Raw genomic sequence first — 52,234 nt, 5'->3', positions numbered from 1 at the left:
AAGCAATATAGCTTTTAGTTTCGACCACAGCTCATCAGTGAGCATTAATCGGGGCATGACAATCTCGTTTAGTTTGGTTTTGGCGAAGTGAATTATACGAGATTGTCACTTACGCACAAAATTCAAACAAAGATCAACAGCCCCTAGATATTAGATATTAAAGCTGAATTAAAAAGACTTCTTACATACTTTTATCTAAAAAGTCTTTTTAAACTAAAAAATTAAAGTGTGATTAAATACTGCGACGTTTGTAGTTACGGTACTCAGGCAACCAGTAATTCTTTTCTATTGAAGCTTTAATCGCTTCATCTGAAATCTCTAATGCAACACCTTCTTCAATTGCTGTTTTTGCCACTTTAAATGCAATTTCTTTACTCAGAATTTCAATATCAGTTAATGCTGGTAACAGGCTTCCCTCTCCGGTGTTTGCAAGTGGTGAACTTGCAGCTAAAGTTTCACTTGTTACCATTAGCATAGACTCAGTAATACGAGATGCATTCGCTGAGATAACACCTAAACCAATACCAGGGAAAATATAACTATTATTACACTGTGGAATTTTATACTCCTTGCCTTCAAACTCAAATGGGGCAAATGGGCTACCTGTTGCCACAATCGCTTGGCCTTGTGTCCAAGTAATAACATCTTGTGGTGTTGCTTCAACTTGCTTTGATGGGTTACTTAAAGGAAAAATAATTGGTCTATCAGAACCTTGGTGCATACTTCTGATCACTTGCTCAGTAAATAAACCAGGTTGACCAGAAACGCCTATTAATATATCAGGTTTAGCACAATGCATTACATCTAATAATGATGCAAACTCACCGCTAAAACTCCAATTTTTAAGTGCTTCTTTATTTTGAATTAATGCAGCTTGAAAATCACGTAAACCAGTCATGCCTTCACTTAATAACCCAAAACGATCAACCATGAATATCTGACTACGTGCTTGTTCTTCAGTGATACCTTCACTCTTCATTTGGCTGATAATTTGTTCTGCAATACCACAACCAGCAGAGCCTGAACCAACAAATACAACTTTTTGATCTGATAGCTTTACATCTTTAACACGACATGCAGCCAAAAGAGAACCCACAGTCACTGAAGCTGTTCCTTGAATATCATCATTAAAACAACATATTTCATTTCTATAACGTTTTAATAGAGGCATTGCATTTGGTTGCGCAAAATCTTCAAACTGTAATAACACTTTAGGCCAGCGACGTTTTATTGCATTAATAAATAAATAAACAAACTCATCATATTCATCTTGATTGATACGTTTATGACGTGCGCCCATATACATAGGATCATTTAACAGTTTTTCATTATTAGTACCAACATCTAACATCACAGGTAACGTATATGCAGGACTGATTCCACCACATGCGGTATACAAAGATAACTTACCAATTGGTATCCCCATACCACCAATCCCTTGATCACCTAAACCTAAAATACGTTCTCCATCCGTAACAACAATGACCTTAACACTATTTTTTGTCGCATTTCGTAAAATATCATCAATTTGATGACGCTCTTCATATGAAATAAATAAACCACGTGAGCTACGGTATATATCTGAAAACTGCTCACACGCATCACCAACCGTTGGCGTATAAATAATAGGCATCATTTCTTCTAGGTGATCACGCACTAAACGGTAAAATAATGTTTCGTTATTATCATGAATAGCACGTAAATAAATGTGTTTATTTAAATCTTCATCAAATTTAGTATATTGCTGATAACATCGCTCTACTTGCTCTTCAATCGTTTCATAACGCGGAGGCAATAAACCGGTTAAATTAAAGCTTTCTCTTTCTCGCTCAGTGAATGCACTACCTTTATTTAATAACGGAGTTTCTAACAGAGTTGGACCTGCGTAAGGGATGTATAAGTAGTTTTTATTATTCATTGTTTCTCTGGCGTATTTGATGATTATTATTCAATAGTTAATTATTATGATTATATAAAAAATTGCAATCAATTATCTGCACAACAGACCAGTAAAGATAACATCTAAGCTTCTGTTAACTTTGAATAAACATTTTTGCTACAGAAGTACTTCTGTATAAAGCAAAATTTAAACATGCAGAACTGAGCCGACACACTCGTTTTATAGCTTTAATAGTTTAAAGTTAAAATACCTAAACTTTAACTTGGCTATTTTATATACAGATACTAATCTTTCTATATTACATGGATAAAGGACTTAGCAATATGGAACGCTTTAATATTCATATCGCCCTCGTCGACGACTCCCACGCAATTTTAATGATGCTTGCAGCTAACTTAAAAGAACTAGGTTATAACAATATTAGTGTATTTATCAGTGCTGCTGCTGTGATTGAATCAATGCAAATTAAAAAAACACATTACGATGTTATTTTTACCGATTTAAATATGCCCGATATTGATGGTATGGGACTTATACGCTGCCTTGGTCAACAAAATTATCAAGGGGGGATCATCATAGTTTCAGAGATGGACCCTCGTGTTATATCTTTAGCCTGTGAACTTGCAAAAGCACAAATGACACATCTTATAGGAAACTTAAGTAAACCTATTACTTTAGATGGTCTTTTATACGAACTAGATAAACTACATACTTTTTTACGAAAGGGAACACATTCAACACTAGCATTAACGGAAGATGAATTAATAGATGCCATCACCGAAAACCAGATCACACCTCATTACCAGCCTAAAATAGATAGTAAAACCAACAGGGTATCGAGTATTGAAGTGCTGGCGAGAATTGTCAGACCGCAAGATTCATTCCCTATTCCTCCAAGTGCATTTATTCCAACAGCAGAAAAGTATGATTTAATTAATTTACTTACCTTTCAGTTGTTTGAAAAATCATCGGCAGATCACCAACGCCTAGTAGAAACATTAGATCATGATTTTAAAACAGCAATTAACCTTTCATCAACTCAATTAACTGACTTAGATTGTCCTGATAAGCTAGAGACAATTCTTGATGTTTATAACATGAAACCAGATCAAGTTATATTAGAAATTACGGAAGAACATGCGCTCGCGAACGATAAGCAATTAGAAACACTTAACCGACTTAGACTAAGAGGTTTTGGTGTTTCTTTAGATGATTTTGGCACAGGTTTTACAAACTTGAATCAGTTAAGAACATTGCCCTTCACAGAAATTAAAATTGATCGGAGTTTGATTTGTGAGCTGCACAATGATCTTTTTTCACAAACAATCGTAAATGCCCTTGTTAGCTTAACAAATAAGCAAAATATTGATTTAGTCGCTGAAGGTATTGAAACATTTGAGGAGTTAGAGTTTTTACAAAGCTACAATAAAAATATATTGCTACAAGGTTATTTGATCAGCAAACCAAAACCTATTACCGAGTTACTACAATGGCATAGGCATTGGATTAAATCTGTTATTGAATAAATTAATTTAGCTCAGACATTGCAATACCTTCACGCCTAGGGTCTGCTGCGCCATATAATCTGCCATTCAGCAATTCAACAGCATGAATACCTGAATTTAAATTGACTATTTTCACCTCATGACCCAGTTTTTCAAACGCCAATTTTTTATGTTCTAATTGAGTCTCTTTTTCTAAACTAGTATAACGATTACGATTAGTGATCCTAGGCATATTAATCGCATCTTGTGCGCTTAGCCCCCAGTCTAAAACCCCAACAACAGCTTGTGCAACATAGTTAATAATTCGACTGCCACCAGGGGAGCCAATGACTAATCTTAAACTACCATCTTTATTAAATACCATAACCGGTGACATAGAACTTCTTGGACGTTTATTACCTTGTACACGATTGATCACAGGCAAGCCATTTCTTGTCGGAGATAAAGCAAAATCAGTTAATTGATTATTTAATAGATACCCGTTCACCATTAAGGTGGAGCCAAAGGCCATTTCGATTGATGTTGTCATAGAAACAGCATCGCCTTGACTATCTACAATGGATATATGGCTTGTAGAAGGCATTTCATATGCATCATCAATCGCATATGCTAAAGTTTTAACTGGCTGACCAGCAATAGCCAACCCCATATCTTTTTGGGTGATCAATGAAGCCCGTTCAGTAATATACTGCTGTGCTAATAAAGCTTTAACAGGCACATCTACAAAGTCAGGATCTGCCATATAAACATTTCTATCAGCAAAAGCTAAACGAGAAGCTTGGGTAAAATAATGTAATGCTTTTACATCATTAACACCATATTGAGACATATTTTTATCTTCAAGCAACCTTAATATTTGCAATAAAGCAACCCCACCTGAACTTGGAGGCCCCATAGAACACACTTTATATTCATGATACGGCGCACAAACAGCCTCTCTTTGCTTTGCTACGTAGTGATTAATATCTTTAACGGTTAATAACCCAGGTGCTATAACCGAGTTTTGAACTTTATTTGCTATTTTTTTTGCATTCTCACCAAAATAAAATGCTTTAATGCCCTCATTTGCAAGCTGTTTATAAAAGTGTGCTAAATCTGGGTTTTTCTTATTTGTTCCAGCTTTTATCACTTCACCATTAGGAAAAAAATACTCTTTTGTACCAGGCATTTGGTGAACACCCGGATTAAACTTTTTACTTAAAAGCATTTCAAGGCGCGGTGATACAATAAAACCATTTTGAGCCAATTCAATTGCGGGTAAAAATAATGTCTTCCAAGGTAATAGCCCTTGTGTTTTATGTGCTTTGGCAAGTGCACCTAATACACCAGGCACACCCACAGAACGGCCACCAACAACTGCTTTGATCCAAGGCGTTACTTTACCACTTTTGTCTAAAAACAACTCTGAAGAGGCTTTTTCGGGTGCGGTTTCACGTCCATCAAAGGTTGTTAAATTATTCGTCTGTTTATCAAAGTGCATTATAAATGCGCCACCGCCTATCCCTGAGGATTGTGGTTCAACTAAAGTAAGCACAGCTTGAACGGCAATTGCAGCATCAATCGCACTCCCACCTTGTGCCAAAATAGTCTGTCCAGCTTTTACTGCATAAGGGTTTGCAGCCGCGACCATAAATTTTTGACCTTGTGCTGCTTTTTTTAAATGAAATCCGGTTGCAGCCTCAGGCTCTCTATCTTCCCTTTTTGTTTTACCTGTTACATTGTGTGTAATAAGGAACAATGGAAGACTTAATGCTAATAAATACGAAGTTATTTTTTTCATCATTTCATTTTATTTTTAACTGATAATTGCATATTAATGTGAAAGAGGCAGAATAAGCAAAACTTTATAGTAATTTACGCTTTTTTTGGACCACAATGATAGATTTACCATTAAATAAAAAATATATTCTCCCTCCACTTACCCTTAGCGTATTAAGTTTTTTATTTGCATTATTTGCCTTAAATCCCGTATTAGAATTTGACCGTTCTTTAATAACGCAAGGACAGTTTTGGCGGTTATTAACAGGCCAACTTGTTCACTCTAATTGGTATCACTTACTTTTAAATTGTGGTGGTATTTTACTTATTTGGGCATTACATGCAGAGCATACAAGCCCTAGAAGATATTTATTTAATGTCATATTTCTCGGGTTATTTTGTGGTATAGGTTTATATCTTTTTTATCCAGAAACCCATATTTATACTGGTTTGAGTGGTTTATTACATGGGGTGATTATTTTTGGTGCATTAAAAGATATTCAAGTAGGAATGAAATCAGGCTATGTATTGTTTTTAGGTGTATGGCTTAAAGTTTTATGGGAGCAGTATAATGGTCCAAATGCAGATGTAGGTATATTAATCGATGCCAGAGTCGCCATAGAAGCACATTTATTAGGTGCAATTGGTGGCAGTGTATTTATCTTAGAAAACCTAAAGCATAAGTTAAAAAGTTAAACTAAATGTCGCCCCCCCCTCTTCATTGTCCCGCACAGAAATTTTACCTTCATGGGCTAACATAACTTGACGAGCTAATGCTAACCCAACACCTGAACCTTCTTTCTTAGTTGTAAAAAAGGGCACGAATATTTGCGAAGCGATATCATCTGGTATTCCTTCGCCATTATCGGCCACTTCAATCACAACATGCCCTCTAGAATTTAAAAATGCAATCATATCAATCTGCGCATCATAAACATGAGATACCGCCTGAACCGCATTTTGTAGTAGGTTAATTAATATTTGTTCTATCATGTCTACATCAACACACAAGTCCAACCCCGTTGGTTTTATATTCATATGGAAGGTGATATTGTTCTCTTGCCAGTTTTGTGTTGTTAATGATTTTACATGTTCAAACAAAGTGACAAGATTTGTTGGTTTTTTATTTGGTTTAGGTAACCTAGTTAAACGACGATAGCTGCTCACAAACTGCATTAATCCATCACTTCGTCTTGCAACTGTTTGCACAGCTCCCAAAACATCGTCTAATTCCTCTGTTATTTCAGGTGCGTTTTGTGTTTTCAACTTTACATCTTCAACTAAATCAACCGCTGTTTTTGCAAGTGATGCGACAGGTGTAATGCTATTCATTATTTCGTGTGTTAAAACACTCACTAAATCTTGCCATGCCTGCAACTGTGCCACCGCTAATTCATTTTGAATATCTTGCATACTCAGCAAGGTTTCCTGTCTTTTAGCAATAATGATTTCAGTTGCTGAAATAATTAAACGATGTTCCATATCATCAATATTAACATTAATTAAACGCCGCTCTCCTGCAACAATATTTTGAAGGCTTTTATAAAAGTCACCACCGAACTTCTTAAAATCATCAAGATTAACAATCTTATTCAAACCAAATAATCGCCTGGCACTATTATTCCAAAGCATTACCTTACCATCATGGTAAATGCTGATCAGCGGTACAGGCACATGTTCAACAATCGCTTTTATATGGCGTAACTTTTCTTCTTGTATTACCCGCGCAGAATTCATTTTAGACAAAATATCATTAAAAGCAGCACCTAATTCATCAAAGCCAGTGCCAACAGCTTTAAAATCAAAATTTTGTGAATAATCGCCATGACGAGCTGCATCAAAAAAGCGAATTAATTCCGCATTTGTTTTTGAAGTAAACTTAATAATTTCTATAAATTGAAACAACACTACACATAACAACACTATACTCGTTGCATGATAACCAGGCTGTGTAATCGTTAATGTGAGAGCAATCGTTGTCGCTATAGCAAAAACTGTACGAATAACTATCAGTAATGAAAATCGTTTAAAGCCCATGCTTTTCCATCCTTCTATATAAAGCTGCACGTGTTAACCCCAGCTCTTTTGCTGTATGGCTAATATTATAACGATGTTTTTTTAATGCCTGCGAGATAGCCTGTTTTTCAATTACCTCTAAATTAAGGTCTTGCGGTAATTCAGTCGGTTCATCTTTAATAACATTATGTTTTTCAATGTGATTTTTATTTACTGTTTCAATCTGAAAATCATGGCAGGTAAACTTATGAGTTTGACTTAGAATAACAGCGCGTTCGACTGCATGGCGCAATTCCCTGATATTGCCCGGCCAAGAATTAGATTTGATAGCGATGAGCGCATCATTATCTAATTCTTTTTCTGGTTTTTGATATTTTTTACTATAAAGGGAAATAAAATATTGAGCGATTGGTTCAATATCTTGTATTCGTTTTCTTAATGGTGGTAAATTAATTTCTACTGTATTCAATCGAAATAACAAATCTTGGCGAAAGCAAGCATCTGTTTTTAAATCATTTTTAGATATATTAGTCGCAGATACCACTCTGACATCAAATGGCACAGCTTCATTAGCGCCCAGTGGTGTCACTTTTCTTTGTTCAAGAATAGTTAAAAGTTTTGCTTGTAAATGCAATGGTAAGTTACCAATTTCATCAAGAAATAAAGTGCCCCCATCAGCTGCTTTTAACCTACCAATACGATCATGATGTGCCCCGGTAAAAGCACCTTTTTTATGACCAAATAATTCACTTTCAAATAAACTTTCAGAAATGGCGCCTAAGTCTACAGACATAAAAACTTTGTGTGCTCTCAAACTTTTTTGATGAAGATCTCTTGCAATAAGCTCCTTTCCGGTACCATTTTCTCCCAAAATTAGTATATTTGCATCTGTAGGGGCTGCATGTTGGAGCAATGTTTGGATTTTAAGCATCTCATCTGACTGGGCAATAATTTCTTGTTGATTCAATTGGTTATTGTCTTGTACTAAGACTTGATTTGCAGCCCGTAAACTTTGTGTTTCACAACGGCTTTGGCCTAATAAAACAGCCGTTGAAACTGTAGCGATGACTTTTTCATTTTGCCAAGGTTTTGAAATAAAATCTGTTGCCCCCAATTTCATTGCTTCAACCGCCACATCAACGCCACCATGGGCCGTGATCATAATGATCACACTCTGCGGGTTTATTTCTAATATTTTTTTTAACCAATGAAATCCTTGTTTGCCTGAGCTTTCTCCTGGACCAAAATTCATATCCAGTAAAATAGCATCAAAATGTTGGGTGCTTATAAAAGTAGGTATATGTTCAGGTAAATTACAGGTACTAACATGTGAGAACTGGCGTTTTAGTAATAGTTTTCCTGCCGTTAATATATCTTCATCATCATCAACAATGAGGATCCGCCCTTCTTTTTTCACTAAAAATACTCCTTTTTATACTTACTTTTTCTTTTGATAATGTTCATTAACGTACACCAACTGTTCATTATCGTACAGTTAAATAATTACTTTTCAAACCTTAAAATATAAAATCTAATTAAAACAAATAGATAAAATATGGAATGGAACTTGTACTAATAACGCTAAACCAATAAAGCAAAATAGGCTGTTGCTAATTATTATGTCAAAAAATTTATCGTCCATAAGCACAATTGAAACTAAACCCGCAAATGCAGTTTCTGGTGCAGGAATGGATAAAAAAATCATTAATAAAAAATATCGTTTCAATAAATGGGTTATTGCAATTCTCATTATCGTTAGTATTTTTTTTATAAAGTATTTTTTTTCTATGCAGTCAACTGGAAAATCACTCCTTGTTGATAATAGTCGAATAATAATATCTGATGTCACTTCAGGCATATTTGAAGACTTCATTCCAATTCGCGCTCAGGTTACACCAGCTAAGACTGTTTTTTTAGACGCAATAGAAGGCGGGCGTATTGAACGAATATTAGTCGAAGATGGTACAAGTTTAAAAACTGGTGATTTGATTGTTGAGTTATCAAATGCGTCACTACAATTAAATGTTCTGGGAAATGAAACCCGTGTTGCCGAACAACTAAACAACATGCGCTCTATTGAATTAAACCTTGAACAAAACCGATTACAACATAAACGTAATATCCTCGACATTCAATTTCAAATTCAGCTATTAACACGTCAAGCTTCAAGAGAAAAAGCTTTACTAAAAACGAATGCGCTTAATAAATCACAATATCAAGATACGTTAGATACCCTGAATTGGTATAAGAATAGCCTTGAACTTATAGTAGAAAGCCAAAGTTCAGATGCACGTATGCAAGGTGAACAGTTGAGTTTTCTAAAAAAAACCAGCAAGCGACTAGAAAGCAACTTAGCAATATCTAAACAAAATTTAGACAATATGAATGTAAAAGCGCCGGTCAAAGGCACATTATCAGGCTTTAATGTTGAGATAGGCCAAAGCATTGCCCGAGGTGAACGATTAGGTCAAATAGATACACCGAACGACTATAAGTTAACTGCTTTTATTGATGAGTTTTATTTAGGCAGAATAGATATTGGTCAAAGAGCGCATATGAAAAATCAGAGTAATGAATACACGTTAAAAATTTCAAAAATTTATCCTCAAGTGCAAAATGGTCAGTTTAAAGTTGACTTTAAATTTGAAAATCATCAACCACAAGGCATTCGTCGAGGTCAGACAATGCAAATAAAATTAACTTTAGGTGATGCTAGCAAAGCAATACTCATTCCTAATGGTGCATTTTATCAAGATACCGGTGGGAGTTGGATTTTTGTTGTGAGTCAAAACTCTCTTGAGGCCGTAAAACGCACCGTGCGTTTAGGGCGCCGTAATAGTCAATTTATTGAAGTCATTGAAGGCTTAGAAATAGGTGAGCAAGTTGTAACCAGCCCTTATAGCAGCTATCAAAATTTACAAAGACTTAAATTTAACTAATAAAATTTATAATGATAATAGGAAAATAACATGCTGAAATTACATAACTTATCACGTACCTACCAAACTGATGATGTTGAGACGATGGCACTTAATAATGTCAATATTGAAATTAAAAAAGGAGAATTCGTTGCTATCATGGGGCCTTCTGGCTGTGGTAAGTCGACTTTACTTAATACCATAGGCATGCTCGACTCCCCTTCAAGCGGCGATTATATTTTTGCCGGAGAAAATGTAGCTGGATATTCAGAGAGCCAGCTTTCATTGATCCGAAAGAAAAGTATTGGATTTATTTTTCAAAATTTCAATTTAATTGATGAATTAACCGTTGCAGAAAACATTGAACTTGCCTTAATTTATCACAAAATCCCGACTTTTGAACGTAAAAGCAGAGTAGAAAAAGTCATGGATAAAGTGGGTATAGCACATAGAGCCAAACATATGCCAAGTCAGCTCTCAGGTGGACAACAACAACGTGTCGCTGTTGCCAGAGCGGTTGTGGGAGATCAAGCAATGATTTTAGCAGATGAACCAACCGGAAACTTAGATAGCGCTCATGGTCAAGAAGTCATGGAAATGTTGCAAACACTCAACGAAGAAGGCACAACCATCATAATGGTGACCCATAGTGCTGTACACGCAAATTACGCAAGTCGAACCATAAATTTATTTGATGGCCATGTTGTTATTGAAAATGTACGAGCGGCATAGGGAGAAATAAACATGTTTCGCAATTATCTGATCACCGCCTGGCGCAATATTATAAAAAACGGAATATTTTCCGTGATCAATATTTTTGGTTTAGCCATAGGTTTAATGAGTTGTATTTTAATTATGTTATTTGTTGAACAAGAAACTGGATTTGATTCTTGGTTAACTGATAAAGATCGTTTGGTACGTATGCACACAGCGTATTCAATGCCAAATCAAGAACCATTTAATACTGTCAGATCTGCGGGCAGCATGATGGAAGCTATTCGAGATTTTGCTAAAAATGAAATTGAAGACGGCGTACGTTTTATTCAGTTTAATATGACAATTCAACAAGATGGCCATGCTTTTTCAGAACAAATCACTATGGTGGATGGCAGCTTTTTTAATATTTTTGATTTACCCTTTGCTTTTGGTGCCAAAGCATCTTCATTTAACAAACCTATGGATCTTGTGATCAGTGAAAAATTAGCTCATAAATATTTTGGCCGTACAAATGTGGTTGGAGAAACACTCACGGTGTGTTGCATTGCAGGTAAAACAGCTACCTTGCCTATCACTGGTGTTATTAAAACCTTACCTGATGCAACACATCTCAATACAAATATTCTTGTGTATTTACAACCCAGTCTTTTTGCTGAAAATGATGGAACGCTTAATACTTGGACTAGTCTGAATGTTTATACCTATTTTAAATTAAATCAAAATATAAAGTTAAAACAATTACAAGATAGAATTAACTATTGGATCAATAATGAAAGCCCTTTAGTCGAAATGCTACCACGTATTTTTGGCACACTATCAACAGATAAAAAAGTCACTGACTTTTTAAAACTAAAATTAATGCCGGTACCAAAGTTACATTTAGAAGCAAAACGTCACGCTGGAAACTTGGGTGATTTAACACCTATGGGTGATGGCAATATGATAAAAACATTTGTATTAGTTGCAGCTTTAGTACTCTTAATTGCATGCATAAACTTCATGAATCTGTCTACAGCAAAAGCAAGTAAACGTGCACGAGAAGTGGCAATGAGAAAAGTATTAGGGGCAAGTAGAACGCAAGTTGCTATTCAATTTTTAGGGGAAGCGATTGCGCTTGTATTACTTTCACTTTTATTTTCCCTTGTTGCTGTTGAACTTATTTTGCCATTTTATAATCAATTAATAGGAAAAGAATTAACATTAGATTTATTTAATGATCTCCCTTTATTGTTTACGTTATTACTGATTTCAATATGTGTCGGTATTGGCGCTGGATTATATCCAGCTCTATATTTATCACACTTTAAACCAGGGCATATTTTAAAATCGAGCAAAAACGTTGAATCAGCAAGTTCAGCTAAACTTCGCACCTTGTTAGTGATATTTCAATTTTCCATATCTATTATTTTAGTCATTTCAACCTTAGTGGTTTATAGCCAAACAATATTTTCAAATAACATAGATGTAGGATATCAACATGATAATAAACTGATACTAAATATCGCCAGAACTGGAGACAATTTGACAAGCTTAAAGCAAGAATTACTGAACCTTCCAGAAGTAACCAGTTTAGTATATTCATCAGAGTCTCCAACTCAGGATAATGAAAATAACAACAACTTTAAACTATTAGAAACACATTCAAATGGCGTAGCAAACCAAAATATAGTAATAAATTATCATAATATGGGTTATGGTTTTTTTGAAGCCTATAAAGTAAAACCTCTCGCAGGAAGGTTATTTAATAAAGAGTATGGTTCCGATAGCATCATTCCAATTCAAGAAAGTGAAAATAAAGTTGGCAAAGCAAGTGTTATTTTAAATGAATCAGCCCTTAAAAAGTTTGGTTTTACTCATGCACAAGATGCCATTGGTAAAACCCTTGAAACGGATGAAGGCGGAAAACAACATTTAACCATTATAGGTGTGATACCTGATATTTATTTTCGTTCTATAAAATTTGGTGTGCGAGCGAGTATTTATACTTTAAATCCATCCAGATTTAGAGTCGCAAATATATCCTTTAAAACAGACAATGTGCCTGCTTTAATGCTACAGATTGAAAATATTTGGAAAAGAAATATACCTATGCAGCCCATTTCCTTTGAATTTTTAAATGAAATGATGAAAGCGCAATATCATGATGAACTCACAACCGCCCAACTATTTTTGATATTTTCATTACTTGCAATTGTTGTTGCATGTCTAGGCTTATTTGGTTTATCTGCTTTTACAGTTGAGAGACGTACTAAAGAGATTGGTATTCGTAAGGTGATGGGAGCAAGCGTAAAAGATATTGTTAGCTTATTGTTATGGCAATTCTCTCAACCTGTCATGATTGCCAACATGATTGCCTGGCCGATCGCGACCTATATGATGTTAAGTTGGTTGGAAGCTTTTCCATATCGTATAGATACGCTTTGGTTAATACCTATGTGTTTATCAGTTGGCTTATTATCTCTGATGATTGCTTGGCTCACAGTAGGCTTAAATGCATCACGGGTTGCAAGAAAAAACCCTATTTATTCATTACGATATGAATAAGTTTCAAAATCTTTTTTAAAATAGACGATTGCCACATCCACGTGGTAATCGTCTTATTAAAAATACTAAAAATTAAACTATAATTTGTCTTTAAATAATTTATAAATTCTACGATATTCATCTAACCAACTAGATGGTTGACGAAATCCATGCGCTTCAACTGGATAAATTGCAGTTTCAAAATTTTCTTTTTCTAGTTCAATAAATCGTTGAACCAAACGTACGACATCTTGAAAAAATACATTATCATCAACCATAGGTGCATTGATCAACAAATTCTTTTGTAAACCTTCAGCAAAATATATAGGCGAACTACGTTCATATGCAATAGGGTCAACATCGGGACGATTAAGGATATTTGATGTATAGGGATCATTATAATGTGCCCAATCACTTACAGGTCTCAGCGCCGCACCAGCTTGGAAAAGCTCAGGACGGGTTAACAATGCCATGAATGTCATAAACCCACCATAAGAGCCACCATAAGTCCCGACTCTTTTATTATCAACATTCGCATTATTTTGCATCCACTTGATGCCATCGGCTAAATCTTCAATTTCAGGCGTCCCCATATTACGATAAATCGCAGTACGCCAATCTCGACCATAGCCTTTAGAAGCACGGTAATCCATATCCATTACAACATACCCTTCACTGGCAAGTAATGAATGGAACATGAATTCCCTAAAATATCCTGACCAGCCTAAATGAGAGTTTTGTAAATAACCTGCACCATGATTAAAAATAATGGCTTTTCTATTTTTACCCGACTCGCCTTCTTTATAATCGGCTGGATAATACACTTTTGCATAAATGGGTTGCTCTGTATGAGAAGATGCAACAGCCACCACTTTAGGTGCAATCAATTGTGTATTTTTAAATTGATCAGAAACCGTATTTGTTAAACGTACCACTTCAGAGCCAGGTGTCACATCTGTTACATAAAGCTCTGTTGGTAACATGATTTTTGAATGAGATAACAATAATTTTGACTCATCAGGGCTGAGTTTAAAGTCTGTCATACCATTTAAGTCTGTTATCGCTTCTCGTTTTTCGGTTTCAGTATTAATGCGATAAACTTCATAAATACCCGGATGTTTTTCATTCGCTTTATAATAAATATGCTTATCATCTTTTGATAAATCTAAATTTGAAATAACAAACTGACCTTGGGTTAAAGCTGATGCTTTGCCATTAAGTGGTTTTTTGTATAACTGGCTATAACCAGACTCTTCAGATAAAAAATACAAAGTGTCTGAATGATTAAACCAACCAAAATCATTAAATGCATAATTAATCCATGCATCATCATGTAACCTATGTTGTGAAACAAATTTTGATTTTTCAAAATCGACAGATGCAATCCATCTATCTTTATTATCCCAAGCTTCAAGCATAACGGCAGCTTGTGTACCTTGCTTATTCCATTGAATTGCACTTTGTGACCAAGTCCAATCCATCATTAAATTAATGGCACGAGGAGATTTTTCTGACTTATACTTTTTACCTTCACGGGCGTAATTTTCTGTTTTAACTTTTGCTAATACATCATCATCAAAACCCGGCAAAACATCAAATGTAAGCTCTGTTTGAGTGCCTGTTTCTAAGTCTAAAATATATACTTGAGAAGTTTGAGATTGTGCGTCGGCAACACGACGACGAACTTTTTTAGATTTGACTCTCGCATCGTCAGCAATATAGTTAGGCATAATATCGCTATCTGCACGCCAAGATGTATTTTCAGTTACAACAGCAATAATATGTGTGCCTGATGGTGATAACTGTGCATCAACTAAACGCTTATCCTTACCAAAATAAAATGCATCATCTACTCTACTTGGGTTTTTAGAATCAACTTCATTTTTTAATTTTTGTTTATCTTTTTTATTTTTATGTGTTAAAGCGATAAAGTTTATTAACTTATGTTGTTCTTTTGCAATGTAGTCTTTTGGTTCTTCAACGCCTTTTGGTTTTTGAGACATTTTTAAATTAGCAATTTCAACCGTAAAACCTGTATTTAAATTTACTTTATTAAATGTAGTCCCTTCGCGATAAACTAAGCTACCATCATTCAAAAATTGAACATCTGACTCACTTGAAGATGAACGTGTTACCTGAGTCACAGTGCCCGTATTTATATTTTTTACAAACACATCGCCTTTAAATACATATGCTTGAAACTGACCATTTTCAGAAAAAACAGTATTTTTTGCTCCTGCTTGGTGCAAAGATTCAATTGATACCTTATTACCTTTTACATTAGCTTTAAGCTTTTGATTAAATAAATCTTTAAGCTCATTACCCGCTTGTTTTCTTGTATAAAAAACAGATGATGAATCGCCAGCCCAATACGACGACAACGGCTGACGACCTAGCCAATCAGGGTGTGCCATAGCTTGTTTTAAAGTGATTTGTGTTTCACCCGTTTTTACTGGTGTTTTTATTTCAGTTGCAACTTTGGATGTGGATGTTTTAACTAATTTTTGGGTATCAGTGGTTTGACAAGCCGTTAACGTAAAAGCAGCCACAACAGCAAGCGAAATGAGTGTTTTATTTACCATCATATTTTCTTAAATTCTTATATTGGGGTTATCGCATAGTAATGTAAACAGACTGGCTAAAATAGCAATGACTTTAATCGTAAAGATTTGTTACTTTGACGAAAAAAGATACATTTGGATTGAGGGGAGTACGATTTGAAATATGAGCGTAAATGCTCAAACCTAACTTATTAAAGTTTATGTTTGAGCAATATGGATTTTATATATACTTTTTTAGTTATCCATTTCAACTTTACCCGCAATATTATCAACATGAACTGAGCCGGAGCCATCATTAACAAGCTCAAAGCTATCAGCAGTATCAACATTTATACTGCCAGAACCATCTGAGATAGTGACTTTACCTGAAATATCCCTTACATCAATTGCCCCAGAGCCATCGTCAATTGAAACATCATTTTTGACATCTTTAATATCTATTCGTCCTGAGCCATCTTGTATTTCAACTTTCCCGCTAATTTGACTCACCTTTATTGAACCTGAACCATCCTCTATTGTTAAATTTGCGACACCCAGTACTTCAATCGGGCCTGAGCCATCATCAATATCTAAGTTCATTTTCTTTGGCACTTTTATTGTTAAATCTATACGCGTTTCATTATTATGATGACATGTCGCAGATTCTAATTTTGCACTCCCCCCATGTTTTTTAAGTGTTAAGCAATAATTATTATGTGATTCTTTTTGATAAATTTCAGCCTGAACCTCAATGGCATCTACATCAGCAGATGCGATTTTCATTTTTCCAGAACCCGCTTCAATCTTGAAATTTGAAATGTGCTTACTTGATAAACTGAGGGTTTCAGTTTTTTGTAATGTTAGTTCATGTCCATGAGAACTATGTGCAAAAGTATTTTGACTTAAAACTAACACTGCAACACTGCTCACTACTGTTTTTATTAAATTCATAAATTGATTCCTTTAAGTTTATTTTTATCTCTTTTTTATTAAGTCGTACAATAAACTAAAAAGGTTTAAACGATTTAAAGTTTTTTAATTATATTTAACAATTTTGGATTCTAGAACAGTCCATTTTATGCACTGCTCTAGAGGAGAGCTTAATTCATCAAACCAGAACGATAAATCATGTTCAATATAGGCTGTAGCTGTTCATCCATTTCATCTTTACCCATTTCAGAGTCTTCCCCATTCATTAATACAACAAATCCAGCACCTGTTATTTGGTTGTACTGAATTACTGCATTTGTTCCCGGATCTCCTCCTGTATGGCCTATAAATGCACCATTGATACGCCAAAACAGCCCTTGTTTATCAACATCTGTTGTAAAAGTATCAACTGGTGGAGTTAACATCATTTCAACTGTTTGTGCTTTTAAAATACGTTTATTATCAATCATTCCTTTATTCCCTATTGTGATCAATAAACGTGCTAAATCATGAGCGCTGGTATTTAAATCACCATCAAAAAATGTTGGGTAACTAAATTCTGGCATGGCTATTAGGTCATTACTTTCATCTAATGAATATTGCACTGCCTTTGGGTTTTGCTCACTTAATTGGGTATGATCCCAGGCAGTATTTAACATTCCCATAGGTTCAAATAATTGTGATTTCATTGTTTGTGATAAATCAATATCTAATAACTTTTCAATCGCAAAACCTGCAAGCCCAGCGCCCACATTTGAATACTCATAATAACTGCCTGGTAGCGCATCATCATCGGTTGCAAAAACATCATCTGTATAATACTTCTCTCCTTGTGTGAAATATTCTTGATAAAATGTAGCAGTATCAAGTGTTGCCTGAATATCACACGCTTCAACTCCAAAACTAGCGTATAATGACTCCCCTGTTTCATGAATATAATAGCTACAGTTATAGTTTTGAGTATCTAACAGCCCAGATGTATGACTCACCAAATGTTTTAATTTTATAGGTTCATCACTATGGGGGTTATTTATTTCAAATGGAAGATTCATTTCATTAATCGGTAATTCTAAACTCACATTACCTAATTCAACTTGCTGTGCTATGGCCGTTGCTAACATTGTTTTACTTACTGAGCCAACATTAAAAGGGGTATGCTCTGTAATAGGACGCTCAGTTTCTATATCCGCAAACCCAAAACCTGTCTCCCAGACAATTTCATTGTTTTTAATCACTGCAAGTGACATGCCTGGGAGTTTTAAGGTATCAAAAGAGGCTTTTATTTGTTGTTCAACTTTATCAAAACTCATCACATTTGCAGGCGTGATGCCAAATTGTTGTAATACATAATCTATTGGTGTATCTGAGCCCATTTGTAAGTCAAGCATAGCGTAAACGGGCATTTCAACATCAGGTTTAACTCCCTGACCTTCTAATATAGCGCCTTGTAAATCTGTGTATATTTCATTGCTTAAACTAAGAGCCCAACCATTTGGCATCACAAATTCTAAACTATCAGATACTGAACCCTCCGTTGCTTGTCCAATTGTTGTGACATGTGCTAAAGATTTTAATGCTTGTGTTAAAACCTCTCCACCACTACCCGAAGATTGTCCCGTTAAAACGTAAATGGGCTTAATATAAGCTTCAATAGGCGAAGCAACTACTTTTAAAGATAATTTATCACCATTAAATGCCTTATTTGCAACATGTTTTGTTGCAAAAGTGTATTCTGTTTGGCTAAAGTAGCTGGCTATTTTTTGTGATACTTTATCAAGCCCACCATTATTTATCCTTAAATCTATCACAAGCCCTTGTGTATCTTTGAACTGCGTCATCACAGTCTGCATTATTAAATCAGTATCTTTCAAGTCTTGCTCAACGTAGGCTAGTTGGTCATTTGCGCCAAGTGGTGCATCAGCATTCGTTTTATTCATGCCCATAACACGATTAATGCTTAAATAACCTATATTGCCAGGCAATTCTCCCCAATGAATGGCATTCGAATTGTCATACTGTTTTAAATTACCATCCACCAAATTAGACTTAATTACTTCTAGGTTAATGCTATTTATTGCTTGATACAATGCGCCAAACTGCGCTTCATCTCCAAGTGAAAGAGCCAGTTTGTATGCCTGTAATGCCCTGCCTTTAATATCGCCACCATTGGCAATATAAGTATCTTTATTTGATAACGAAATATGACCATCATCAATATCATCTAACATAGCCTCAAATATGTCGCCAAGTTGCTCTTGTGTTGTACTTGCTGTCACTAAAGGCCTGTACTGTTCATAAACCGCTTGCCAGTTAAGCTCTCTTAATTCAAAAAATGCGTAATAATCATTAAATGTATGCCATAGAAATTCAAAGTTTGTTATTGGATCATCTGATTTAAGTAATTTATCAACATTACACGCATCAAAATTTGTATCTTGTTTTTGAAACGTTGCAGTACTGGTAAATGGATTATCATAAATAAGTTTATTATTATCTAAACTCAAATATTTTGAATACAGTGGTAATTTATCAAATTGCACTTCAGATACTTTTACACAACCATATGAATTAGTATTGTAAGTGATCAAAGAGTTATCTTTAAAATCAAGAACCTCCCCATAACCTGGAAGCTGCCATACACCTTTAAATTTTAATAAAGGATTTTCATCAATTTTTTTATCTGAATCATTACTACCACAGCCTGCTAAAAATAAGGCACTTGTTAATAAACTCATGGAGAACGCTTTTTTGAAATATGAAGATTTAATTTGCATTTTTAATTCCTTTTTAAGTATGTTTATGTACCTAAAACATTAGATTAACAACGCGTAAGTATCTGTTCTAAACCTGTATTGCTTTGTATAAATCTGTAGATATATGTAAAAAGCTGTTATGCCGAATTAGTTTTATGTGGTAGTGAGCATTTATTATTTGTGGCAAAATGGGAATAAATAAAATTATTAGAATGATGTCATGATCCTTAACTTTTCCGATTATTCTTCAAACCAAAAATATCACCTTATGACTCAAACCGTGATCCCACGCCCCATTGCCTGGGTTCTCACTGATTCAGGTAATAAGTCTTATAACTTGGCCCCTTTCTCATACTTTAGCGCCGTATCGAGTGAACCTCCTTTACTGATGATATCAGTCGGTAAAAAACCAAATGGCGACCTTAAAGATACTTTAGTAAATGTTCTTAAAAATAAAAAAATGGTCATTCATATTGCGTCAGAACAAGATGCTGAATTAGTAACACAAACAGCAGCCACTTTAGCCCACGGTGAGTCTGAATTAACAGGTACTTCATTGAATACCGTAGAGTTCGAAGGGTTTTCTTTACCGAGATTAGCGCAACCCACAATTGCATATGCTTGCGAGTTATATGAAATAAAAGAGTTGGGGGATGTGCCTCAAACACTTATTTTTGTTGAAATAAAACAGCTTTATATTAATCAAGATGTAGTACAGACAGATGAAAAAAACAGACTAAAAATACACGCTGAACGCGTTAAGCCATTGGCACGTTTAGGGGCCGGAGAATTTTCAGCCATCAGCGATCCCTTCACAATTCAACGCCCAAAATAACCACCTGTTAGCTTAAATATTCTAAATTTTTTGATAAATTTTCTTTTTAAGAAAGTTTATCATTTGTATTTTAAGTTCAGATGAATATTAGATTAAACAATGCTACACTCATCCGACCAGAAGAATAATAAAAAATACAGGTCGTAAGAATAATGCGAAATTCCTCTAATAAGCTCATGTCCATTTATAATAAAGTTACAAAACTTCCCTTTGGCAATAAGATTTTTTCTTTAATCATCTCATTTAAAGCCCCTTTTTTTGGTACTATAAGTCCTAAAATTACGAAACTAAAACCTCATTATTGTGAATGTTTGATTAAAAAGAAACGCGCTGTTCATAATCACATTAAAACAGTGCATGTTATTGCTATTTGCAACGGATTAGAAATGGCTATGGGTGTGATGGCTGAAGCGTCTATTCCAAAACATTTAAGGTGGATCCCAAAGGGCATGACATTAGATTACACCGCAAAAGCAGGTACTGATATTATGTGCATTGCAGAAGTAAAACCTGAACAATGGCAAGTTGGGGATATGTTTGTCCCTGTAACCGCATATGATACAAGCGGCACCATTGTTGTAAAAGGAGAAATAAAACTTTGGATTTCTGAAAAAGTTAAAAAATAATTGCTTTTAAATTGGTTATGCCACTGCCCATAAAGTTATGATGAGATTTTAATATTCGCAAGGTGTAGATATTAAAACCTCATTATCTCTATTGTTGATACAAAACAGTAACAGATGTTCCCTCTGATGTAATAGAGCCATAAACGATTCGATCATTACTTAAATTAGCATCTGACTTTTCAAGTGCAACTTTCCACTCACCATCAGGTAGTTGATAGTCAATATTATTGCCTGAGTTGTAAATTACAATAATCTTACGCCAGTTATCACCATTGGCCGCGCCATTGATTTTGTTTACAATGAAGCTGTCGCTAATTTCTTGTGTTATCACATTATTATTAATTTCATTCCAAGTATTTAAACGAAACCCAGCATGATTTTTACGCATGGAGATCACTTTTTTATAATAGTTAACGATATCCATATTGTCGGCTTTCCAATGCCATCGAATTTTATTAAAGCTATCTCCTGCATCATAACTGTTATGATGCCCTTGTTTATCTCGCATAAATTCAGCGCCGCTATGAATAAACGGAATACCTTGGGAAGTTAAAACAATACCATTAGCAAAACGTTGAATACGACGCAAATAATCAGAATCACGCTCCACTCCATTTGCATCTGCCCATAATAATATTTTATCTCTAAGTACTAAGTTATCATGTGCGGATACATAATTAATTGATTGCTCAGGATCGGTGGCAAACATAGGATCCCAAGTATCGATATTTGTATGTGCTGTATTTGTATGGCGAATAGCACCCCGACTACCCATTCGCATTTCCCATGCTTTTCCTTGATTAAAAGCAAAACCGCCACCAGCAGCTTGATCATTTTGTCCTTTAATTGCTTCTCGAAATTTTGGATTAAAGACACCAATATGAGCATCTTCAATACGCGCTATAGTGCCTAAGCGTACACGTTCACTTTCTCTAGGATCATTAGCATAACCATTCCACGGTTCGCCATATACTAATAAATTACGATCAGGATAACGCGCATTTATAGTACTAACCCAATGACCCACTTCGTCATAATCAAAAATGCCAATCAAATCAAAACGAAAGCCATCAATATTATACTCACGCACCCAATAATCTAATGAATCTAAAATCATTTGGCCAACCATAGGCACATTAGCATCTATTGAATTACCAGTTCCCGATAAGTCCGTTGGTGTGTAGTAATGAGAGGAAATTTTATCAAACATTTCTTTTACATAGGTATGATTATAAACAACATCTATTACAACCCGAATTCCCGCTTTATGAAATTCATTAACCATAACTTTGAATTCACGTATACGCTCTTCATAATCTTGAGATATTGAATAGCGCTCTTCTGGTATATTAAAATTTTGAGGATCATACCCCCAGTTGTAACATGAAAGATCATTGAGATCTGGACATGAAGCAAAGTCATAAACAGGCATAAGTTGAACATGTGTAATGCCCATTTCAACTAAATGATCTATGCCTGTTTTCATACCGTTAAGATTAGTACCACGCTCAACCATGCCCATAAAACGTCCACGTTTATTGCTGTGAACACCTGAACTTGCATCTATCGTAAAATCTCGCACATGCGTTTCATAAATAATGGCGTCTTCACGTTCTTTCAAAACAGGCCGAGTAGCCCAACCATTACTGAGTTTAGTGCGAGATAGATCCATAACAATATTATTATCAGTATTAGGCTTAACCATGACACCATAAGGGTCACGTACTGTATTACCATTTATTTTAAAGTTATATTCTTTTAAATGTTGGTCGCCATTTATCGTGACAGAATATACATTTTGATAGGTGAGATCATCAGGCTGACGTGTCATAGTGTGAGTTTGACCATCAAGCCATAACAGTACATTGCTAGTATCAGGAGACCAAATAGAAAATTTCGTACTTTCCTCTGAATATTTAGCGCCCAGTTCCATACCATGAATAAGGAGTTTATCTCCTCCACTTGGGGGTTCGGGTGTATTAGCATCTGGTTGATTAGTATAAATAACTGAATCATTTGATTGGATCCAGATATGACTATCATTTCTAGGTATAAAACTGCGGTCTAAGTCTGTATCTTTATTATTGCCGTTATGGATTATAAAATTTAATCCAAGGTCAAAGTTATTAATAGCGACTTGTGTGAACTTTCCCCAATTATCACTTTTATCAAAAACTTTAGGTGCATTCCAACTGGTGAGTTCACTACTGACAAGCCCATCACCCCATAAGTGTAAACCCCAATCTGTATAGTTATTATCACTTCTTTTATAGTGTATTGTGACAAAATCAGTATTTGGATCAGTTGGAGTTGCTGTATCCGAACAGCTATCAACCAAAGTTATCTTAATAGATTTAGTAACACTATTAAATTTTATAATGTGATTTGTATGGGGACTAACAACATAATCAACATCAGGATAACTTTCACTCCAATCGCCCATACGATCAATTTTAAAACGTGCATTGGGATCAGTAAATGATTGGCATATTTCAAATTCAGTATCACTTAGAGAAGTCAAAGGAGTTGCAGTCCAGTTATTAGATGTTCCCCTAAAGTACCAAGTATTAGAGCTAGGCTCATCATCACTGACTTTTGCATCAATATGAATTGCAGCCGCTTTATAGGCTGCAACATTTATATGTACAGTACCATCACTATTCACAGATAAAATATCACCATTACAAAGACCATTTTCAAAGTCACCTGTTGCAATATTACAATACTGTCCTTGGGCTAAACTTGTGTTAAATGTACGATTTATATCAGCGCTTTCATTATTAATAACAACAAAACCTTTATCACCCCGTCCAAAAGCAATCTGATTATTATTGTTATCCCACCAATCTGTCGTGAACCAGTTACCTCGAGTCGCATTTCTAAAGGCCACCATATTACCTATGCCTTGCCAGCGATGTTCACATTTCCATTCACTGGCAAAACAATTCAAATCGTTGCCATTGTGAACATTGGAATCAGGCGGTCCTTGATCTGAATTATTAAAGTCATAACTAGACATTATTTTTGGATAACCATAAGGCCAAGCCAACATAAAAATATTTGCTAAATCATATGTTGCACCACTTTTAAATGTTAAAACATCTCCTCCTCCACCGTGACCTCTTTGAGTATCATGATTATCTATAAATACAACAGCATCATTACTTTCGAGTAAGTTCCAGCTAGGGCCTAACGTTTTAAGATTTTTAATTTGACCGTCAAAATTACTTTTTAAATCCTGACTATATTTCATTTCGGTCACATCGGCCATGTTAACATACTGACTTGGTTGTACAGCCTCACCGGATGCACCTATCACCTCTTGAAAAATATAGGGCGTATCATTAAGGCGATTATAAATTTCTCTTAAATCACTGGGAGACATATGTTTAGCAGCATCAATTCTAAAACCTGAAATACCTATGCTTGTTAAATCATTTAAATAATTTGCCAATTGCTCTTGAACATAACTTGAAGAAGTATCTAAATCTGGCAGGTTGGAAAGTTCACAATTTTGAACATTACCAGTATCACCATAATCATTTATCAAACAAGTATTATGATAATTTTGATGTGAAAACATAGGATGATTTTTATAACTCCAATTGGTACCTGCAGTACCTGTACCACTACCATTAAGTGCAGCAGTATGGTTTATGACTGCATCAGCATAAATTTTTACACCTGCCAATTTACATCTTTGCACCATATCAATAAGCTCATCTCTGTTTCCACTTCGACTAACAAGTTGGTAACTAACAGGTTGATAACGAGTCCACCACGTATCTCCGGTTATATGTTCATAAGGTGGTGATATTTGCACCGCATCAAAACCTTTTGGACCTAAATACGTTTCACATTCTGTTGCTATGTCAGTCCACTTCCACTCAAACAAATGCACAAAGACAGTTCCTGCTTGTACAGTAGATGAAACGCCTAAAGTAGACAATAATAGTAGGATGTTCAAAGGTCGTAACATGAGCCTGAATTTATTTAGTATCATAATTGTTCCTGTTTTTTATTTATTATTATTCATCTGTGTTTTGCCCTAGTTTTCACAGTGGCGTAAACATAGAACAACTGAACATGGTAAATAACAGTACAAGCTTCCTAACAAAGCATAAAATTAACATTTTGAGTCGAATTTATACTGTCTTTTGCAATAATTACATCGTGTAACTTTTAGAAACAACTTTTAATTTATGAATACGTATGCAAATTATTTTTAAAATGAAATAAATAGTCGGAAAATAAATTTTTGTCTGGAAGTGTGATAAGAGAGATAGATGTTTCTGTTTTTAGTTATTTTTAAGAGTTTAATTTAGCTATTGTGTAATAACTGATGAAAAACGAGATTATTTTTTACCTACAAATCAATGCTCGGCTAAAAAGTTTTTAGCTATGATGTTAAATTAATATGATTATTACTACAGGGTTATGCACTAGGAGGGAAAAATAAAGCATAGGTAGCTAATTTTTTAAGCTAAGGATAATTCATTTAATTGCGTTTCATAAAAATCACAATGATCTGAAATTGTAATTTTGTCATTTTCCAAAATGACCGACCAATCTAGCTTTTTAACGATATTGTCTTCAATTTTTTGGATGAAGTGATTATCGAGAGAAATCAAATGTAAGTTATCTAATAAACGTAACTTATGTTTATTTTCATCTAACCAGGAACTTTGCGTAGGCGTTAGAATAATCACTTGTTCTGATTTATGACACGCGCGATCAACTCTTTTGAGAGATGGAAATCCTGCATCAAGCCAAACTTCAAAATGTTCATCCAATGCCTGTATGCCTACATCAGGATTAAATGAAGACGTATTATGACTGAATATATTTGCCTGCTCTAAAGGTAATAGACTGTACCCTATTAATTTCAACAAAAAATGCTGTGTATCTTCGTTTGGTAACAAAGCTAAAGTAAAATCTTTGTGCTCATACCTATGATGATTTATATCAGCAACATCCAAATGAGCTTTAAACAATTTTGTTTTATCTGCCATAAAATGACCTTTTAGTTAAGTCGTTTTTATTATAGACCAGAAAAAGCGCTAAAATATTTCCGATGAATCTATTGATATAATATCACATTACATTTAAACTGCCATTTATTGATATATTATAACAAAACATCAAGGTCTAGCTAAATGAAAATATCATTAATTGCAGGTGCAGTTTTAGCATCATTGAGTACAATCAATGCAATTGCCGCACCAATTTCTGGAACTGTTTTAGATCAAAATAATAAACCTGTTCATAATGCACGTATTCATTTTCATGGAAAACAACACAGTGTTTTAAGTAATGCTAAAGGTCAATTTACCATTGAACTAGACGCCCCTGGTCAACTTCATATTAGCAAAGACGATTACCTCTCTAATCGTATTGATGTCACTCTTGAGCAATCATCACTTATTATTTCATTACAGTCAGCAGCCATAGAATCAGTCGTTGTATATGCATCTGGTTTACATAAAAATAATATGGAAATGGTATCTCCTGTGTCTGTTTTATCGGGTGAAGACCTTAAAAATAAAGCACAGGCAACATTAGGTGAAACGCTAAAAGGGTTACCTGGTGTCAATTCTACCTACTTTGGTCCTGTTGCTTCTTCACCGATTATTCGCGGAATGGACGGCCCTCGAGTAAAAGTAATGCAAAATGGCATGGATACAAGTGATGCTTCACGCATAGGACCCGACCACGCAACAACAACCGAATCCTTAACCGCACAGCAAATTGAAGTATTAAGAGGCCCGGTCACCTTATTATATGGTTCAGGTGCAATTGGCGGTGTTGTCAATGTTGTAGATGAACGTATACCAACTAACCAGTTAGAGTCATTATCAGGTGCTGTAGATATTAAATATGACTCAGGTTCAAATGCTCAAACCCAAGCTTTAGTTTTAAAAGGCGGGAATAAGGGTTTTAACCTTCATTTTGATGCTTTAAATAGACATAGTGATAATACCCAAGTACCAGAATTTACATTTGAACATGAAGATGGCGATACAGAAATACTTTCAGAAATAGAAAATACTTTTTTGGAATCTAGCGTATACAATTTTGGAACCAGCTATGTTTCAGAACATTTCACTGCTGGTATTGCTTACAGTAAATTAGATTCTAATTATGGGATCCCTGGGCATGAACATGAACATGAACATGAACATGAACATGATGAAACATCAGCCGAGGAAGAACACCAAGAAGAATCGGTTTTTGCAAAGATGGAACAAGATAGGTTTCAAGGCTTATTAACTTGGACACCACATAATACGTTCATTGAAAAAGTTGAAGCTAAACTTTCCTATACCGAGTATCGGCATGGTGAAATTGAAGATGGTGAAGTAGGAACCTTATTTAAAAATGACTCTTTAGAATCTCGTATCACAATTGAGCATAATATACATGACTGGCACGGAGTCATCGGACTACATACCTTAAAATCTGATTATAAAGCTGTTGGTGAAGAAGCCTTTACGCCCGCATCTATTACTAAACAAAATGCCATTTTCATTTTAGAAGAGCGAAATTTTGACAAATTATCCATTGAATTTGGTGCGAGAGTTGAAGATTATTCAATCACTTCAAATGATATCAATAGTGCTGATGACCATGACCATGACCATGACCATGACCATGACCATGAAGAGCATGACACAGCTAACAACTTCAAAAAATCATTTAATAACTTAAGTCTTTCAGCCGGAACTGTATATAATTTTTACGATGGATATTCTGCATCATTAAGTTTGACACACTCTGAAAGAGCCCCCTCTTCTGCAGAGTTATTATCAAATGGGATTCATATCGCAACAAATACCTTTGACTTAGGTGCTGTATATGAGATTGAAATGGCATCTGACGGACACGCAGAAATTCATTTTGAGCCTGAAGATATCAAACAAGAAACAGCGAATAATATAGACCTGACTTTTAGAAAATATAAAGGCACCTTCGGCTTTACAGCTAATCTTTTTTATAACGACATTAGTGATTATTATCATCAGCAAAATACAGGTTTTGTATTTGATGCCCATGACCATGAATTAATTGAAGCTAGCCAATATAGTGATGAAGAAGAAGCTTTGGTGGTATATCAATTTGATACAGCAGATGCGCGACTTTATGGTTTTGAACTTGATACCCACTATCAAATCAATCAAGAAATGATGGTGAAAGTATTTGCTGACTCAATCACTGCAAAACTAGATAATGGAAATTACATTCCTAGGATCCCATCAAACAAAATAGGCGCTAGTTTTGAGCTAAAGCAAAATCAATGGGATACAGACATCACAGTAACTCATCATTTGTCACAAAATAAACTGGCACAATATGAGACCAAAACTGATAGTTATACACTTGTTGATTTAGGGTTTAGCTATTATTTTGATGCTGTAGGTCTTGATAGTACATTATTTATTCGTGCTAATAACATCACTGATGAACTTGGTTTTGTTCATAACTCTTTTATAAAAGAGCAAGCGCCTTTGCCAGGTCGAAATTATAGTGTAGGAGTTAGGATTTACTTTTAAGCTATTTTGAATTAATGCCTCCACATTCACATTGTGGAGGTCAAATGTTTTAGCTTTGTGCCCATAAAGTAATACTTATTTGATAAATCAGACGTATAAAACTTTAAGTTTACATAAACCCTATACAAAGCATAGAGTTTATAAAATTTCACTTCATCTTAATGGCAAGTATCAGTGCCACAATTTGTCTTAGATATACAACCACCGCTTGCACATCCATCTTCACTCAGTCGATTACAATTGAGCGTATTTCTACAAACATGAGTATAACGACCACCGCCAACTTGAGGCGTCATATCAGCTGGTAATGCATTATTATCTTTTGATAAATTTTTAAGTTTCTTTTTATTTAATTTTAACTTCATGTCCATCTCCATGTTTATTATTTACTGGCTCATCATTAAGTCAGTACCATTTACGGTACATGAGTTTTTTTGAGTATTCAATATAACTTATCATTATTTATTACTAGTTTACAAAAATGACCTCCTGAGATCCAAGCAACTAATCACCTCACCCAATCCTTCAGTATTTTGGTTTGAAAAAGTTAACTTCAGAATATGAATCTCTAAATGAACCTTTAAATATGAATAGTTCTGCTTCAAAAAACAACAATAACATCATGAAAATTAAAACAAAATATTTTAATTAGATTTATTTTAGATAAAAAACATCCTAATTTTTCGATACTAATATATAACAAACCCTCAATTATTTGAGCACTTCAATTTTGTATATAAATGGAAAATAAAATGAGTCACTACAAAATAAAACACCTTAATAAAACACTTTTAGCATTTTCGATTATCGGCTTATTGTCAGGATGTAATTTATCAAACAATGAAAAAAATGAAGCTGAGTTTACCAAAACTTTGCAATCTAAAAATCGATCTCAAGTAGATAAAAATAAAGACATAGGGCGTAAACCACAACAGGTCATGCAATTTTTTGATATAAAACCTGGAATGACTGTGCTCGAAATATTATCAAGTGGAGGTTATTACACTGAAGTTCTCTCTCACCGAGTGGGCGATAATGGCAAGGTGATTGCTCAAAACAATAAATTTATTTTAGAAGTATTTGAAGGACGATTCGCTAAAGAATTTGAAAAACGAACAGCCAATAATAAACTTCCCAATGTTGAGCATTATATAACAGAGTTTGGTCACTTTAACTTAAAACAAGAAGTTGATGTAGCTACAATTGTTTTGAATTATCATGACATGTATTCAAATATGTCTAAAGAAAAGCGACTGAAAGTTTTAATGCAAATAAAAACGGCATTAAAACCTGGAGGTATATTAGGCATTATAGACATGGAGTCTGCAATGATGGAGCACCAACCTCAATTACACCGGATCCACCATCAGCATGTATTAAATGATCTAAATCAAGCAGGCTTTATTTTAGATGCCCAGGCTAATTTTTTGAAAAATGATCAAGACGATCATAGTAAGATTGTTTTTGATCCATCCGTTAGAGGTAAAACTGACCGCTTTGTTTTTCGATTCAAAAAACCGATATCTTAATTTTTTAGATAAAAGAATAGATCCTTTATTCAAATATTGGGTCTATTAATTGTATTACATTGTCTATTTATCTTACTTAACACATAGCTTTATGTAAATAATGTTAAAAATAATTACACTTAATACTTGAATCTAAAAAACTTTAACAGAATAAAGAAGTCAAAGTCATATATCTAAAATTGTGACTGAATACATTAAAGCCAAAAAACACTTTTATTTTTTACTTTAAAATCAGACCTCTAGATGATTCCTATTAATTATAAAGAAACGACAGATAACAATTAAAAACCTAAAAACATTTAATTAACAATAGTTTAACTACCTAAATAAATTTTGCTATGATAGCTTAAATAACAGGTACCCCGTTTTAAACGTTTCAGTTAACTGACTTCAATATATTGATTTCATTTTGAAATTCAACAAGACTAAAGGAAACCTTTATTATGAAACAAAAGCAATCTGAACAAACAAAAGTAGAAGTAGATATGAATCCCATGTTGGATGTGGTTTTTATATTACTTATTTTCTTCATTGTTACGACAACTTTTGTCAACGCTAAAGCAATCGCAGTTGATAGACCAAAAGCCAACGAAAATAATAATATCGTTGCCAAAAACATCATGATAAAAATCAATCAAGACAATAGTATTTGGTTAGATAATCGTATAATCGATCCTGAGCGCATTGCCGCAAACATTGCAAGGATCAGTGCTAATTTTGAAATTAAAAGCATTCTTGTTAATGCTAATTCACACAGTACCCATCAAACATTAATGACTGTGATGAACCAAGTAAAACTTATGGGTGACTTTCCAATTGCCATCACCTCAAAAATAATTTAGTCACAGATGTAAAAAACCTCAGCATTTAGCTGAGGTTCTTCATTGAAAAGTTTCGATAACTAAATCACTTATTTTAAGGCTTCTAATAAATCTGTAATATGCTCAATGACGATAATCTTTGCATTTCCTTCTTCCATCGATTTATGATAATTTGCTTTTGGAATATATATTTGCTCAAAACCGTGTTTAATCGCTTCATTAACTCTGGGCACACCACCGCTGATAGGCCTCACTTCACCACTTAATGATATCTCTCCCATAAAACAATATTTCCGAGACATTTCAATATCATTCAATGAGCTAACAAGAGCAGCTGCCAAGGCTAGATCAGCACTAGTATCTGTATCTGGTAATTTCAATCCCCCCACTAAGTTAACATACACATCATGGAATAATTGAATTTTTCCATGTTTTCGAAGTACAGCAGTGATCATTTTTAAACGATTAAAATTTAGGCCTATGCTCACTCTTTGAGGATGCTCACCTTCACATTCTGAAACTAAACTTTGTACTTCTAATAATAAATTTCTACTGCCATCACGAATACAGGTTATTGCAGAACCAACCGCACGCTCATCCGCACCTGATAAAAACAATTTACTGGGATTATCAACTGATATCATACCTCTGGAATTCATTTGAAAAATCCCTACCTGATCGACATCACCAAATCTATTTTTACTTGCACGCATTGTACGAATAATACTGTCATTTACTTCAATATGAAGCAGAGTATCAACGATATGCTCTAGTGTTTTAGGTCCTGCTAAGTCACTGCCTTTAGTGACATGCCCGACCAATATCAGTGTTATGCCATGGGTTTTAGCAAATCGGCTTAATTCCTGAGCACACCCCTTAACTTGCCCTATAGAGCCCGCACTCCCATTGGCATGTTCACTTTCAAGCGCTTGAATTGAATCAATAATGAGAAATTTAACTTTAGCCTCTAATGCTTTTTCCATAATGTTAGAAATCACATACTCTGACATTAATAACAGCTGCTCAGGCATAAAATTAATTTTGAGCCTTTCAGTTGCACGCGCTTTAAACTGCTCTAAACTCTCTTCTGCGGTACAATACATAGCGGTCGTTTTATGACTCATATTTGCAGCTAGTTGCGTTAAAATTGTTGTTTTTCCTGCTCCAGGATCTCCCGAAATCAAAATAATAGAACCGATAGTCAGTCCATGCCCTAAAACACGGTCTAATTCTCCTATTCCAGTTGCTGTTTTATCAAGTGCGACACTAGATACTTCATCCATTTTTTTAACAACATTACCAAGAGTACCCGCATATCCTCCCTGGATTGCTTGAGCTCTTTGTTGACTTGGTAATTTTGCTTCTTTAAATTCGGCTAAAGTATTCCAAGCCTTACAACTACCACATTGTCCTTGCCATCTTGAATGATCATTCCCACATTCTGAACATACAAATTTAATTTTTTCTTTTGTTGCTTTTGCCACACTTATTATCCATCAAATTTTGCTGATCAAATTCTATCAAGTTTATAACCTTGCCTATAGTTTTAAATTTATCTCACTGCACATTTATTATTGTTGGCTATACTTTCGTTATGCAAGAATCTGAATTTCCAATATTAATCAAATCTCAAGCACATCGTAATGAATTTTCTACGATGCTTTTAGGTATCTTATTAGGCTGTGTTTGTATATTCACTGCATTTTTTTTATGGCATCAATACAAAATTCATATCATGATATTTAGCATCATTTCAGTTTTAATTATATGCATTAGTATATTTAAGTATTTTGAGCCAAAATTTTGCTTAGGTTTAACGGATGAAAAGCTATTTTATTATCATAAACAAGGTCAATGGAGCATTAATTGGAATAATGTATTATTAATTCATCAACCAAAAATGAGTAATAATGTAGAAAATAAAAATATTGGATTTATAGGTATTAAATTACGAAGTTATGACTGTGAAACAAATAATATAACACCGCGCCTTGCTAATCATTTATTACATGAACAAAAACCCTTACTCATTTTAGGCTATCATTCTAACAACATTGAAGTTGAGCAAACTCAAATCAACTTTTCCCCCTTTAAAACTTCAAATGGTCAAAATATTACAGGACCAATTGCTGCGTGGTTACATCAAATGAAAATATTGCGTAAATTGTATGGTTTTGATTTATATATTCCAATCAACAGTTTTACTCCATCGTCAGAGCAAATGATCAAATTATTAAAGCAAAACCAACAAAAAAATACTTCGTATAATTAATGCATGTGTGTTTTGCATAATTTGATATGCTGACTATTTTCCATTATATGCCCATAATCCTGATGGTTTATGCATAGCAAAGTTTCATGATCGCCTGCTTCAATGTAAATACTTTCAAGTAAATCTAACGACTCATCACATACCATAGACATATTAAAAGCCGCGCCAACGGGTGGCACAGCACCTTGTTTACAATCAGTAAATAACTTAAAAACCTCTTCCTCATTTAAAAGCTCAAAACTTGCGTGCAACGTATTATTAATTGATAACAGGTTTATTTTTTTGTCAGCAGGTAAAACGGCCATTAACCTATGACCATCATGATCGACTAATAAAACGGCTTTAGCGATATTTTGAGGTGGAATGCTTGTGGCAACTGCAGTACCCACAGAACTGTTACTATAAAAATGTGGAATTGTGTGATAAGAAATATGTTGTTCATTTAGGTAATATTCGAGCTTACGTGAAATAGCCATGATCATATCCATTTATGAATTAATCTACTCAAAGTATAGTAAAGCTAATTTATATACCCAAGATAAAAGCCCTATTTGATAAGTGCTATTAAGCAGCTATTAAATAGGACTCTCGTCCTTTATGTTTTTCTTTTCTTTTATATGAACCTTTTCCTTTTTTAGCATTAACCACTTTTGTTTGAAATACTTTTGATGTCACCAATGCAGCTAAATAATTATCTTTAATGGTGCCTTTTCCTAAATCAACTGCATTTGTTTTTTGTTTACCCATGATTTACCTCTTTTAAATGAGCGCTAAGTGTAACCAATATAGATTTAAGAGACAAATAGCCAATTCTCAGGGAGGAACAACATTGCTAAAAATAGCATTGCCCTCTACCATATTAAAATCTCAAAATAATTGATAATTAAAATGCGTAAAAAATTTTTACTTGCCGCTACAATAATAACCTCTCTTACAATCCCAAGTGTTATCGCTAAAGAAGAAATAAAAAATTCTTGGCTCGCTTTATCAAAATCAGAATTGAAACAAGTTCAGTCATATAATGAAGAATACAAGTCATTTATAGATCAAGCGCGAACTGAGCTTACTTTTGTATCTGAAACAAAAAAATTAGTTGAACAATCAGGCTTTAATGAGCTTACAGAAAATAGCCAAATTGTCCCTGGTGCTAAGTTATATAGCATAAATCGAGATCGTGCTATGACTTTAATGGTAATAGGTTCAAAGCCAGTTAAAGAAGGTGTTCGCATTGCAGGTGCTCATATCGACTCGCCAAGAATAGAGTTAAAAGGCCGCCCTCTTTATGAGAAAAATGGATTTGCACTTTTTCAAACTTATACCCATGGCGGAATGAAAAACTACCAGTGGGTGAATATTCCTTTAGCCTTAATCGGCCGTGTTGATAAAAAAGATGGTACACATGTAGATATCAATATAGGTCTAAATGAAAATGATCCTATTTTAATTATTCCTGACTTGGCACCTCATGTTGACCGAGATTATCGCAAACGTACAAACAGAGACGTTATCAAAAAAGAAGAGTTAGATATTATTATCGCTTCTAAGCCCGGTAATGATTCAACTGTAAAACAAGAAGTAATTAATTTTTTAAAAACAAATTATGACATCAGTATCGCGGATTTAGTTTCTGCTGAACTTGCACTTGTACCAGCAGTAAAACCTAGAGATGTGGGCTTAGATCGTTCCATGGTCGCAGCTTATGGCCACGATGATAAAATTTCATCTTTTGCTGCCGTAAAGTCTATTCTAGAAGTTAAAAAACCAGAATATACAGCGATTACTTTTTTAGTTGATAACGAAGAAGTGGGGAATTTAAATAATACTGGCGCAGATTCTAGTTATTTAGTCGACACCATTAGCCAACTATTATATCAACAATCTCCAAGCACCTATAATGATTACCTGTTACGTAAAACTTTACGTAAAACAAAAGTAATCTCTGTAGATGTTAATCCAGGCGTAAACCCTAATTGGCCTGGTGTGTGGGAGCTTGGCAATGCTCCTAAATTAGGCGAAGGTATTAATATTAAACTATATGGTGGCGGCTTTAATGCCAACTCTGAATATATAGCATGGACACGTAATTATTTAGATAATGCTGATATTTTATGGCAAACAAGCACCTACAAAGGGAAAGCATCAGGCGGTACGATTGGCAGTGCTTTATCTGAAAATAATATGGATGTAATTGACTTTGGAGTACCAGTATTAGGTATGCACTCCCCTTATGCTGTGGCATCAAAAGTGGATATTTATGCTATGTACACGGCCATGAAAGCTTTTTTTGTAAATAAATAACATCATTTTTTAGCAAATAAGTTTTGATATGTAATGAGTAAGTTCCACCATCAAGGATGATGGTACAGAGCCCCATACATAAGCTCACTGCGTCTTACTAATACATAACAAAACTTAATATCAACACATTCAAATTCCCTTACTTATTTTTCTTTTTACTTTCATGCATTTTAAATTCAACTTCTTCAATCAGCTTCTCAGCATCCACTTCTGAAATCATGCCTTCATGTGCTAGCTCCTGTATCTTTTTGCGTTCAGTATTAAGTAAAATCCTAAGGGCTAGATAAGACTCAACACGTTCAACTAAATGGGGCGATTTTTGCCTAAAACCATCTAAAGCCGCAATTGCAAACTCATTGACTAACTTTGTTTGTTTAATTGCTTTTTCTAACTGACTTGGCTCTAAAGATAAACTGGGGGCAATACTTAAAATATACTCACTAGCTTCAAATAACCCTCTGGCACTTTCAAAAACAATCACATGTTGTTTATAACCAAATGAGCGTGCATATGATCCAAACAACGGTAATGATTGCATTCTATCAATCCAAGTTGGCATTTTCCAATGCGACTCTATATAAGGCCTTGGCCAAATTTTTGGTGTACCATCAAGTGACTTTTCAATTGCCTGAACTAAAATTTGTGTTGCACTAGTACCCAATAAACCTTTTGAGAATTGATTCCAATAAAACTGACGTTCAGACTCTAATAATTTACGTAAATATTCAACCTGCGTATCTATTTCCTCTTCATTTTTATAAGGGCTGGCGATTGCAATGATATTTTTGTCAACCAAAGGCCAATTAACCGCTTTTAAATTTGGGTCCACTTGCAAACTTTCTCTTACTTTAATAATCTCATCCGATACCTTATCTTGTACTTTAGCAAGTGTTTGTTGTTTTGCTTTAGGTAATTTATCTAACCCTAACTTTGCCATAACAAACCGCATTGAGGACCCATTTACAATTATGGTTAAAACAACTATTCCCGCAGTTAAAAATAAAATTTGATCTCTAAGTTGGATATCTAAAGACTCATTCGTTGCAACAATCAATGCTAACGCTAATGAAACCGCCCCCCTTAAACCTCCCCAAATAAGAACAATTGATTTTTCTTTGGTTAAGCCAATACCAATTCGTGCTAAAACAGGCATTAAACCAACAACGGCTATGGTGCGTATCACTAAAACCCCAGCAAATATAACCATTAAATATTGCCAATTAGCTAAATCAGTAACACCTAAACGTGTTGAAACAACTAAACCGACTAAAATGAAAATTAGCGTATTAAATAAAAACGATAAGGTATGCCAAAAATGGTGTAAATGCTCCATCACTTCAGGTGAAAAACGCGTACGACCAGGTCCAGCATAAATTAAAGCTAAAGTAACAACGCTCACAACACCCGATGCATGAAATATATGCTCAGATGTATAAAAAACAACATAAGGCAAAACTAAAGTCAGGGCTATTTCAATTAAGCTATCATTAAATAAAGAGCTTATAAATTTTAAACTTACAACGGCTACAACAGCACCAATTACGACACCAATTGAAACAACTCGCATAAACTCAAAGATAACCTCAAATGTATTAAATTCTGGTTCTATTTGTGTTGCTAAAGTTAAAAATAATGTGAATAAAACAATAGCTGTACCATCATTAAGTAGTGACTCCCCTTCAATCAAAGTTTGCAATCTAGCTCTTGAACACATTTCTTTTAATAAAGACACAACCGCAACGGGATCTGTGGCACTGACAATGGCGCCAAACATAAGTGCAGTGGGAAGAGACCACTGCCAAGGTAATACCCAAAGACTTAAAGCAGCAGTAAATAAGGTGCAGATTATTAACCCCGGAATTGCCAATAATGCAATTTGTGACAACATGCGTTTAAATAAATGCACTTCAAGTGAAAAGGCAGACTCAAAAACTAAGGCAGGTAGAAAGATAAACATAATTAAATTTGCATCAAGCTGACTCGCAAGAGAGAATGCAGCTTTCACCTCATGAAAGATTGGCGTTTGTAACTCAATATCTAACAAACTACCAATTAACATGCCCAATAATAATAATGCGACCGAATAAGGAATTGCAGTATTTTGTAATAAACGCCGTAAAATTATGCCAAATATGATTGAAAGCACAAAAAACATTAATAATAGTAAGGTAGTATGCATAATGTCACCAAAGTGCTAATACCAAGTCTATTAAAAATAGTCGTTAAACGACATTTAATCGATTAATTTTCGTACTAAATCATTTTGCCAATTTTTCCATCAAAGTATTCACTGCACCTAAATGTTCCGGGTTGTTATGGCACATCCCCTGAAACACTGCACAAATATCTAAAAAGTCAGTAAGCTCAGTTCTTTGTGCCATCTTCATTAAACGTTTTGTTAACCGTAAAGATGCCGTGGGTTTATCTGCAATTTGTTTCGCTAATGATAGTGCTTTGGGCATTAACTCGCTAGGTGTAACAACATCTAATACTATACCGATTTCTCTTGCCTCCATGGCATCTATTATTCTGCCGGTAAATGTTAGTTCTGCGGCTTTTTGATACCCTATTATACGTTGCATAAACCAAGCTCCACCATCACCGGGGATCAAACCTAAATTAGAAAAAGTTTCACCAAATTTAGCTTTAGTAGATGCAAGGCGTAAATCACACATATTCGCAATATCAAATCCAGCCCCAATTGCAGGACCATTTATAGCCGCTATGACAGGTACTTCTAGCTTTTGTATCGCAAGTGGAATACGTTGAATACCTTGTCTGTATCGTACTTCAAGTTCTTGCACATCACCGGCAAAGTCACCACTTCTATTTGCCATATCCTTGATATTGCCCCCGGAGGAAAATGCAGCGCCTTCTCCTGTCATTATTAGTACTGCAATTGAAGGTGTTTTATTGATCCATTCAACTGTTGTTACAATATCATCTGTGATGGATGTACCTGTTAAAGCATTTCTCACATCATCGCGATTAAATCGCAATATCACGATATTATTATTAAGTGAAAGGGTACTATCTATTAAATTTGGTAAATTTATCATTATTATTTTTACATTTTGAAACATATTATAAAATCCTAACACAGTTGAATTAAAATAATTTGCATCCATTAAATGTTAAAGCCTCTTTATTTAAGATTATTGTGACCGATAAAAAATCAGACAAAGCATTTACCAGTTTATTACCCATTTTTGCCTTTATAAAGCCTTATAAAGTCATGGTTGCCAGTGCTTTATTGGCTCTTTTATTAACCGCTTCGGTCAATTTATCATTAGGTCAAGGGGTTAAGTTTGTCATAGATAATGGTTTTATTGCAGGTTCTCAAGAGCAGCTTAGCTCTGCTATTTTAATATTAATTGGTTTGATCAGCTTATTGGCTATAGGTACTTTTTGCCGGTTTTTCTTAATGTCATTATTAGGTGAACGTGTCAGTGGCGATATCAGAAAAGCCGTATTTAATAAAATTGTAACCCTACACCCTAGTTACTTTGAAGAAAATCGAAGTGGCGAAATTATGTCTCGCCTGACAACGGATACTGCATTATTGCAATCTATTGTGGGTTCCTCATTTTCAATGGCACTGCGTAGCTTTTTAATGTTAATTGGCGGCATTATTATGCTACTCATTACAAATTTAAAACTCACCTTAATTGTTTTAGTATGTGTTCCCCTTATTTTAGTACCCATGATGGTTTTTGGCCGAAAAGTCAGAAAACTGGCTTCAAGTAGCCAGGATGCTATTGCCGACATTGGTACTTACGCGGGTGAAATAATTCAAAATATTAAAGTCGTACAAAGTTATAATCATGAAACAAAAGAAAAAAATGCATTTGGTTCTGAAGTTGAAAAAGCCTTTGAAGTTGCTAAAAAACGGGTAAGACAGCGCTCATTTCTAATTGCAGTTGTCATATTTCTCACTTTTTCGGCAATTAGCTTTATGTTATGGATTGGCGGCATGGATGTACTCTCAGGCAAAATGTCTGGTGGTGAGTTAGGTGCTTTTGTATTTTATGCAATTATGGTTGCTATGTCGGTTGCTACAATTGCTGAAGTTTATGGTGAACTGCAAAGAGCTGCAGGATCAGCTACCAGATTACTGGAATTACTTAAAGTTAAAAGTGATATCACCACAACTGACAGCCCCATTGAAGTCGAAAAATCAAACCCAATTGCAGTTCAGTTTGAACATGTTAATTTTTGTTATCCATCAAGGCCTGACGCTCCTGCACTTCAAAACATTCATTTAAGCATACCTAATGGTAAAACAGTCGCATTAGTCGGCCCTTCAGGTGCTGGTAAAACCACCATGTTTGAGTTATTACAAAGGTTTTATGATCCACAATCTGGTGAAATTAAACTTAATAATGCCGATATTACAAAAGTAGATTTAAGTGAATTACGCCATACTATGGGCATGGTGCCGCAACATCCAATACTATTTAGCTCAGATGTATGGCATAACATACGTTATGGCAAACCAGATGCCTCGGATGAGGAAGTGTTCGACGCAGCTAAAAAAGCACATGCGCATGAATTTATTGAAAACTTACCTCAAGGGTACGGTAGCTTTTTAGGAGAACAAGGGGTTCGACTTTCAGGCGGTCAAAAACAACGTATAGCACTTGCCAGAGCCATATTAAAAGATCCTGACATTTTATTACTGGATGAAGCCACCAGCGCACTTGATGCCCAGAGTGAATATCATGTTCAAGCAGCTTTAGATGAGTTAATGAAAGATAGAACAACCGTGATCATAGCGCACAGGCTTGCAACCGTTTTACATGCTGACTTAATTGTGGTTATGGATAAAGGAAAAATCGTAGATACAGGTACTCACAGCTCATTAATACACTCTTCATCTTTGTATAATCGGTTATGTGAATTGCAATTTGATAAAGCAGCCAGTTAATTAACATTAAGCCATGAAATGTTTTAATAGCACTTCATGGCTTAATCGATAAAACTGAATTAACATCCCCAATAATACATATCACTATCAGAATTAAGTTGGCGGTCTTCAAATAAATCAACCACATTAACAACAAATTTTTGATGATCACTGTGTCTTTGGATAAGGGCGACTTCAGTTGTACGATTAACTGCTATGACTTCAGACAAGCTCATATGATACTCAACAAACATGCCAGCTTTAACTTCATGAGTATTCATTGTCATTCCTAATAATTGAACCATTGTTTATAAAGTATATGCCATAGTTTGCGCTAAACAAGTTAAACGCTTATTGTGTGTTTAAGTTTAAAACACGATAAACAGATTTTAATTCAATATTTACCACTTTATTTCTCAACCCGGAAAAAACTTTCAAACTGGCCATTATCCTTTATTTTTAGTACTGCAATATAAGGCGTATTTAATTGATATTTTTTAGGAAAAGGAATTATGAGGTCATGTTCAAATTCTTGTGATTGATTATCTTTCCAAAACACAATTAATTGGGCCGCCTGATAATATTTAACAGGAAACCCTGTGCCACAATAACTTTTAGGGCCAATGCTAGTACAAGCAACCATGCGCCCTGTTGCTTTCACTTTTAGTGATATCTGATTTATTTCAAAATCAGTATTATTATAAAATGCCAAACCTGCAATTTCCAATTGAGATTTTTTTGGTACTGGTTCAGGTATTAATTGACACCCACTTAACAAAGTCAGAGTTAAAAATATCAATACTTTCATCTTTTTCCTTTATTTATGTTTTATTTTTTTATTTAATACGGCTAATTATTACATATAGTGAATTTTATAATGCCGATAAAGTTAAGTTTTTATTTAATATTGTTTACATTTTCAGGTCTCAGTTTTGCAAATAATACCTGTGATAATTTAATATCAAATACGCAGATCCATCAAAAACTGATCAATCAAGGTACTTATAGAAATGAATTTTCGCGTGATAAAAGCGCAAAGATCAATTTTGATTACACAGTCGAAACGCCTTTTTCTGAATACTTAGCATTTGCTAAAAAACAAATTATTCAGTCTAATCCTCGCGCTTTATGGTCCTGTGAAAAATATAAAACAGCAATGTTTCAACAATACAAACAAAACAACACGGCAAATGTTTTAAACTTAATTTCACCTTACGAGCTTACAATTAAAAATAACAACAAAGTTATTATATTGATCCACGGATTAACTGATACCCCCTATCACTTTCATGATTTATCCAAGCAATTTTATGAAATGGGTTTTGATGTCAGAACATTATTATTACCAGGACATGGTACAACACCCACTGAACTTTCAAAAACCAGTTATAAAGATTGGCAACTTGCAACACACTATATTATTGAAAATAGTAAAAAAGATTATGAACAAGTATTATTAGGTGGTTTTTCAACGGGAGGCGCATTAATTTTTGATTATTTACAAAAAAATAATAAAGATGACAAAATTAAAGCAGCTCTATTTTGGTCTTTAGGCAGTGAAGCTAAATCATCTAATGCTTGGCTGAGTCCTTATTTAAATTATTTACCATTTTTAACGTGGTTAGATAAGGCCGCCGATATCGATTTTGCTAAATATGAATCCTTTCCACTTAATGCTGCAGCACAATTTTATCTATTATCTGAAAATATCACTGACTTACTCGATGTACCCCTTAGTAAAAGCTTTAATATTCCATTTTTTGCTGTTAGCAGTGATGTCGACAATACAATTAATAGTGAAACTTCTTATAAATTATTTTCAAAATGGCAGCAGAAAAAAGAAACAAAAAATGCAATGCTAAGCCGATATGATGAAAATACAAATACCACCATCGCATTATGTGATAAAAAACCATGTTATAAAATATTAGATATATCACATACAGGTGTAACAAATGCCTATTACAACCCACTATATGGTCAAAATTCTCAATACCGTAACTGTAGCCATTACTTATCTGAACCTAATTTGTATATAAACTGCCTCAAAACAGATACTTTTGGTGAAAATCATGAAAAAAACACAGCACAATTTGGGACAAGTGATAAAACTATGGCTAGACTTACATTTAATCCTCATTTTGATAAAATGCTCCATGATATAAAACAATTTTTAAAAAATAATGCGCTGCTTAATAAGGGATCCTAACTATGAGTATGGAAATAATTAAAAACTATTTGTCATCAAAACCTGAAGCTAAAATTGAGCACCCTTTTGGTGATGAAGTGATGGTTTTTAAAGTGAAAAATAAAATGTTTGCAACTTTGTCGATAGGTAAAATGGGCAAAGGAGATGGTGAAGCGCAAGACTGGTGGGTAAACCTAAAATGTGATCCCGATGAAGCACTTGCACTTCGTGATATCTTTGATGCTGTGATCCCTGGCTACCATATGAATAAACGTTTATGGAATACTGTGATATTAAACGGAAGTATACCGCAGGGAGAGCTTGAGCGTATGATGGATAATTCATATATGTTAGTTGTCAATAACATGCCAACAAAAGATCGTGAAGCCATTGAGTTGCAATTATAAATGACCTATCGATAACTAACTCAGCCTTAATATAAATTTTTATGTGACTTTATAAACTGCTCTATTGCTCTTGAAAATAATCCCGTTTCAAAGGCTTTTTGTATTTTTATAAAGTCAGAGCCTTTTATTTTTAACCTACTTTTTTTACTCAAACCAAAATAAAGTGTGTTTTCAGCTAGATAACCTTTATGATCTAGCGGTTTCATCTCATTTAGTTTTGCAATGAGTACTTTTTGAATGTCGGAATTAGTAGGGAGTCGATTAATATCTAACGTGCCACTTTGAGCAATAAAAGTGGCGTTAAATGCATCCTCCCCACTATGCCAAGCAACTGAATTAACTAACTTAATATCAATTTTATCTGGTTTATTATAATAAGGAAATAAATAAGCAAACTCTCGCCTTTTTGGCTCATCTATTAATCCAGCCAAAATATCAACCTGTCCTTCCTTTAGCATTCTCATGCAAAACTTAAAGTTTGCTCCTTCAACAAACCTTACTTCATAATTCAATACTTTTGCTAATACATTAATAGCCGCTATATTTTCACCTTGCGGTTTTGGGCTTAAAATTTGAAAAGGGGGATAATGATCTATGCAAACCGTCATTATGTGTGTCTTGATTTCAAACGCTATAAAATAAAAAAGTAAACATAAAATGATGATAAATTTCATGATATTCATTCTGATATACAGATTTAATATCATAAATTATGGTAGATCCAATAGCCAAATTCCAATATATTAAAAATCTCATAACTCACAAAATAAAGGTTTACCTATGATAGATTTTCGCTCAGATACGGTCACCAGACCAAGCGATAGCATGAAACAAGCTATGTTTGATGCACAAGTGGGCGATGATGTTTATGGTGATGATCCGAGTATTAATGCACTAGAAACATGGGTAGCTCAGCAGCATAATTTTGAAGCGGCTATATTTTGTAGCTCTGGTACACAAGCTAATTTATTAGCTTTAATGTCACATTGTGAACGTGGTGATGAATATTTATGTGGGCAACAAGCGCATAATTACAAATTTGAAGGTGGCGGTGCTGCAATATTAGGTTCAATTCAACCACAACCCGTAGAAAATGAAAAAGATGGCACTTTATGTTTCACTAAATTAAAAAGTTATATAAAACCCATAGATCCTCATTTTGCACGAACCACTTTATTAAGTTTAGAAAATACCATCAATGGTAAAGTATTGCCTTTAAGTTATTTAGCGCAGGCACGTGATTTTGTAAATGAACACAAGTTACAACTACATTTAGATGGTGCCCGTGTCTATAATGCAGCAACAGCTTTAAATGTTGAAATTACAGAAATATCACAATATTTTGACTCTATGACAATTTGTTTATCTAAAGGCTTAGGTGCACCTATCGGTTCTTTATTATTAGGCTCTACTGCGTTAATAGCCAAAGCAAGAAGATGGCGTAAAGTATTAGGCGGTGGTATGCGACAAGCCGGAATTTTAGCAGCAGCAGCCAAAATAGCACTCGCTGAAAATGTATCTAAATTAAAGCAAGACCATGCAAATGCCTTATATTTAGCGCAAAACTTAAATAAAATTAACGGAGTTACGACTAATCCAGATCATGTGCAAACCAATATGGTATTTGTTAAATTAAATAAACCTTCTTGTATTGACCACCTAGTTACAGCGCTTAAAGCTAAAGATATTTTAATAAGCCCCGGCCACCCTATTCGCCTTGTAACACATTTGGATATTTCTCGTGAAGATATAGATATTTTTATAGATGAAATCAGCTCACTGATAGCACAATATCAAAACTAAATTATCGAGATGAGTTACAGGGCTTATTCAAGTAAAGTCCTGCTTTTTTATTTAATCTATCCGTTAGCTTTGAAGTTTTGTGCTAATAGTTTATCTAAGTTATTAGCAAAGTTTTGCCTATCAGTTTGGCTAAGTGGTGCTTGGCCCCCAGTTTGGATACCACTAGATCGCATTGTATCCATAAAATCCCTAATATTGAGTCGCTCTTTAATATTATCTTTAGTATAAAGCTCTCCTCTTGGATTTAATGCAATACCTTCTTTTTCTATTACTTCAGCTGCTAAAGGAATATCTCCTGTGATCACTAAATCACCCGATTGCATTCTTTTAACAATTTCATCATCTGCAACATCAAAACCAGACGAGACCTGGATTTGATTAATATAAGGTGAAGGTGGTGTTTTAATATATTGGTTTGCAACTAAAGTCACTTGAATTTTTTTTCTATCTGCAGCTCTAAATAATATTTCTTTTATCACTACAGGGCATGCGTCAGCATCAACCCATATTTTCATATTTTCACTCAATAAATTTTTAATTTAAACGATTAAAAATAGCCATAAGATTTATACCATAAATAGCTATTCTCAAATTCTATCATTAAAGAGTATTTAAAAATTGTTAACTGCTCACTTTTGATGAAAAGATCTAAAAATCACACTTTAATATTTTCATCGGCTTATCAGCAGCTAAAACACACCCCCGTGCTTCATCTGATGCCGCTTTACACTGTTTTAGCATTTTACGACTGCTAGGAGCCTGCTCACCCAAGACTTTTTTGACATGGTTTACGACTTTTTTACACTCACTGACAGGAACCGGATCTGCTTTGCTGCATGCCATCAATACGAATGCCGCAGGAATTAAAATTGATACCGATTTTATTGTGTTCATTGCATTATCCCCTCTATTTATGTTGTTTTTCAGTATAGTAGAGAAAATATTTTTTATTCAACTTTGATTTAAATACTCAATGGATTGCATTTGAGATAGACGGCTAAAGGTGCGTTTAAACTCAAAGCTTAATGCACCTCCACCATAAAGTTCATTAAGTGGCACTTCAGCACAAATATATACATTCGTATTTTGATCATATAGCTCATCAATTAAGCTTATAAACCGTCGTGCAGCATCATCTTGTGTCGCATAAGATAATTGTCTTTCACCAGTGATAGTGGCCTCTACACCATCTTCTGTGCCTCGTGCTTTGATCCAACTTCGACACTGCCCACCTAACTTTGGAACTTCACTTAAAAATATATTTTTATACTTTTTTGCCAGCTCAATATAATCCAGTTGTGATCTTGGTCCATTACATACCGCATCAAAAGTAAACCAAGCAGTATCATTCACATGCGCTACAGTTTCAATTTCACGACCAAGTATCCTGATATTATTTTTTAATACAGTTTTTTCATTTCTAGCTTTATTAAATACAGCTGTTAAATCTTCTGTGCTTAAAAAATAAGTTTGTGCAAAATTAAGGTGGTGTAACCTATGATCTTGTACACCATTTAAATGAAGTTCATCAGTATATTGATTTAATAAATCTATGGTAGGTAAAAACTGCTGTCTTTGTAGACCATTTTCATAAAGTCTGTTTATGGGTATATTTGAGGTAGCAACTAAAGTGATGCCTTGTTCAAATAATGCCTCAAATAAACGTCCTAAAATCATAGCATCGCCAATATCAGATACAAAAAATTCGTCAAAACAGAGTACTCTACATTGCTTTGATAATTTTTTCGCTATTATTTTTAATGGGTTCTTATGACCCGATGCAACATGGAGTTCAGTATGAATTTTTGCCATAAAATGATGAAAATGTAAGCGCAGTTTTTTATCATCTGTTAAGCTGTCAAAAAACAAATCCATCAGAAATGTTTTACCCCGACCAACATCTCCCCATAAATAAATGCCTTTCGGTTGTTTAAGCTCTGTTTTTTTTAAGTTTTGATATAGATTTTCTAGTTTTTTTACTGCAATAATTTGTTGTGCATCCGCTACAAAGTTAGTTTGTTTCACTTTATCTTGATATATTTTCTGTGGAGATAGCGCCATATTGGTTTTGTATCAGACATTAAAAAAGGGTGATTTTATCACCCTTTTTTCTAAAAATATAAACGTTTTTAACTGGCAAGTGCGGCTTTAACTTTATCGCGATAACTACGGCTTACTTTAAGTTCTTGACCGTTTTCTAATACTAACTGATACTCGCCGCTCACCTGTGTTACCAACTTATTAATTTGCTTGGTATTAACAATTGCACTGCGATGTACCCTTACAAATAATTTTGGATCAAGTTCCGCTTCCAGTTCTTTCATTGTTTTACGTAGAATATGTGTTTTACCGTCATTTGTATGCAAGCACATATAATCACCTGCGGCATCAACCCATTGAATCGTACCTGTTGGTACACGTACTATTTCACCTTGTTCTTTAACAGCGATAGATTCAGGAAAACGTTTTTCTTCAATTTTTGCACCCGTAGCAAGCTTTTCTAAAATTTCTTCGTAGTTATTACCAGTTAATCCGGCAACAAAAGAAGCCAACTTGTTTTTATGAACATTATCTTGTTGTGTTTTTAAAAAACTTTGCACTTTGTCTACCGCCTGTTTTAGTCTGTTATCATCCACGGGTTTTAATAAATAATCTAAAGCATGGTTTTCAAATGCTTTTACAGCATATTGATCAAAAGCTGTTACAAATATAATTGTTGGTAATTTTGTTGATAACGTCACTAATGTTTTAACAACATCAAAACCATTTTTTCCAGGCATTTGAATATCTAAAAAAATCAAATCAATTTGTTGTGATTGACACACGTTAATTGCTTCATCACCATTCTTACATAAGGCGATAATCTCTATTTCGCTATATTCTTTTAATCTAACAGCCAAACCTTTTCGTGCGAGAGGTTCATCATCAACAATGATTGTTTTAATGCGATTCATTTGATATTACCTTTTTAGAAATTCTTTCAAACGGTATGCGAATATTCACTTTTAAACCTGACGGTTCATTGTTAGATAATACAAAGGAATAGTTGTTCTCGTAAAGTGTCTTGAGTCGATCTTTAGTATTTGCGATCCCCACACCTGAGATTTTTCTTAATTGACCATCTTCTAAGTCGGCACCTGGTCCATTATCATCAACTTCTAATAATAGTTCGTTAGCAAAAATTTGGGCTTTTATATTTATCGTACCACCCGTTATCCTATCCGCTATTGCGTATTTAATCGAATTTTCAATCAAAGGTTGCAAAATCATACTCGGTACTAATGCTGCTTTAGCGGCTTCGCTTATTTTGATGTCGACCGTTAACCTATCTTCAAAACGAACTTTTTCAATTTCAAGGTAAAGCTCCAAGGCATAAAGTTCTTTTTCTAAAGGTACTTTTTTTATAGGGTCAGTATTTAAGGTATAACGCAAAAAACCACTCAACTTTGATACCATTTGATTAGCATTTTTATTTTCTTCAATCAGAATCAAAGTTGAAATTGCATTTAAGGTATTAAATAAAAAATGAGGATTTAACTGATAACGTAACATTTTTAGTTGCGCTTCATGGGCCATTGTCGTGGCTTTAAGAGATTTTTGTCTTTCACTTTGCAATAATTGATAATATTTAATGCCAAAGTACAAACCACTCCAACATAAAATAATATAAACCGAATCTAGTCCTTCCCTAAAATAATAAAACCATTCATCAGGCCTAAAACCATGGCGGTATATTTCCCACAAATTAAACTTTTGTAAAACAGACCAAAGTGTGCCAGTAACATAAGATGCAGTAAAAACAACAGAAATTAATACCCAAGGTCCTTTATTCCATACCTTACGATATAAATACCTCAGTGGAATTGTCATTAAACAGCCAGCATAAGCATTTAAAATAATGACAAAGATATAAATATCACGCATTTCAAATACTTTTGAGCCAATGTAGTTTAATAGGCCGTACCCTATCCAACCAGATACTTGTAATACCCAAAAAAATCTTTGTCGATTATCGACTAATTGCTGCCAGTTCAAAGTCTTAATTTTTTAGTTTAACTTAACTTTATTATAAATTCTCTAAAGTAAAAGGCACTGTTAACTATCTTGATTTTATTACAATTAAACGCATAAATTAATGACATTTAAAACAAAAAACCTCAAATATAAATTTGAGGTTTTTTTAATAACTATAAAATTGTATTTTTAAATCATTAACCTAAACGGTTATCTGCAACTTTATAAGTTGGATCTTCAATTACGTTAACTTCAACTAAGTCCGCAGCTTTAGATAATAACTCTTTACAGTCTTCGCTTAAATGGCGTAAATGCAAAGTTTTACCTGTATTTGAATAACGCTCAACGAGTGTATCAATAGCATCTATGGCACTGTGATCTGTTACGCGACTATATTTAAATTCAATGATGATATCTTTAGGGTCATTTTTAACATCAAATAATTCTAAAAAATTATTTACTGAACCAAAAAATATAGGACCATGTAATTCGTATACTTTAGAGCCTTTCTCATCAATATATGAATTAGTGTAAATATGCTTTGCATGCTCCCAAGCAAATACAAGCGCAGAGACGATTACACCCACACACACTGCAATTGCTAAGTCAGTTGCAACAGTTACAGCCGATACTAAAATAATAACAAAAGCATCTGATTTTGGTACTTTTTTCATTATACGTAAACTAGACCATTCAAACGTGCCCAATACAACCATAAACATCACACCCACTAATGCAGCTAATGGGATCATCTCAATTAAACTTGAACCTACTAATATAAAAGCTAATAAGATAAGAGCAGCACTGATACCTGATAAACGACTACGACCACCAGAATTAATATTGATCATAGACTGACCTATCATAGCGCACCCACCCATAGCGCCAAATACACCACAAGTAATATTAGCAGCACCTTGGCCAATACATTCTCTATTTCCATTACCACGTGTTTGAGTAATTTCATCGATGAGCGTGAGAGTTAATAAAGACTCAATTAAACCAATAGCCGCTAAAATTAGGGCATAAGGTAAAATAATGTATAAAGTTTCAAGGGTAAATGGCACAACAGGAATATGGAAACTCGGTAAACCACCTGCAATTGTCGCATCTAAATCACCTGTCATATCTTTTAAGAAATCAAGAACAGTACGAGATTCAAGCTCTAAACCAAATACTAGGCCCGTTACAACAACAATAGCCACTAAAGTTGAAGGCACAGCAGAAGTTAACTTAGGTAAAAAGTGAATAATTGCCATAGTTAAAGCTATTAAACCTAACATAAGATATAAAGCCTCACCTTGCATCCACTGCAACGTACCCGCTTCATCCATCACCTTGAATTGACCAAGTTGCGCTAAAAATATCACGATGGCTAAGCCATTTACAAAACCCAGCATGACAGGATGAGGCACCATACGAATGAACTTACCGAGTTTAAATACTCCGGCAAGAATTTGCAGTAAGCCCATTAAGAGCACAGTCGCAAATAGATACTCAACTCCGTGTACTGCTACCAAACTCACCATTACCACTGCAAGTGCACCTGTTGCACCTGAAATCATACCCGGACGACCACCTACTATGGCAGCAATTAAACCTACGATAAAGGCAGCATATAAACCTACAAGAGGTTCTACACCCGCAACAAAGGCAAAAGCAACAGCCTCTGGAACCAATGCCAAGGCAACTGTTAAACCTGATAAAATATCATTTTTAGCTGATTTTGGCGCTTTTGACAGCAAATTAAACATTTAAGTCCCCAAAGACATTAATAATTTATTACAAAAAAGGGCGCGAATTCTATCAAGTTAACGTGCTTTTCACAATTCATTTATTATTTTAGTATAAATATCAATAGATTTTATTTTACCCCTAAATTAACTTTGAGAGCTTCAATTTTAAATGGTTTATCATTTTATAAACTGAGCAATAAGGAGCATCACTTGAATTCAACATATAAGTGCACAATACACAAATAATTAAGGTTGTCTTGTATCAATTTGAGGTAATATGGATGTGAATGTTCAAAAGGATTTAAAAAATGAATTTTAAAAATGTTTTAACAATGAGTTTATCTGCCGCATTATTAACTGCCTGTGCTTCAACCCCACCAAGTAATGAGCCTTTAGAAATGAGTGGATGGAAATTCGCTAACGATAGTAGCATCGCATATAGGCTCGCTAAAATGTCAGGGATTAAAGAAGTTTATGATTCTGAACAGATTAAAGATTCAACTGTTAGTAGTGGCTTTGGTAGCGCTGTGTTTGGCTCTTCTTTGGCGGCTGGAGGCTCTCTTTTCGGTTCTGCGTTAAATGGACTCACTGCCGGACTATTTACACCAGATGCCGACTCATCAATTTTCAAATATATACACTTATCTAATGCCACAACTGAAAAGCAAGCGACAGATGCAATATTTAATAGTACGTTAAGAATATTTTCACAAATACATAATGCTGCTGAAAAAGATGTAGCGATTAGAATGTTTAATAAAGGAAGAAGTTGGGCTTTTACTTTGCCATATGAAAATATAGGGTGTAAACCTGTTATACACTCATTTCTCGAAAAAATTAGAAACAGTGAACTAAAGCAAGAAGTGCACGATGCCGCGAAGCTACAAGGTTGCAAAATGACATTTGGCGGACCAAATGTAGAAGGCTTAGTGAATGAGAGTCATTTAAATTTTTTAGATAAGCAAAAAACACTGTCCTCTGTGAGAATGCATTTGTTTTACATGAATCAGGAAGTTCTTTATAACAAAATTGATAATGAAGATGTTTTTGTTTATGCGCCACCTTCAAAATATTTAGTTTGGTATGGAAGTGGAAAAATTATTGACATTAAAATGCAACCATACCCATACATAAAAGGTAAAGATACTGATTATTACTTTGTTAAAACTAATGCCGATTAATTTTAACAAAGTATAGTGATTGCCCAGTGAGTTTTAGTCACTGGGTAATTCAGGTGCATCATAAATCAATTGAAAAATTCCGTATTTTTTATAATTTTTAAAAGCATCCAACTGAAAAACCTACCTAACAGTATTCATAAACGGTTTAATGAATTAGCTTAAAATTCAGATCGCGAAATCATGCGAGAAGACTTAGAGTTTAGGTATTACAGTGATTTTGTTAGCTCACATACAATCGATTCTAAAATAGACATGTCTATTTTGATGGTAAAGGAAATCAAAGTGTTTGTGTTCTAGGTCATTCATGGTCGTTACTCCAGTAAGACACCACCAACATAGCGATGTTACTGAATAAAAATATGAATGATATTTGTCTACCGATTAGCGGCTTCGTTCAACAATTCCATTAAATCTCGGCAATAACTGCGTTACCTTCACTCTCAATACCAGTTATTACGCAATCAAGTACCTTGCCTGAATAAATACAAGTGAGCAGCTTATCGCTATA

41 protein-coding genes are annotated in these 52,234 nt (G+C 34.4%); 17 read left to right on the top strand and 24 right to left on the bottom strand.

The window, feature by feature from the left end; translation table 11 throughout:
* Positions 1–232 precede the first annotated feature (232 nt).
* The gene (locus tag BM088_RS19135) at positions 233–1,918 is read right to left on the bottom strand and encodes an NAD-dependent malic enzyme (RefSeq protein ID WP_091988418.1); all 1,686 of its coding nucleotides are present in this window, start codon (positions 1,916–1,918) and stop codon (positions 233–235) included.
* A 305-nt stretch (positions 1,919–2,223) separates the two neighbouring features.
* On the opposite strand from BM088_RS19135, the gene BM088_RS19130 reads away from it, so the two are divergent.
* A complete protein-coding gene (locus BM088_RS19130) occupies positions 2,224–3,426 on the top strand; it encodes an EAL domain-containing response regulator (RefSeq protein WP_091988415.1) in 1,203 nt (400 codons plus the stop codon).
* A 1-nt stretch (position 3,427) separates the two neighbouring features.
* On the opposite strand, the gene ggt is transcribed toward BM088_RS19130, so the two are convergent.
* Positions 3,428–5,185 carry a gamma-glutamyltransferase gene (gene ggt / locus BM088_RS19125; RefSeq protein ID WP_425439324.1) on the bottom strand — a complete coding sequence of 586 codons (1,758 nt, stop codon included), beginning with the start codon at positions 5,183–5,185 and terminating at the stop codon, positions 3,428–3,430.
* Between the two features lie 95 nt (positions 5,186–5,280).
* On the opposite strand from ggt, the gene rrtA reads away from it, so the two are divergent.
* Positions 5,281–5,859, top strand: coding sequence for a rhombosortase (gene rrtA / locus BM088_RS19120; RefSeq protein WP_091988410.1), 579 nt, complete (start codon positions 5,281–5,283; stop codon positions 5,857–5,859).
* On the opposite strand, the gene BM088_RS19115 is transcribed toward rrtA, so the two are convergent.
* Positions 5,848–7,200: a sensor histidine kinase gene (locus BM088_RS19115; RefSeq protein ID WP_091988408.1), complete on the bottom strand. Its 1,353-nt coding sequence runs from the start codon at positions 7,198–7,200 to the stop codon at positions 5,848–5,850. The two genes, rrtA and BM088_RS19115, sit on opposite strands and share 12 nt — an antisense overlap.
* Positions 7,190–8,596, bottom strand: coding sequence for a sigma-54-dependent transcriptional regulator (locus tag BM088_RS19110; RefSeq protein ID WP_091988406.1), 1,407 nt, complete (start codon positions 8,594–8,596; stop codon positions 7,190–7,192). Before BM088_RS19110 ends, BM088_RS19115 begins: the two co-directional genes overlap by 11 nt.
* A gap of 202 nt (positions 8,597–8,798) precedes the next feature.
* On the opposite strand from BM088_RS19110, the gene BM088_RS19105 reads away from it, so the two are divergent.
* From BM088_RS19105 to BM088_RS19095, 3 genes are read left to right on the top strand one after another with little or no spacing between them, the layout of a single operon-like run.
* On the top strand, positions 8,799–10,118 hold the full coding sequence (locus BM088_RS19105) for an efflux RND transporter periplasmic adaptor subunit (protein ID WP_091988403.1): 1,320 nt from the start codon (positions 8,799–8,801) through the stop codon (positions 10,116–10,118).
* A 30-nt stretch (positions 10,119–10,148) separates the two neighbouring features.
* Positions 10,149–10,829, top strand: coding sequence for an ABC transporter ATP-binding protein (locus BM088_RS19100; RefSeq protein WP_091988399.1), 681 nt, complete (start codon positions 10,149–10,151; stop codon positions 10,827–10,829).
* A gap of 12 nt (positions 10,830–10,841) precedes the next feature.
* Positions 10,842–13,358, top strand: coding sequence for an ABC transporter permease (locus BM088_RS19095; RefSeq protein ID WP_091988397.1), 2,517 nt, complete (start codon positions 10,842–10,844; stop codon positions 13,356–13,358).
* A 77-nt stretch (positions 13,359–13,435) separates the two neighbouring features.
* Here the strand turns inward: BM088_RS19095 and BM088_RS19090 are convergent, their stop codons facing one another.
* The 3 genes from BM088_RS19090 to BM088_RS19080 all read right to left on the bottom strand — a co-directional run bounded on the left by BM088_RS19090 (position 13,436) and on the right by BM088_RS19080 (position 19,581).
* Positions 13,436–15,919, bottom strand: coding sequence for a S9 family peptidase (locus BM088_RS19090; protein WP_091988395.1), 2,484 nt, complete (start codon positions 15,917–15,919; stop codon positions 13,436–13,438).
* A 213-nt stretch (positions 15,920–16,132) separates the two neighbouring features.
* A complete protein-coding gene (locus BM088_RS19085) occupies positions 16,133–16,828 on the bottom strand; it encodes a DUF4097 family beta strand repeat-containing protein (RefSeq protein WP_091988392.1) in 696 nt (231 codons plus the stop codon).
* Between the two features lie 149 nt (positions 16,829–16,977).
* Positions 16,978–19,581, bottom strand: a complete 2,604-nt coding sequence (locus BM088_RS19080) for a serine hydrolase (RefSeq protein ID WP_091988390.1) — start codon at positions 19,579–19,581, stop codon at positions 16,978–16,980.
* 199 nt (positions 19,582–19,780) lie between these two features.
* Here BM088_RS19080 and BM088_RS19075 point away from each other — a divergent pair, with 199 nt between their 5' ends.
* On the top strand, positions 19,781–20,395 hold the full coding sequence (locus BM088_RS19075; protein WP_091988387.1) for a flavin reductase family protein: 615 nt from the start codon (positions 19,781–19,783) through the stop codon (positions 20,393–20,395).
* 152 nt (positions 20,396–20,547) lie between these two features.
* Entirely contained in the window at positions 20,548–21,021 is a 474-nt protein-coding gene (locus BM088_RS19070; protein ID WP_091988384.1) for a hotdog fold domain-containing protein, read from the top strand.
* 88 nt (positions 21,022–21,109) lie between these two features.
* On the opposite strand, the gene pulA is transcribed toward BM088_RS19070, so the two are convergent.
* A complete protein-coding gene (pulA, locus tag BM088_RS19065) occupies positions 21,110–25,024 on the bottom strand; it encodes a type I pullulanase (RefSeq protein WP_091988381.1) in 3,915 nt (1,304 codons plus the stop codon).
* A gap of 475 nt (positions 25,025–25,499) precedes the next feature.
* Entirely contained in the window at positions 25,500–26,033 is a 534-nt protein-coding gene (locus BM088_RS19060) for a YaeQ family protein (protein ID WP_091988378.1), read from the bottom strand.
* A 144-nt stretch (positions 26,034–26,177) separates the two neighbouring features.
* Here BM088_RS19060 and BM088_RS19055 point away from each other — a divergent pair, with 144 nt between their 5' ends.
* The gene (locus BM088_RS19055) at positions 26,178–28,571 is read left to right on the top strand and encodes a TonB-dependent receptor (protein ID WP_091988375.1); all 2,394 of its coding nucleotides are present in this window, start codon (positions 26,178–26,180) and stop codon (positions 28,569–28,571) included.
* 158 nt (positions 28,572–28,729) lie between these two features.
* Here BM088_RS19055 and BM088_RS19050 read toward each other — a convergent pair whose 3' ends face one another.
* The gene (locus tag BM088_RS19050; protein WP_091988372.1) at positions 28,730–28,936 is read right to left on the bottom strand and encodes a hypothetical protein; all 207 of its coding nucleotides are present in this window, start codon (positions 28,934–28,936) and stop codon (positions 28,730–28,732) included.
* A gap of 387 nt (positions 28,937–29,323) precedes the next feature.
* Here BM088_RS19050 and BM088_RS19045 point away from each other — a divergent pair, with 387 nt between their 5' ends.
* Together BM088_RS19045 and BM088_RS19040 are read left to right on the top strand one after the other, a co-directional pair.
* Positions 29,324–30,100 (top strand): class I SAM-dependent methyltransferase, encoded by a 777-nt coding sequence (locus tag BM088_RS19045; protein ID WP_091988369.1) that lies wholly within the window; start codon positions 29,324–29,326, stop codon positions 30,098–30,100.
* 443 nt (positions 30,101–30,543) lie between these two features.
* Positions 30,544–30,942 (top strand): ExbD/TolR family protein, encoded by a 399-nt coding sequence (locus tag BM088_RS19040; RefSeq protein ID WP_091988366.1) that lies wholly within the window; start codon positions 30,544–30,546, stop codon positions 30,940–30,942.
* Positions 30,943–31,010: 68 nt separating this feature from the next.
* Here the strand turns inward: BM088_RS19040 and radA are convergent, their stop codons facing one another.
* Positions 31,011–32,405: a DNA repair protein RadA gene (gene radA, locus BM088_RS19035; RefSeq protein WP_091988363.1), complete on the bottom strand. Its 1,395-nt coding sequence runs from the start codon at positions 32,403–32,405 to the stop codon at positions 31,011–31,013.
* A 110-nt stretch (positions 32,406–32,515) separates the two neighbouring features.
* Here radA and BM088_RS19030 point away from each other — a divergent pair, with 110 nt between their 5' ends.
* Positions 32,516–33,193 (top strand): DUF2982 domain-containing protein, encoded by a 678-nt coding sequence (locus BM088_RS19030; protein ID WP_091988360.1) that lies wholly within the window; start codon positions 32,516–32,518, stop codon positions 33,191–33,193.
* On the opposite strand, the gene BM088_RS19025 is transcribed toward BM088_RS19030, so the two are convergent.
* Positions 33,190–33,669 carry a YbaK/EbsC family protein gene (locus BM088_RS19025; protein ID WP_091988357.1) on the bottom strand — a complete coding sequence of 160 codons (480 nt, stop codon included), beginning with the start codon at positions 33,667–33,669 and terminating at the stop codon, positions 33,190–33,192. The two genes, BM088_RS19030 and BM088_RS19025, sit on opposite strands and share 4 nt — an antisense overlap.
* Positions 33,670–33,757: 88 nt before the next feature.
* Positions 33,758–33,940, bottom strand: coding sequence for an alternative ribosome rescue factor ArfA (gene arfA, locus BM088_RS19020; protein ID WP_091988355.1), 183 nt, complete (start codon positions 33,938–33,940; stop codon positions 33,758–33,760).
* A 141-nt stretch (positions 33,941–34,081) separates the two neighbouring features.
* On the opposite strand from arfA, the gene BM088_RS19015 reads away from it, so the two are divergent.
* Positions 34,082–35,491, top strand: a complete 1,410-nt coding sequence (locus BM088_RS19015) for a zinc-binding metallopeptidase family protein (protein WP_091988352.1) — start codon at positions 34,082–34,084, stop codon at positions 35,489–35,491.
* A gap of 139 nt (positions 35,492–35,630) precedes the next feature.
* Here the strand turns inward: BM088_RS19015 and BM088_RS19010 are convergent, their stop codons facing one another.
* Both BM088_RS19010 and BM088_RS19005 read right to left on the bottom strand, forming a co-directional pair.
* The gene (locus BM088_RS19010) at positions 35,631–37,670 is read right to left on the bottom strand and encodes a cation:proton antiporter (protein ID WP_091988348.1); all 2,040 of its coding nucleotides are present in this window, start codon (positions 37,668–37,670) and stop codon (positions 35,631–35,633) included.
* A 79-nt stretch (positions 37,671–37,749) separates the two neighbouring features.
* Positions 37,750–38,574, bottom strand: coding sequence for an enoyl-CoA hydratase-related protein (locus BM088_RS19005; protein WP_245763867.1), 825 nt, complete (start codon positions 38,572–38,574; stop codon positions 37,750–37,752).
* 74 nt (positions 38,575–38,648) lie between these two features.
* Between BM088_RS19005 and BM088_RS19000 the strand changes: the two genes are divergently transcribed.
* The gene (locus BM088_RS19000) at positions 38,649–40,418 is read left to right on the top strand and encodes an ABC transporter transmembrane domain-containing protein (protein WP_091988423.1); all 1,770 of its coding nucleotides are present in this window, start codon (positions 38,649–38,651) and stop codon (positions 40,416–40,418) included.
* 59 nt (positions 40,419–40,477) lie between these two features.
* On the opposite strand, the gene BM088_RS18995 is transcribed toward BM088_RS19000, so the two are convergent.
* Both BM088_RS18995 and BM088_RS18990 read right to left on the bottom strand, forming a co-directional pair.
* On the bottom strand, positions 40,478–40,678 hold the full coding sequence (locus BM088_RS18995; RefSeq protein ID WP_091988345.1) for a hypothetical protein: 201 nt from the start codon (positions 40,676–40,678) through the stop codon (positions 40,478–40,480).
* Between the two features lie 128 nt (positions 40,679–40,806).
* A complete protein-coding gene (locus BM088_RS18990) occupies positions 40,807–41,205 on the bottom strand; it encodes a hypothetical protein (RefSeq protein ID WP_091988342.1) in 399 nt (132 codons plus the stop codon).
* Between the two features lie 69 nt (positions 41,206–41,274).
* On the opposite strand from BM088_RS18990, the gene BM088_RS18985 reads away from it, so the two are divergent.
* Together BM088_RS18985 and BM088_RS18980 are read left to right on the top strand one after the other, a co-directional pair.
* The gene (locus BM088_RS18985; RefSeq protein WP_091988339.1) at positions 41,275–42,606 is read left to right on the top strand and encodes an alpha/beta hydrolase; all 1,332 of its coding nucleotides are present in this window, start codon (positions 41,275–41,277) and stop codon (positions 42,604–42,606) included.
* Between the two features lie 2 nt (positions 42,607–42,608).
* A complete protein-coding gene (locus BM088_RS18980) occupies positions 42,609–42,992 on the top strand; it encodes an MmcQ/YjbR family DNA-binding protein (protein WP_091988336.1) in 384 nt (127 codons plus the stop codon).
* Between the two features lie 26 nt (positions 42,993–43,018).
* Here BM088_RS18980 and BM088_RS18975 read toward each other — a convergent pair whose 3' ends face one another.
* Positions 43,019–43,600, bottom strand: a complete 582-nt coding sequence (locus tag BM088_RS18975) for a transporter substrate-binding domain-containing protein (protein WP_177208107.1) — start codon at positions 43,598–43,600, stop codon at positions 43,019–43,021.
* Between the two features lie 172 nt (positions 43,601–43,772).
* Here BM088_RS18975 and ltaE point away from each other — a divergent pair, with 172 nt between their 5' ends.
* Positions 43,773–44,795: a low-specificity L-threonine aldolase gene (gene ltaE / locus BM088_RS18970; protein ID WP_091988331.1), complete on the top strand. Its 1,023-nt coding sequence runs from the start codon at positions 43,773–43,775 to the stop codon at positions 44,793–44,795.
* A 56-nt stretch (positions 44,796–44,851) separates the two neighbouring features.
* Here ltaE and BM088_RS18965 read toward each other — a convergent pair whose 3' ends face one another.
* The 6 genes from BM088_RS18965 to BM088_RS18940 all read right to left on the bottom strand — a co-directional run bounded on the left by BM088_RS18965 (position 44,852) and on the right by BM088_RS18940 (position 50,563).
* Positions 44,852–45,310 (bottom strand): YaiI/YqxD family protein, encoded by a 459-nt coding sequence (locus BM088_RS18965; protein WP_091988328.1) that lies wholly within the window; start codon positions 45,308–45,310, stop codon positions 44,852–44,854.
* Between the two features lie 133 nt (positions 45,311–45,443).
* The gene (locus BM088_RS18960; RefSeq protein WP_091988325.1) at positions 45,444–45,689 is read right to left on the bottom strand and encodes a hypothetical protein; all 246 of its coding nucleotides are present in this window, start codon (positions 45,687–45,689) and stop codon (positions 45,444–45,446) included.
* Between the two features lie 57 nt (positions 45,690–45,746).
* On the bottom strand, positions 45,747–46,856 hold the full coding sequence (zapE, locus tag BM088_RS18955) for a cell division protein ZapE (protein ID WP_091988322.1): 1,110 nt from the start codon (positions 46,854–46,856) through the stop codon (positions 45,747–45,749).
* A gap of 68 nt (positions 46,857–46,924) precedes the next feature.
* Positions 46,925–47,749 carry a LytR/AlgR family response regulator transcription factor gene (locus tag BM088_RS18950; protein ID WP_091988320.1) on the bottom strand — a complete coding sequence of 275 codons (825 nt, stop codon included), beginning with the start codon at positions 47,747–47,749 and terminating at the stop codon, positions 46,925–46,927.
* Positions 47,736–48,830: a sensor histidine kinase gene (locus tag BM088_RS18945; protein ID WP_091988318.1), complete on the bottom strand. Its 1,095-nt coding sequence runs from the start codon at positions 48,828–48,830 to the stop codon at positions 47,736–47,738. Before BM088_RS18945 ends, BM088_RS18950 begins: the two co-directional genes overlap by 14 nt.
* Positions 48,831–49,006: 176 nt before the next feature.
* Positions 49,007–50,563, bottom strand: coding sequence for a SulP family inorganic anion transporter (locus BM088_RS18940; RefSeq protein ID WP_091988316.1), 1,557 nt, complete (start codon positions 50,561–50,563; stop codon positions 49,007–49,009).
* Positions 50,564–50,853: 290 nt separating this feature from the next.
* Between BM088_RS18940 and BM088_RS18935 the strand changes: the two genes are divergently transcribed.
* A complete protein-coding gene (locus BM088_RS18935) occupies positions 50,854–51,726 on the top strand; it encodes a hypothetical protein (RefSeq protein ID WP_091988315.1) in 873 nt (290 codons plus the stop codon).
* Positions 51,727–52,234 lie beyond the last annotated feature (508 nt).

It is taken from the genome of Pseudoalteromonas denitrificans DSM 6059, from assembly GCF_900112265.1.
GTDB lineage: Bacteria > Pseudomonadota > Gammaproteobacteria > Enterobacterales > Alteromonadaceae > Pseudoalteromonas > Pseudoalteromonas denitrificans.
This window is presented reverse-complemented; position numbering and strand designations above follow the sequence as displayed.

Excerpts from the sequence above, each read along its gene's own strand:
- BM088_RS19135 (WP_091988418.1), bottom strand. The coding sequence starts at position 1,918 with ATGAATAATAAAAACTACTTATACATCCCTTACGCAGGTCCAACTCTG.
- BM088_RS19130 (WP_091988415.1), top strand. The coding sequence starts at position 2,224 with ATGGAACGCTTTAATATTCATATCGCCCTCGTCGACGACTCCCACGCA.
- ggt (WP_425439324.1), bottom strand. The coding sequence starts at position 5,185 with ATGAAAAAAATAACTTCGTATTTATTAGCATTAAGTCTTCCATTGTTC.
- rrtA (WP_091988410.1), top strand. The coding sequence starts at position 5,281 with ATGATAGATTTACCATTAAATAAAAAATATATTCTCCCTCCACTTACC.
- BM088_RS19115 (WP_091988408.1), bottom strand. The coding sequence starts at position 7,200 with ATGGGCTTTAAACGATTTTCATTACTGATAGTTATTCGTACAGTTTTT.
- BM088_RS19105 (WP_091988403.1), top strand. The coding sequence starts at position 8,799 with ATGTCAAAAAATTTATCGTCCATAAGCACAATTGAAACTAAACCCGCA.
- BM088_RS19100 (WP_091988399.1), top strand. The coding sequence starts at position 10,149 with ATGCTGAAATTACATAACTTATCACGTACCTACCAAACTGATGATGTT.
- BM088_RS19095 (WP_091988397.1), top strand. The coding sequence starts at position 10,842 with ATGTTTCGCAATTATCTGATCACCGCCTGGCGCAATATTATAAAAAAC.
- BM088_RS19090 (WP_091988395.1), bottom strand. The coding sequence starts at position 15,919 with ATGGTAAATAAAACACTCATTTCGCTTGCTGTTGTGGCTGCTTTTACG.
- BM088_RS19085 (WP_091988392.1), bottom strand. The coding sequence starts at position 16,828 with ATGAATTTAATAAAAACAGTAGTGAGCAGTGTTGCAGTGTTAGTTTTA.
- BM088_RS19080 (WP_091988390.1), bottom strand. The coding sequence starts at position 19,581 with ATGCAAATTAAATCTTCATATTTCAAAAAAGCGTTCTCCATGAGTTTA.
- BM088_RS19075 (WP_091988387.1), top strand. The coding sequence starts at position 19,781 with ATGATCCTTAACTTTTCCGATTATTCTTCAAACCAAAAATATCACCTT.
- BM088_RS19070 (WP_091988384.1), top strand. The coding sequence starts at position 20,548 with ATGCGAAATTCCTCTAATAAGCTCATGTCCATTTATAATAAAGTTACA.
- pulA (WP_091988381.1), bottom strand. The coding sequence starts at position 25,024 with ATGATACTAAATAAATTCAGGCTCATGTTACGACCTTTGAACATCCTA.
- BM088_RS19060 (WP_091988378.1), bottom strand. The coding sequence starts at position 26,033 with ATGGCAGATAAAACAAAATTGTTTAAAGCTCATTTGGATGTTGCTGAT.
- BM088_RS19055 (WP_091988375.1), top strand. The coding sequence starts at position 26,178 with ATGAAAATATCATTAATTGCAGGTGCAGTTTTAGCATCATTGAGTACA.
- BM088_RS19050 (WP_091988372.1), bottom strand. The coding sequence starts at position 28,936 with ATGAAGTTAAAATTAAATAAAAAGAAACTTAAAAATTTATCAAAAGAT.
- BM088_RS19045 (WP_091988369.1), top strand. The coding sequence starts at position 29,324 with ATGAGTCACTACAAAATAAAACACCTTAATAAAACACTTTTAGCATTT.
- BM088_RS19040 (WP_091988366.1), top strand. The coding sequence starts at position 30,544 with ATGAAACAAAAGCAATCTGAACAAACAAAAGTAGAAGTAGATATGAAT.
- BM088_RS19030 (WP_091988360.1), top strand. The coding sequence starts at position 32,516 with ATGCAAGAATCTGAATTTCCAATATTAATCAAATCTCAAGCACATCGT.
- BM088_RS19025 (WP_091988357.1), bottom strand. The coding sequence starts at position 33,669 with ATGGCTATTTCACGTAAGCTCGAATATTACCTAAATGAACAACATATT.
- arfA (WP_091988355.1), bottom strand. The coding sequence starts at position 33,940 with ATGGGTAAACAAAAAACAAATGCAGTTGATTTAGGAAAAGGCACCATT.
- BM088_RS19015 (WP_091988352.1), top strand. The coding sequence starts at position 34,082 with ATGCGTAAAAAATTTTTACTTGCCGCTACAATAATAACCTCTCTTACA.
- BM088_RS19010 (WP_091988348.1), bottom strand. The coding sequence starts at position 37,670 with ATGCATACTACCTTACTATTATTAATGTTTTTTGTGCTTTCAATCATA.
- BM088_RS19005 (WP_245763867.1), bottom strand. The coding sequence starts at position 38,574 with ATGTTTCAAAATGTAAAAATAATAATGATAAATTTACCAAATTTAATA.
- BM088_RS18995 (WP_091988345.1), bottom strand. The coding sequence starts at position 40,678 with ATGAATACTCATGAAGTTAAAGCTGGCATGTTTGTTGAGTATCATATG.
- BM088_RS18990 (WP_091988342.1), bottom strand. The coding sequence starts at position 41,205 with ATGAAAGTATTGATATTTTTAACTCTGACTTTGTTAAGTGGGTGTCAA.
- BM088_RS18985 (WP_091988339.1), top strand. The coding sequence starts at position 41,275 with ATGCCGATAAAGTTAAGTTTTTATTTAATATTGTTTACATTTTCAGGT.
- BM088_RS18980 (WP_091988336.1), top strand. The coding sequence starts at position 42,609 with ATGAGTATGGAAATAATTAAAAACTATTTGTCATCAAAACCTGAAGCT.
- BM088_RS18975 (WP_177208107.1), bottom strand. The coding sequence starts at position 43,600 with ATGACGGTTTGCATAGATCATTATCCCCCTTTTCAAATTTTAAGCCCA.
- ltaE (WP_091988331.1), top strand. The coding sequence starts at position 43,773 with ATGATAGATTTTCGCTCAGATACGGTCACCAGACCAAGCGATAGCATG.
- BM088_RS18965 (WP_091988328.1), bottom strand. The coding sequence starts at position 45,310 with ATGAAAATATGGGTTGATGCTGACGCATGCCCTGTAGTGATAAAAGAA.
- BM088_RS18960 (WP_091988325.1), bottom strand. The coding sequence starts at position 45,689 with ATGAACACAATAAAATCGGTATCAATTTTAATTCCTGCGGCATTCGTA.
- zapE (WP_091988322.1), bottom strand. The coding sequence starts at position 46,856 with ATGGCGCTATCTCCACAGAAAATATATCAAGATAAAGTGAAACAAACT.
- BM088_RS18950 (WP_091988320.1), bottom strand. The coding sequence starts at position 47,749 with ATGAATCGCATTAAAACAATCATTGTTGATGATGAACCTCTCGCACGA.
- BM088_RS18940 (WP_091988316.1), bottom strand. The coding sequence starts at position 50,563 with ATGTTTAATTTGCTGTCAAAAGCGCCAAAATCAGCTAAAAATGATATT.
- BM088_RS18935 (WP_091988315.1), top strand. The coding sequence starts at position 50,854 with ATGAATTTTAAAAATGTTTTAACAATGAGTTTATCTGCCGCATTATTA.